This is a genomic window from Sulfurivermis sp. (genome assembly GCF_059410345.1).
On sequence record NZ_JBLJDO010000012.1, the window covers coordinates 8173 to 64446 of the forward strand.

At 63.8% G+C, this 56274-nt stretch carries 51 protein-coding genes and 1 pseudogene (1 of these 52 only partly in view); 28 read left to right on the plus strand and 24 right to left on the minus strand.

The annotated features are described in order from the left end of the window. Positions 1 to 965 (minus strand): sulfate adenylyltransferase (gene sat, locus ACMV8A_RS10355; RefSeq protein WP_495325706.1); only part of this gene is annotated, 965 nt, incomplete at its 3' end. A gap of 336 nt (positions 966 to 1301) precedes the next feature. On the opposite strand from sat, the gene ACMV8A_RS10360 reads away from it, so the two are divergent. The 3 genes from ACMV8A_RS10360 (at position 1302) to ACMV8A_RS10370 (ending at position 2464) form a co-directional block, all read left to right on the plus strand. After that, positions 1302 to 1529, plus strand: coding sequence for an AbrB/MazE/SpoVT family DNA-binding domain-containing protein (locus ACMV8A_RS10360; RefSeq protein WP_495325707.1), 228 nt, complete (start codon positions 1302 to 1304; stop codon positions 1527 to 1529). Next, the gene (locus tag ACMV8A_RS10365) at positions 1526 to 1912 is read left to right on the plus strand and encodes a type II toxin-antitoxin system death-on-curing family toxin (protein WP_495325708.1); all 387 of its coding nucleotides are present in this window, start codon (positions 1526 to 1528) and stop codon (positions 1910 to 1912) included. Before ACMV8A_RS10360 ends, ACMV8A_RS10365 begins: the two co-directional genes overlap by 4 nt. 198 nt (positions 1913 to 2110) lie before the next feature. After that, complete coding sequence (locus ACMV8A_RS10370; RefSeq protein ID WP_495325709.1) at positions 2111 to 2464, plus strand: NINE protein; 354 nt, start codon at positions 2111 to 2113, stop codon at positions 2462 to 2464. 175 nt (positions 2465 to 2639) lie between these two features. Here the strand turns inward: ACMV8A_RS10370 and ACMV8A_RS10375 are convergent, their stop codons facing one another. The 3 genes from ACMV8A_RS10375 to soeA all read right to left on the minus strand — a co-directional run bounded on the left by ACMV8A_RS10375 (position 2640) and on the right by soeA (position 7338). Beyond that, positions 2640 to 3626 carry a dimethyl sulfoxide reductase anchor subunit family protein gene (locus ACMV8A_RS10375; protein WP_495325710.1) on the minus strand — a complete coding sequence of 329 codons (987 nt, stop codon included), beginning with the start codon at positions 3624 to 3626 and terminating at the stop codon, positions 2640 to 2642. A 78-nt stretch (positions 3627 to 3704) separates the two neighbouring features. Further along, positions 3705 to 4433: a 4Fe-4S dicluster domain-containing protein gene (locus tag ACMV8A_RS10380; RefSeq protein ID WP_495325711.1), complete on the minus strand. Its 729-nt coding sequence runs from the start codon at positions 4431 to 4433 to the stop codon at positions 3705 to 3707. A gap of 13 nt (positions 4434 to 4446) precedes the next feature. Further along, on the minus strand, positions 4447 to 7338 hold the full coding sequence (gene soeA, locus ACMV8A_RS10385) for a sulfite dehydrogenase subunit SoeA (protein ID WP_495325712.1): 2892 nt from the start codon (positions 7336 to 7338) through the stop codon (positions 4447 to 4449). A 483-nt stretch (positions 7339 to 7821) separates the two neighbouring features. Between soeA and aprB the strand changes: the two genes are divergently transcribed. From aprB to ACMV8A_RS10455, 14 genes and pseudogenes are all read left to right on the plus strand, one after another. Continuing rightward, positions 7822 to 8295 carry an adenylyl-sulfate reductase subunit beta gene (aprB, locus tag ACMV8A_RS10390; protein WP_495325713.1) on the plus strand — a complete coding sequence of 158 codons (474 nt, stop codon included), beginning with the start codon at positions 7822 to 7824 and terminating at the stop codon, positions 8293 to 8295. 30 nt (positions 8296 to 8325) lie between these two features. Continuing rightward, the gene (gene aprA / locus ACMV8A_RS10395) at positions 8326 to 10341 is read left to right on the plus strand and encodes an adenylyl-sulfate reductase subunit alpha (RefSeq protein ID WP_495325714.1); all 2016 of its coding nucleotides are present in this window, start codon (positions 8326 to 8328) and stop codon (positions 10339 to 10341) included. Positions 10342 to 10625: 284 nt separating this feature from the next. Next, positions 10626 to 11513 carry a YkgJ family cysteine cluster protein gene (locus ACMV8A_RS10400; protein WP_495325715.1) on the plus strand — a complete coding sequence of 296 codons (888 nt, stop codon included), beginning with the start codon at positions 10626 to 10628 and terminating at the stop codon, positions 11511 to 11513. 7 nt (positions 11514 to 11520) lie between these two features. Continuing rightward, a pseudogene (locus ACMV8A_RS10405) lies at positions 11521 to 11892 on the plus strand (hemerythrin domain-containing protein); the annotation flags it as partial. A 108-nt stretch (positions 11893 to 12000) separates the two neighbouring features. Beyond that, a complete protein-coding gene (ppnP, locus tag ACMV8A_RS10410) occupies positions 12001 to 12282 on the plus strand; it encodes a pyrimidine/purine nucleoside phosphorylase (protein WP_495325777.1) in 282 nt (93 codons plus the stop codon). A gap of 149 nt (positions 12283 to 12431) precedes the next feature. Beyond that, a complete protein-coding gene (gene tsaA, locus ACMV8A_RS10415; RefSeq protein WP_495325778.1) occupies positions 12432 to 13145 on the plus strand; it encodes a tRNA (N6-threonylcarbamoyladenosine(37)-N6)-methyltransferase TrmO in 714 nt (237 codons plus the stop codon). Between the two features lie 39 nt (positions 13146 to 13184). After that, on the plus strand, positions 13185 to 14375 hold the full coding sequence (locus ACMV8A_RS10420) for an NnrS family protein (protein WP_495325716.1): 1191 nt from the start codon (positions 13185 to 13187) through the stop codon (positions 14373 to 14375). A 62-nt stretch (positions 14376 to 14437) separates the two neighbouring features. Then, a complete protein-coding gene (locus ACMV8A_RS10425; RefSeq protein ID WP_495325717.1) occupies positions 14438 to 16105 on the plus strand; it encodes a thiamine pyrophosphate-binding protein in 1668 nt (555 codons plus the stop codon). A gap of 3 nt (positions 16106 to 16108) precedes the next feature. Then, positions 16109 to 17653 (plus strand): hypothetical protein, encoded by a 1545-nt coding sequence (locus ACMV8A_RS10430; RefSeq protein ID WP_495325718.1) that lies wholly within the window; start codon positions 16109 to 16111, stop codon positions 17651 to 17653. Beyond that, the gene (locus ACMV8A_RS10435; RefSeq protein WP_495325719.1) at positions 17650 to 18189 is read left to right on the plus strand and encodes a hypothetical protein; all 540 of its coding nucleotides are present in this window, start codon (positions 17650 to 17652) and stop codon (positions 18187 to 18189) included. Before ACMV8A_RS10430 ends, ACMV8A_RS10435 begins: the two co-directional genes overlap by 4 nt. Positions 18190 to 18387: 198 nt before the next feature. Further along, positions 18388 to 18729, plus strand: a complete 342-nt coding sequence (locus ACMV8A_RS10440; RefSeq protein ID WP_495325720.1) for a zinc ribbon domain-containing protein YjdM — start codon at positions 18388 to 18390, stop codon at positions 18727 to 18729. A 33-nt stretch (positions 18730 to 18762) separates the two neighbouring features. Further along, the gene (pflB, locus tag ACMV8A_RS10445; RefSeq protein ID WP_495325721.1) at positions 18763 to 21033 is read left to right on the plus strand and encodes a formate C-acetyltransferase; all 2271 of its coding nucleotides are present in this window, start codon (positions 18763 to 18765) and stop codon (positions 21031 to 21033) included. Between the two features lie 5 nt (positions 21034 to 21038). Next, a complete protein-coding gene (pflA, locus tag ACMV8A_RS10450; protein ID WP_495325779.1) occupies positions 21039 to 21830 on the plus strand; it encodes a pyruvate formate-lyase-activating protein in 792 nt (263 codons plus the stop codon). Positions 21831 to 22506: 676 nt separating this feature from the next. Continuing rightward, the gene (locus ACMV8A_RS10455) at positions 22507 to 23016 is read left to right on the plus strand and encodes a GNAT family N-acetyltransferase (RefSeq protein ID WP_495325722.1); all 510 of its coding nucleotides are present in this window, start codon (positions 22507 to 22509) and stop codon (positions 23014 to 23016) included. 130 nt (positions 23017 to 23146) lie between these two features. Here the strand turns inward: ACMV8A_RS10455 and ACMV8A_RS10460 are convergent, their stop codons facing one another. The 5 genes from ACMV8A_RS10460 to ACMV8A_RS10480 all read right to left on the minus strand — a co-directional run bounded on the left by ACMV8A_RS10460 (position 23147) and on the right by ACMV8A_RS10480 (position 29584). Beyond that, positions 23147 to 23755 carry a class I SAM-dependent methyltransferase gene (locus tag ACMV8A_RS10460; RefSeq protein ID WP_495325723.1) on the minus strand — a complete coding sequence of 203 codons (609 nt, stop codon included), beginning with the start codon at positions 23753 to 23755 and terminating at the stop codon, positions 23147 to 23149. Next, positions 23752 to 25038, minus strand: a complete 1287-nt coding sequence (locus ACMV8A_RS10465) for a nucleotide sugar dehydrogenase (RefSeq protein ID WP_495325724.1) — start codon at positions 25036 to 25038, stop codon at positions 23752 to 23754. The genes ACMV8A_RS10460 and ACMV8A_RS10465 overlap by 4 nt, the downstream gene beginning before the upstream one ends. 91 nt (positions 25039 to 25129) lie before the next feature. Next, complete coding sequence (locus ACMV8A_RS10470) at positions 25130 to 26059, minus strand: phosphoribulokinase (protein WP_495325725.1); 930 nt, start codon at positions 26057 to 26059, stop codon at positions 25130 to 25132. Positions 26060 to 26214: 155 nt separating this feature from the next. Further along, on the minus strand, positions 26215 to 27507 hold the full coding sequence (purD, locus tag ACMV8A_RS10475; protein WP_495325726.1) for a phosphoribosylamine--glycine ligase: 1293 nt from the start codon (positions 27505 to 27507) through the stop codon (positions 26215 to 26217). A 73-nt stretch (positions 27508 to 27580) separates the two neighbouring features. After that, positions 27581 to 29584: an LTA synthase family protein gene (locus ACMV8A_RS10480; RefSeq protein ID WP_495325727.1), complete on the minus strand. Its 2004-nt coding sequence runs from the start codon at positions 29582 to 29584 to the stop codon at positions 27581 to 27583. 99 nt (positions 29585 to 29683) lie between these two features. Between ACMV8A_RS10480 and ACMV8A_RS10485 the strand changes: the two genes are divergently transcribed. Next, entirely contained in the window at positions 29684 to 31057 is a 1374-nt protein-coding gene (locus ACMV8A_RS10485; RefSeq protein ID WP_495325728.1) for a purple acid phosphatase family protein, read from the plus strand. A 79-nt stretch (positions 31058 to 31136) separates the two neighbouring features. Here the strand turns inward: ACMV8A_RS10485 and ACMV8A_RS10490 are convergent, their stop codons facing one another. The 13 genes from ACMV8A_RS10490 to cutA all read right to left on the minus strand — a co-directional run bounded on the left by ACMV8A_RS10490 (position 31137) and on the right by cutA (position 43656). Next, on the minus strand, positions 31137 to 31589 hold the full coding sequence (locus ACMV8A_RS10490; protein ID WP_495325729.1) for a bacteriohemerythrin: 453 nt from the start codon (positions 31587 to 31589) through the stop codon (positions 31137 to 31139). A gap of 198 nt (positions 31590 to 31787) precedes the next feature. After that, positions 31788 to 33347 (minus strand): bifunctional phosphoribosylaminoimidazolecarboxamide formyltransferase/IMP cyclohydrolase, encoded by a 1560-nt coding sequence (gene purH, locus ACMV8A_RS10495; RefSeq protein ID WP_495325730.1) that lies wholly within the window; start codon positions 33345 to 33347, stop codon positions 31788 to 31790. A gap of 122 nt (positions 33348 to 33469) precedes the next feature. Then, on the minus strand, positions 33470 to 33724 hold the full coding sequence (gene fis / locus ACMV8A_RS10500) for a DNA-binding transcriptional regulator Fis (RefSeq protein ID WP_495325731.1): 255 nt from the start codon (positions 33722 to 33724) through the stop codon (positions 33470 to 33472). Further along, a complete protein-coding gene (gene dusB, locus ACMV8A_RS10505) occupies positions 33721 to 34710 on the minus strand; it encodes a tRNA dihydrouridine synthase DusB (RefSeq protein ID WP_495325732.1) in 990 nt (329 codons plus the stop codon). Before dusB ends, fis begins: the two co-directional genes overlap by 4 nt. 350 nt (positions 34711 to 35060) lie before the next feature. Then, positions 35061 to 36311, minus strand: a complete 1251-nt coding sequence (locus tag ACMV8A_RS10510; RefSeq protein WP_495325733.1) for a DUF3426 domain-containing protein — start codon at positions 36309 to 36311, stop codon at positions 35061 to 35063. 15 nt (positions 36312 to 36326) lie between these two features. Continuing rightward, positions 36327 to 37205, minus strand: a complete 879-nt coding sequence (prmA, locus tag ACMV8A_RS10515) for a 50S ribosomal protein L11 methyltransferase (RefSeq protein WP_495325734.1) — start codon at positions 37203 to 37205, stop codon at positions 36327 to 36329. A gap of 69 nt (positions 37206 to 37274) precedes the next feature. Next, the gene (locus ACMV8A_RS10520; RefSeq protein ID WP_495325735.1) at positions 37275 to 37775 is read right to left on the minus strand and encodes a bacteriohemerythrin; all 501 of its coding nucleotides are present in this window, start codon (positions 37773 to 37775) and stop codon (positions 37275 to 37277) included. A 170-nt stretch (positions 37776 to 37945) separates the two neighbouring features. Then, positions 37946 to 39286: an acetyl-CoA carboxylase biotin carboxylase subunit gene (gene accC / locus ACMV8A_RS10525; RefSeq protein ID WP_495325736.1), complete on the minus strand. Its 1341-nt coding sequence runs from the start codon at positions 39284 to 39286 to the stop codon at positions 37946 to 37948. 30 nt (positions 39287 to 39316) lie between these two features. Continuing rightward, the gene (gene accB, locus ACMV8A_RS10530) at positions 39317 to 39760 is read right to left on the minus strand and encodes an acetyl-CoA carboxylase biotin carboxyl carrier protein (RefSeq protein ID WP_495325737.1); all 444 of its coding nucleotides are present in this window, start codon (positions 39758 to 39760) and stop codon (positions 39317 to 39319) included. A 15-nt stretch (positions 39761 to 39775) separates the two neighbouring features. Next, the gene (aroQ, locus tag ACMV8A_RS10535; protein ID WP_495325738.1) at positions 39776 to 40225 is read right to left on the minus strand and encodes a type II 3-dehydroquinate dehydratase; all 450 of its coding nucleotides are present in this window, start codon (positions 40223 to 40225) and stop codon (positions 39776 to 39778) included. A 248-nt stretch (positions 40226 to 40473) separates the two neighbouring features. Next, positions 40474 to 40992, minus strand: a complete 519-nt coding sequence (locus ACMV8A_RS10540; protein ID WP_495325739.1) for a TlpA family protein disulfide reductase — start codon at positions 40990 to 40992, stop codon at positions 40474 to 40476. Between the two features lie 112 nt (positions 40993 to 41104). Then, complete coding sequence (locus ACMV8A_RS10545; protein ID WP_495325740.1) at positions 41105 to 43336, minus strand: protein-disulfide reductase DsbD; 2232 nt, start codon at positions 43334 to 43336, stop codon at positions 41105 to 41107. Continuing rightward, positions 43333 to 43656, minus strand: a complete 324-nt coding sequence (cutA, locus tag ACMV8A_RS10550; RefSeq protein ID WP_495325741.1) for a divalent-cation tolerance protein CutA — start codon at positions 43654 to 43656, stop codon at positions 43333 to 43335. Before cutA ends, ACMV8A_RS10545 begins: the two co-directional genes overlap by 4 nt. Before the next feature lie 83 nt (positions 43657 to 43739). Here cutA and ACMV8A_RS10555 point away from each other — a divergent pair, with 83 nt between their 5' ends. The 3 genes from ACMV8A_RS10555 to groL all read left to right on the plus strand — a co-directional run bounded on the left by ACMV8A_RS10555 (position 43740) and on the right by groL (position 46342). Continuing rightward, positions 43740 to 44186 carry an FxsA family protein gene (locus ACMV8A_RS10555; protein ID WP_495325742.1) on the plus strand — a complete coding sequence of 149 codons (447 nt, stop codon included), beginning with the start codon at positions 43740 to 43742 and terminating at the stop codon, positions 44184 to 44186. A gap of 167 nt (positions 44187 to 44353) precedes the next feature. Then, positions 44354 to 44644 carry a co-chaperone GroES gene (gene groES, locus ACMV8A_RS10560; RefSeq protein ID WP_495325743.1) on the plus strand — a complete coding sequence of 97 codons (291 nt, stop codon included), beginning with the start codon at positions 44354 to 44356 and terminating at the stop codon, positions 44642 to 44644. A 54-nt stretch (positions 44645 to 44698) separates the two neighbouring features. Next, positions 44699 to 46342, plus strand: coding sequence for a chaperonin GroEL (gene groL / locus ACMV8A_RS10565; protein ID WP_495325744.1), 1644 nt, complete (start codon positions 44699 to 44701; stop codon positions 46340 to 46342). A 104-nt stretch (positions 46343 to 46446) separates the two neighbouring features. On the opposite strand, the gene ACMV8A_RS10570 is transcribed toward groL, so the two are convergent. Beyond that, complete coding sequence (locus tag ACMV8A_RS10570; RefSeq protein ID WP_495325745.1) at positions 46447 to 47193, minus strand: hypothetical protein; 747 nt, start codon at positions 47191 to 47193, stop codon at positions 46447 to 46449. Next, the gene (locus tag ACMV8A_RS10575; RefSeq protein ID WP_495325746.1) at positions 47190 to 47741 is read right to left on the minus strand and encodes an RNA polymerase sigma factor; all 552 of its coding nucleotides are present in this window, start codon (positions 47739 to 47741) and stop codon (positions 47190 to 47192) included. The genes ACMV8A_RS10570 and ACMV8A_RS10575 overlap by 4 nt, the downstream gene beginning before the upstream one ends. 383 nt (positions 47742 to 48124) lie before the next feature. On the opposite strand from ACMV8A_RS10575, the gene glnE reads away from it, so the two are divergent. From glnE to waaF, 7 genes are all read left to right on the plus strand, one after another. Continuing rightward, positions 48125 to 51022 (plus strand): bifunctional [glutamate--ammonia ligase]-adenylyl-L-tyrosine phosphorylase/[glutamate--ammonia-ligase] adenylyltransferase, encoded by a 2898-nt coding sequence (gene glnE / locus ACMV8A_RS10580; protein ID WP_495325747.1) that lies wholly within the window; start codon positions 48125 to 48127, stop codon positions 51020 to 51022. Positions 51023 to 51085: 63 nt separating this feature from the next. Next, positions 51086 to 52009, plus strand: coding sequence for a branched-chain amino acid transaminase (locus ACMV8A_RS10585; protein ID WP_495325748.1), 924 nt, complete (start codon positions 51086 to 51088; stop codon positions 52007 to 52009). Between the two features lie 66 nt (positions 52010 to 52075). Next, on the plus strand, positions 52076 to 52288 hold the full coding sequence (locus ACMV8A_RS10590) for a zinc-finger domain-containing protein (protein ID WP_495325749.1): 213 nt from the start codon (positions 52076 to 52078) through the stop codon (positions 52286 to 52288). Between the two features lie 40 nt (positions 52289 to 52328). After that, the gene (hldE, locus tag ACMV8A_RS10595; RefSeq protein ID WP_495325750.1) at positions 52329 to 53765 is read left to right on the plus strand and encodes a bifunctional D-glycero-beta-D-manno-heptose-7-phosphate kinase/D-glycero-beta-D-manno-heptose 1-phosphate adenylyltransferase HldE; all 1437 of its coding nucleotides are present in this window, start codon (positions 52329 to 52331) and stop codon (positions 53763 to 53765) included. 4 nt (positions 53766 to 53769) lie between these two features. After that, positions 53770 to 54966: an FAD-dependent oxidoreductase gene (locus tag ACMV8A_RS10600; protein ID WP_495325751.1), complete on the plus strand. Its 1197-nt coding sequence runs from the start codon at positions 53770 to 53772 to the stop codon at positions 54964 to 54966. Next, positions 54957 to 55727, plus strand: a complete 771-nt coding sequence (locus ACMV8A_RS10605) for an aldo/keto reductase (RefSeq protein ID WP_495325752.1) — start codon at positions 54957 to 54959, stop codon at positions 55725 to 55727. The genes ACMV8A_RS10600 and ACMV8A_RS10605 overlap by 10 nt, the downstream gene beginning before the upstream one ends. Continuing rightward, positions 55727 to 56274, plus strand: the 5' portion of a protein-coding gene (waaF, locus tag ACMV8A_RS10610) for a lipopolysaccharide heptosyltransferase II (RefSeq protein ID WP_495325753.1). 481 nt of this gene lie beyond the right edge of the window; only the first 548 of its 1029 coding nucleotides appear in the window; the start codon lies at positions 55727 to 55729; the stop codon falls past the right edge of the window. The genes ACMV8A_RS10605 and waaF overlap by 1 nt, the downstream gene beginning before the upstream one ends.

Sequence of the window (56274 nt, forward strand, 5' to 3'; positions counted from 1 at the left end):
TTCGGCACCTCTTCCTCGAAGATGGTCTGGGCGTCGAACGGGCCGTAGTAGTCGCCCACGCCGGCATGGTCACGGCCGATGATGAAGTGGGTGGCGCCCATGTTCTGGCGGAAGTAGGCGTGCAGCACGGCCTCGCGCGGGCCGGCGTAGAGCATGTCGAAGCCGTAGCCGGTGACCATGGCGGAGTTGGGCTTGAAGTACAGCTCCACCATCTTGCGGATGCAGTCGTCACGCACCGGGGCGGGGATGTCGCCCTTCTTCAGTTTGCCGAGCAGCATGTGGATCACCAGGCCATCGGCGCCGAGGCGTTCCATGGCCATGTGGCACAGCTCCTCGTGGGCGCGGTGCATCGGGTTGCGGGTCTGGAAGGCGACGACCTTCTTCCAGCCGCGCTCCTTGATCTCGTTGCGGATTTCCACGGCGGTGCGGAAGGTGTCGGGGAAATCTTCGGAGAAGTAGGAGAAGTTCAGCACCTGGATCGGGCCGGAGAGGGCAAAGCGGCCCTGGCTGTTGAAGGCGGCCACACCCGGGTGCTCGGGGTCGGCGGTGCGGTAGACCTTCTGGGTCATGGTCGCCATCTGGGCGTCGGTGACTTCCTCGATCTTCTCGATGTCCATCACCGCCAGCACCGGGTTGCCCTCGACGTTGGGGTCACGCAGAGCGATGCGCTTGGCGCCCTTGAGGCCGTCGACCTGGGCCTTGGTGGTCAGGTTCATCACCGGCACCGGGAAGAACTTGCCGTTGGTCAGGGTCAGCTTCTCGGCGGCGCCCATGGCGTCGGCGACATTCATATAGCCGGGCAGCGGGCTGAAGTAGCCGGAACCCATCATCACCGCATTGGCCGCCGCCTGGGAGGTCAGCAGCATGGAGGGCAGCTTTTCCGCCTCATGCTTCAGGGCGTCGTGCTTGGACGGGTCGTAGACAAACAGCGGCTTCAGTTCATCGGAACCAACGGGCTTGATCATCGGTGTCACCTCTTTGTGTTTTTGCTCCCGCCTGGGCGGATCAGTGTTGTAAATCGGCGCCACCGCTATAGTTTTTGCGTTATATCAAGGCGCGCAGCGATAGACCGCCCGGCGCGCTGGTGGCGAGGCGAACACCATACACCAGCCCCGGAAAGGGGAAAAATAGGTTGCAGTAATGGGGGTATTAATCGGCGGAAAGCTGTCTTCCACGGTCCTCTAGTGTCCCAAGCCACGAAACCGGCTGCCGCTCGGAACGGACCCAGCCAGCGATGTTTGAATTCCCCGCGCCGGGTCCATAATATAATAGTCGTTATAACGCGAGCCTAGGAGCATGCCATGCATTACACGCTGAAGCTCACCCAGATCGGTAATTCCGTCGGTGTGATCCTGCCCAAGGAGGCGCTTGCGCGCATGAAGCTGGAAAAAGGTGACACCGTATTCCTGACGGAGTCGCCGGACGGTTATCGCATTACCGAATTCGACCCGGATTTCGAAAAGCAGATGACCCTGGCCGAAGAGATCATGAAGCGCCGCCGCAACGTCTTGCGTGAACTGGCCAAGTGACTGCCTTCGTCTGGCTCGATGAGGCGGTCGTGTGGGCCGTCCACGAAAGCCAGCTCGCAGAACATGGCGGCCCGGCAGGCGTTCGCGATGCCGGGCTGCTCGCCTCTGCCCTCGACCGTCCGAAGAATTTGGCCGCCTATGGCGCGCCCGATGCGGCCGACTGCGCCGCCGCCTACGCCTTCGGCATTGCCCGTAACCATCCCTTCATCGACGGCAACAAGCGCACGGCCTTTGTCTGCATGGAACTGTTCCTGGCACTGAACGGCGTGCAGCTCACCGCCAGCGATGCGGAATGCGTGCTGACCACGCTTGCGATCGCTGCGGGCGACATGGAGGAAACCACGCTCGCGGCCTGGCTGCGGGAGCACAGCGCGCCGTGCTGAATGACATTGAACGCATGATATGCCGACGGAGCCTGGAGTAAACCGTAATACGCCCCCCTGGTTGCTCGGACCTCACTGTCGCTCGGCCGCTTATGCGGGACGTTTGGCCTCCTATGTCCGCCGCATTGATTGCGCTATTCTGTTCGCCGCTAGTTACTTCGGCGTTCAATTTCAAATAGTTCATAAGGGGAGAGTGTCATGACTGAAGCCGTCCAAAAAGCTGCTGACGAAAAGTTCTGCTCGGATTGCGGCGCCATCATTAAGGCACGGGCAGAAATATGCCCAAAGTGTGGTGTTCGACAATCGGCGCCCCCGGTGAGCTTGACCGCAACGGCACCGAATGGGAAGAGTAAGTTGGCCGCTGCGCTATTTGCCCTGTTTCTTGGAGGCATCGGAATCCATAAGTTCTATCTTGGCCGAGTTGGCTGGGGCATTACATATCTTGTCTTCTGCTGGACATTTATCCCCGCGCTGGTTGGCTTCATTGAGGGCATCCTCTTGCTTGTCATGAGCGACAATGACTTCAATGCAAAGTTTGGGGCGGCGGCCTAACCCTTCGTTGCAGGGGCCTCGCGCGAAAAGCCGCGCGAGGCTCCTGAGCCCAAACGTTAAATCAGCAATGGCAAAGACGGAATAATCTGGGATTTACCAGATTTATCGAAGTCTTCGAAAATACCAAATGAAAAAGGCGCCGCGCGGCGCCTTTTTCATTGGAGTACAACTGCACTCAGATGGTCTGGTAGTACAGGTTCTGCGGATGATTTGCCTGGGCAAAGAAAAACCAGCGCTCGAACAGCAGGCCGACGTACTGGGTCATGAAGGCCAGCAGCAGCAGGGCGGTGTGGTCCGCGCTGAGGCCGAGGGCCAGCAGGATGACCGGGGCCACGAAGGCCAGCAGCAGGAAGATCCACTTCACCGACTTGAGGAAGGCGCCGGCCTTGCCGTGGGTGTATTCGCGGGTGTTGTAGGAACCGCCCATCATGCCCATGGCCTTTTGTTGAATGTTGGTGTGGCGCACGCCGATGGCGGTCTGTAGGGTTGACTTGTACTTGATGCGGGCGTTGCGCAGCAGGGAGAAGCCGCGGGTGATGAGGCCGAGCACGGTGAGGGCGATGGCCCAGCCGCCGAAGAAGTGGACCAGTTCCGGTTCCACGCCCTGGTAGGCGGCGTAGACGGTGGCGCAGGTGAAGCCGGAGGCGGTGCCGAGCACGAAGTAGTTCACCACGGTGAGCGGGCTGGACCATTCCTGCAGGAACTTCACCGCGGCGTAGATCATGGCGGTGCAGACGAACAGGGCGATGGCGCCGATGACGCCGACGATGCCAATGGCCAGCGACATCTGGCCGGAGACGTGCCAGCCGAACAGGTCCACCTCCCAGCCGAACCAGTGGAACACGGCGTAGAGGAAGGTCAGGCCCATCATCGCCGGCATGGCGATGAGTTCGCGCGACAGCCAGGAGGTGCGCCACTGGGTCATGCCGCGCCAGGCGCGGGTGAACATGTAGCTGGGCTTGCCCAGGTGGAACACGGCGGCGAACAGGCCGCCGAGCAGGAACAGCAGGGCGAGGAAGCTGCCGTTGGCGAAGAAGCTGCCGTCCTGGGCCGGCAGCAGCTTGGCCATGCCGTAGGCCTGGGCGCTGAACAGGGCGAGGAACAGGCCCTGGCCGACGCCGATGAGGGTGGTCAGAAAGATTACCGAGAATGCCGGATGCATTGTTTGACTCCAGTTGCGTTTCTTAATGCCGGTCTTGTAGGGCGGACTTCGGCCCGCCCTACGTTGTCCTGCGATTAATTACATCAGCCAGTCGTCCAGCGTGACGTCGTCGCTGGTGCCGTGGCGGATGTCTTCCTTCTTGAGCGGGTTGTCGGTGCGCTTGAGCTCATCCTCGTGGATGTGCATGCGCGTCTTGCGCCGCGGCAGGTAGTGGTTGGCCGGCTTGGTGCCCCATTCGGGCATCAGCTGATAACCGCCCTGTTCGCGGATCGCCACCGATACCTGCGACTCCGGATCGTGCACGTCGCCGAACAGGCGCGCCGAGGTGGGGCAGGCCAGCACGCAGGCGGGCTTGCGTTCGCTCTCGGGCAGCTTTTCGTCGTAGATGCGGTCGACGCAGAGGGTGCACTTCTTCATCACCTTCTGGTATTCGTCGAATTCGCGCGCGCCGTAGGGGCAGGCCCAGGAGCAGTACTTGCAGCCGATGCACTTGTCGTAGTCCACCAGCACGATGCCGTCCTCGGCGCGCTTGTGGCTGGCGCCGGTGGGGCACACCGGGACGCAGGGGGCGTCCTCGCAGTGCAGGCAGCTCTTGGGGAAGTGCAGCGTTTCGGTGTTGGGGAAGCAGCCGATCTCGTAGGTCTGCACGCGGTTGAAGAAGGTGCCGGTCGGGTCTTCGCCGTACGGCCGATCATCGAACAGCGGGCCGGCTTTTTCCGACGAGGTGTTCCACTGCTTGCACGAGGTCACGCAGGCATGGCAGCCGACGCAGACGTTCAAATCGATTACGAGTGCTAATTGAGTCATTGTCTTAACCTTCTCAACCCTTCTTCTGGAACTTGCCCGCGAAATAGTTCTGCCACGGCCGGCGCGGCGGGGTGCCCGGCGCGGACGGCATGGGATCGAACTGCGGGAAGGTTTCCTTCGCTTCGTCGGCGCCGGCCTTGTAGACGCGCACGCGCACGTCGTACCAGGCGGCCTGGCCGGTGACTGGATCGGAATTGGAGACGTGGTCGCCGGCGTCGTGCGGCGGCAGCTCCTCGCTGATCACGTGGTTGAGCAGGAAGCCCTGCTTGGACTCGTTGGCCATGGGGTCCAGGTTCCAGGCGCCGGCGGCCTTGCCGATGGCGTTCCAGGTCCACACCGTGCCCGGCTCGACGGCCTCGGAGTACTTGCAGATGCAGCGTACCTTGCCCCACTGCGATTCCACCCACACCCAGTCGCCGTCATCGAACCCGCCGGCGGCGCCGACGGACGGATGCAGGTAGAGGTGGTTGTAGGTGTGGATCTGGCGCAACCAGGCGTTCTGGCTGTCCCAGGAGTGGTACATGGCCATCGGGCGCTGGGTCACCGCGTTGAGCGGGTACTTGTGCTTGTCGGACAGCTGCGACTCCAGCGGCTCGTAGAAGAACGGCAGCGGGTCGAAGAAGGTCTCCACGCGCTTGCGCAGGTGTTCCGGCGGCTGGCGGCCGTTGGTCTTGCCCTGGGCGGCGAGACGGAACTTTTGCAACACCTCGGAATAGATGTGGCAGTTGATCGGCTCGGCGTAGCGGGTCATGGCGTTGGACTGCGCCCACTGCAGATAGCCCTGGTTCCAGTTGCGCATGTACTGGTAGGACTTGGGCATCTCGTAGTGGAACACGCAGTTGTTCTTTTCGTACATCTTCCACTGGTTCGGGTTGGGCTCGCCGCGCATGTGCTTCTCGCCACCCTTGCCGCGCCAGCCGGCGAGGAAGCCGATGCCGGAGCCGGGGGCGGTTTCGAAGTTGGTGATGAAGTCCGGGTAGTCGCGGTACTTGCGCTTGCCGGCCGCATCCACGAAGGCCGGCAGCTTGAGGCGCGAGCCGACCTCGATGAGCACTTCCTGGAACGGCTTGCACTCGCCGGTGGGCGGCAGCACCGGGATGCGCACGGAATCCACCGGGCCGTCGAACTCGGAGATGGGACGGTCCAGCATGGACATCACGTCGTGGCGTTCCAGATAGGTGGTATCCGGCAGCACCAGGTCGGCGAAGGCCACCATCTCCGACTGGAAGGCGTCGGCGACGATGAGGAAGGGGATCTTGTATTCGCCGCTCTCGTCCTTGTCGTTGAGCATCTTGCGCACCTGCTCGGCGTTCATGGTGGAGTTCCACGACATGTTGGCCATGAAGATCAGCAGGGTGTCGATCTTGTACGGGTCGCCGCGCCAGGCGTTGGTGATGGCGTTGTGCATCAGGCCGTGCACCGACAGCGGGTATTCCCAGGAGAAGCCCTTGTCCAGGCGCACCGGGCCGCCCTTTTCGTCCACGAACAGGTCGTCCGGGTCCGCCGGCCAGCCCAGCGGCATGCCGTTGAGCGGTGTGTTGGGCTGGATGTCTTCCGGCTTGGTCGGGGTCTTCGGGCAGGGCGGGATCGGGCGCGGGAACGGCGCCTTGTGACGGAAGCCGCCCGGACGGTCGATGGTGCCGAGGATGGTCATCAGGATGCCGAGGGCGCGGATGGTCTGGAAGCCGTTGGAATGGGCGGCCAGGCCGCGCATGGCGTGGAAGGCCACCGGGTTGCCGGTGACCGACTTGTGCTCGTTCTCCCACACGTCGGTCCAGGCGATGGGCAGTTCGATCTTCTCGTCGCGGGCGGTGATGCCCATCTCGTGGGCCAGGCGGCGGATGGTGTCAGCCGGGATACCGGTGATGTCGGCGGCCCATTCCGGGGTGTACTGCTCGACGCGCTCCTTGAGCAACTGGAACGCCGGCTTGACCGGGGTGCCGTCGGACAGCTTGAACTCGCCCAGCAGGCGCGGGTCGGCGCCGGGGGTGTGGGTGGAGATGGGCTTGTTCAGCTCGCGGTCCCACCACAGCTTGTTCTGCGGGTCGAAGCAGCCTTCCTCGGGCGGCACCTCGAAGCGCACGAACATGCCGTATTCCGGGTCGTTCGGGTTCAGGTTCACCAGCTCGGCGGCGTTGGAGTACTGGGTGATGAAGTCGCGGTCGTACAGGCCCTGCTTGATGATCTCGTGGATCAGGGCCAGCAGCAGGGCACCGTCGGTGCCCGGCTTGATGGGCACCCACTCGTCGGCGATGGCCGAGTAGCCGGTGCGCACCGGGTTGATGGAGATGAAGCGGCCGCCGTTGCGCTTGAACTTGGCCAGCTCGATCTTCATCGGGTTGGAGTGGTGGTCCTCGGCGGTGCCGATCATCACGAACAGCTTGGCGCGCTCCAGGTCCGGGCCGCCGAACTCCCAGAAGGAGCCGCCGATGGTGTAGATCATGCCGGCAGCCATGTTCACCGAGCAGAAGCCGCCGTGGGCGGCGTAGTTGGGGGTGCCGAACTGTTTGGCGAACAGGCCGGTGAGGGCCTGCATCTGGTCACGGCCGGTGAACAGGGCGAACTTCTTCGGGTCGGTGGCGCGGATGTGGGCCAGGCGCTCCTCGATGGTGCTGAAGGCCTCTTCCCAGGAGATCGGTTCGAATTCCCCAGCGCCGCGCTCGGAGCCGGCCTTGCGCTTCAAGGGCTGGGTCAGACGCGCCGGCGAGTACTGTTTCATGATGCCGGAGCTGCCCTTGGCGCAGATCACGCCCTTGTTCAGCGGATGATTGGGGTTGCCCTGGATGTAGCGCACCTCGCCGTCGCGCAGGGTGACGCGGATACCGCAGCGGCACGCACACATATAGCATGTGGTGTTTTTGACTTCGACGCGGCCGCTGGCCGCCTTGTTGGTGGACTCACTCATAGTGCTCACTCGCGCTTGAACTAAATGTAACGGCTGGAAAACAAGAGGTCCGCGGAGTATAAACGGCGCGGACCTCAAGCATTGCCCCAGTTACGGGCTTATTAGAATGGGTCTAACAAAATATCATTTTTTTCTAATATATCAAAACCTGAGTGTCCCGTTATACCTCCCTTAATGTAGTCCCACCCTGTGTCGTCTATCCCATTGGGAATAGAAAATCGGGCATTTGGCAAACAATAAAGGCCACTTATGCCAGCGAAAGATAGTTCTGTTTGGCACCCCTGGGTTAGCCGAGTAAGGTAGCGGTCCCTAGGACTGGATGGTTCCGTTTGGGTGTCTCAGGGTCTGCGCCGCCTGTGGCCGGATCGTGACAGGAACCTGTGCCAGCGGTTGGCTGCGGAGCGCTCGATAGCGCCGCAACAACTGGATGCCGCGTCGCGGTGTGGATTCTTAACTGCAGTTAACACATAAGGAGCACAACAAATGCCGACATTTGTACGTACCGACAAATGCGATGGCTGCAAGGGTCAGGACAAGACTGCTTGCATGTACATCTGCCCGCACGATCTGATGAAGCTGGACAAGGACGGCTCCGAGACCGGCCACGCCATGCGCGCCTTCAACCAGGAGCCCGAGCAGTGCTGGGAGTGCTATTCCTGCGTGAAGATTTGCCCGCAGCAGGCCATCGAGGCCCGTCACTACGCCGACATCGTCCCGCTGGGCGGCTCCGTGCAGCCGTTGCGTGGTTCCGATTCCATCATGTGGACCATCAAGTTCCGCAACGGCACCATGAAGCGCTTCAAGTTCCCCATCCGTACCACCCCGGAAGGCTCCATCGATCCGTACGGCGGCAAGCCGGCGGCCGACATGGCCAAGATTGCTCAGAGTGGTTTCTTCAACCACATGGAGCAGAAGGGCTACCGCGCCGGCAACCCGGCCGAGCTGATCCGCAAGTAATTACGGACCTGACGATTTTAGGAGCAAACAATGGCTGGTGAATTTGGTAATCCGGAAGTAGTTCAGGAAGAGGTGGATGTCCTCCTCATCGGTGGCGGTATGGCCTGCTGTGGCGCCGCTTACGAAATCATGCCGTGGGCCAAGGCTGCTGAAGCCAAGCTGGGCCGCGAAATGAAGATCAAGCTGGTCGACAAGGCCGCCATGGACCGTTCCGGCGCCGTGGCCCAGGGTCTGTCCGCCATCAACACCTATATCGGTTCGGAGCAGGACCCGGCAGACTATGCCCGCATGGTCTCCAACGACCTGATGGGTATCACCCGTGACGACCTGGCCTACGACCTGGGCCGCCACGTCGACGAGTCCGTGCACCTGTTCGAAGAATGGGGCCTGCCCATTTGGAAGACCGACGAGAACGGCGAGCGTCACGACGGTTCCAAGGGCCTGCCCGCGCTGAAGGACGGCGGCAAGCCGGTGCGTTCCGGCAAGTGGCAGATCATGATCAACGGCGAATCCTACAAGTGGATCGTCGCTGAAGCCGCCAAGAAGGCCATCGGTTCCGAGCGTATCCAGGAGCGTGTCTTCATCGTCAAGCTGGTCAACGACAAGAACGACAAGGGCCGCGTTGCCGGCGCCGTCGGCTTCTCCACCCGTGACCACAAGCTGTTCATCTACAAGGCCAAGGCCATCCTGCTGGCCGCCGGCGGTTGCGTGAACATCTTCCGTCCGCGTTCCGTGGGTGAAGGCACCGGCCGCGCCTGGTATCCGGTGTGGAACTCCGGTTCCACCTACTCCATGGCTGCCGAGGCGGGTGCCGAGCTGACCATGATGGAAAACCGCTTCGTTCCCGCCCGCTTCAAGGACGGTTACGGCCCGGTAGGCGCCTGGTTCCTGCTGTTCAAGTCCCAGGCCACCAACGCCGCTGGCGAAGTGTACATGGTCAAGAACAAGGAGCTGCTGAACGACTATCCCCCGTATGGTCAGGCCGCCGTTCCCGCCTCCTGCCTGCGTAACCACCTGATGCTGAAGGAAATGAAGGAAGGCCGTGGTCCGATCTGGATGGACACCGTGACCGCCCTCGCCAAGCTGAAGGAAACCCTGTCGCCGCGCGAAGTGAAGCACCTCGAAGCCGAAGCCTGGGAAGACTTCCTGGACATGTGCGTCGGCCAGTGCGGTATCTGGGTTGGTGAGAACGTCGAGCCGGAGAAGAAGAACTCCGAGCTGATGCCCACCGAGCCGTACCTGCTGGGTTCGCACTCCGGCTGCTGCGGTATCTGGACCTCCGGTCCGACCGACGTGGGTGCTCCCACCGACGAGGCCCTGCCGGGCGTGCCCGCCCACCTGCCGAAGGGCTGGAACTGGGGCTACCGCGGCATGACCACCGTGAAGGGTCTGTTCACCGCCGGTGACGGCGTGGGCGCCTCCGGTCACAAGTTCTCCTCCGGCTCCCATGCCGAAGGCCGCATGGCCGCCAAGGCCATGGTCCAGTACGTGGTGGACAACAAGGACTGGAAGCCGGAACTGGACACCTCCGTGGAGGAGCTGGTGGAAGAGATCTACCGTCCGGTGCGTACCTACCTGCAGTACAAGGACTACACCACCGCCATCGACGTCAACCCCAACTACATCACTCCGAAGATGCTGCAGTTCCGTCTGCAGAAGATCATGGACGAGTACGTTGCGGGCGTGGCCACTTACTACACCACCAACGAGCACATGCTGAAGGTGGCGTCTGAGAAGCTGGACATGCTGAAGGAAGACGCGCTGAAGATGCGTGCCAAGGACCTCCACGAGCTGCTGCGTGCGTGGGAGAACTACCACCGCATCCTGACCGCCGAAGCTCACATGAAGCACATCCAGTTCCGCGAAGAATCCCGTTACCCGGGCTTCTACTACCGCATGGACAAGAACTTTGTCGATGAGGAGAACTGGCACTGCTTCGTGAACTCCATCTATGACAAGAACACCAAGCAGTGGACCGTGTTCAAGCGCGCCCACGTGGACCTGGTGGACAAGTCCAAGCTGTTCAAGCCGGCCGCGCATCACTAAGCCGACTTGCAGTAGGTGGTAGTGCGAACCGGGCGCCGCAAGGCGCCCGGTTCTTTTCTGGAGTTGAAAAAAGACTGCTAACCACGGAGGACATGGAGAAAATCCGATGGAAAACAAGCCGTAATGGGTTCTGCCGCAGCGCCGGTGTCGCCTGTTTGGGCCGACCTCCGTGTACTCCGTGCCCTCCGTGGTTATTTTGCTGTGTCCCTATCCAATCGGTAAGGTGGCGCCGGGGCCGCCGCGTTAGTATCCTTGCCCGGCTGTTTCATTGAGGTGATGTACTCATGGCTGATACCCCGTTTACCGAATCCCCGTTTCCCACCAGTCCGGTGATGCCCAAGCTGTACGATGGCAGCAAGACCATTCAGTTCAGCTGCCACAAGGGCATCGGCTGCTGGAATGCCTGCTGCGCCAATATCGACATCACGCTGACGCCCTACGACGTGCTGCGCCTGAAGACGCGCCTCGGCATGAGCTCCAGCGATTTCCTGCGCCAGTACACGGTGCCGTTTGAGCTGGAAAAAGACGGTATCGCCGGCGTCAAGTTCAAGCCGGTGGAAAATGGCACGGCCTGCCAGTTCATGCGCCCCGAGGGCTGCTCGGTGTACGAGGACCGCCCCACCGCCTGCCGTTACTATCCGGTGGCGCTGATCGCCATGCGCAAGCAGGATGAATACACCGACACCAGTTCCTATGCCCTGGTGAAGGAGCCGCACTGCAAGGGCCACGAGGTCGACCGTCCGCTGACCATCGACGAGTACCGCAAGGAGCAGGGCGTGGCCGAGTACGACGAGCAGTCGCGGGGCTGGCGCCAGCTGATCCTGAAGAAGATGTCGTCCGGCCCCACCATCGGCAAGCCTTCGTTGCGCAGCCGCCAGCTGTATTTCATGGCCTGCTACGATGTGGACCTGTTCCGCGAGTTCGTGCGCTCCGAAGGCTTCCAGAACGCCTTTGCGCTGGACGAGGACACCAGCCGCCAACTGATGGAAGACGATCTGGCGATGATGCAGTTCGGCTTCCGCTTCCTCAAGCAGGTGCTGTTCGGCGAGGTCACCATTGCGGCACGCGAGGATGCAGTACGCCTGCGCGAACAGCGTCTGCGCGAATTGCAGGAAATGCAGATGAAGCGCCGCGTCTACGACCCGGCCGACGAAGTGCTGGAGCTCATCTGACGGGGCAATGAAGCGCCACACCGCCCTGCGCCAGCTCTCCAGCGACCACCACCGTGCCCTGGTACTGGCGCGGCGGCTGGGCAAGCTGGCGGCGGGGGACGCGCTGCGTGCCGGTGCGGAGGAAGTGCTCGCCGTGTGGCGTGCGGAAGTGGGGCCGCACTTTGTGGCAGAAGAAGAACGGTTGTTGCCGTTGTTCGCCCGCTACAGTGCAGCAGACCATCCGCTAATCACCGAGACCCTGCGCCAGCATGTGTTGATGCGCAGTTTGGTAGATGATATCGCCGAATGCCTCGCGGCGGATAGCATGCCCGATGTGGCGGTCGTGCATACCCTGGGCGCGGCGCTGCGCGAACATGTGCGTTTCGAGGAAAATGAATTGTTTCCGGCCATCGAGGCCGCGCTGCCGGAGGCGCAGTTACTGCGTCTGCAGCGACAGCTGAATCCTGCATTGATGCAAAATTCAACCACCTTTGTTGAGGAGCCAAGAGTGTTCAAGGTCAACGAGTATTTCGACGGCAAGGTCAAGTCCATCTCCTTCACCGAGGCCGAAGGCGCCGCCACTGTCGGCGTGCTGGCGCAGGGCGAGTACGAATTCAACACCGGCAAGTCGGAGATCATGCACATCGTCTCTGGCAAGGTATCGGTGTCGCTGCCGGGCGAGAGTGGCTGGCGCGAGGTGAAGGCCGGCGAGAAGTTCAACGTGCCGGCCAACAGCAAGTTCGGCATCAAGGCGCTGGTGGAAAGCGCCTATCTGTGCCAGTTCCGCTAAAGGCGGCAAACCACGGAGAACACGGAGCGCACGGGGAAACAATCGGCACGCTGCCGGTGTGTGGTCGGTGCCTCGTTCGGTAAGCTTCGTGTCCTCCGTGATTCACTCATTATTGCTGTGCCCGGAGGTGCATTGTGAGTGGTAATGATATGCAGCCGCCGCAGCGCTATACCTTCGACGCCATTGGCATCATCCATTCTCCGTTCAAGGAAAAGTTCGGCATCCCGCGCCAGAGCGGGCTGATGAGCGCGGCGCAGGCGCAACTCGAACTGCTGCCGCCTTATGACCGCGACGAGGCGCTGCGCGGCATCGATGGCTTTTCCCATCTCTGGCTCACCTTCGTCTTTCACGGCGTACGCCAGGGCGATTGGTCGCCCACGGTGCGGCCGCCGCGCCTGGGGGGCAATCAGCGCCTCGGTGTGTTTGCCACGCGTTCCACTCATCGTCCCAATCCCATCGGTCTTTCGGTGGTCGAGTTGACCGGCATCAAGCGCGAGCAGAGACGTTTGGTGTTAGAACTGCGTGGCGCCGATTTGATGGACGGCACGCCGGTACTCGATATCAAGCCCTATGTGCCCTATGTCGATGCCGTGCCGCAGGCGCGCGCTGGCTTCGCTGAGGGCGCGCCGCAGGCATGCCTGCAAGTGATGTTCGCGCCGGAGGCGGAGGTGGTGTGCGCAGGCCGGCCGCAGTTGCGTGAGTTCATCGTGCAGATGCTGCAATACGACCCGCGCCCGGCCTACCGTGGCGAAGAGGACGTGGGGCGCATCTATGGCGTGCGCGTATTCGACTGCAATGTGCGTTTTGCTGTCGCAGGCGACGCCGCGCATGTCATAGCGATCGAAATTCCGGAGGGCGGATAAGCGCAGCCACTCTACGTCACTGAGTCAGGAGTCTGATGGATGGCACTCGTCGGTATCACCGAACCGCAACACACGCCGCACAAGTGGGCGCCGTTCGCGCTGGCCTTTCGGCCATTTTTTCTGCTGGCCGGTCTGGGCGCGGTGCTGTTGGTTGCCCTGTGGGGCCATGATTTCGTCCGTGGCGCGCAGGGTGAGGGTTACTACGGTTTTGTCGGCTGGCACAGCCACGAAATGCTGTTCGGTTATGCCGCGGCGGTGATCGCGGGCTTTCTGCTCACGGCGGCACGCAACTGGACCGGTGTGCAGACGTTGCGCGGTGTGCCGTTGGCCCTGCTGGCGCTGTTGTGGTTGGCCGCGCGCGTGCTGGCCTTGCTGCCGGTGCCGCACTGGCTCAACGCGCTGGTGGACCTGGCCTTTCTGCCGCTGGCGGCGCTGGCCCTGCTGCTGCCTCTGCTACAGGCGAGGCACTACAAGAGCCTGATGTTCGTCGCCATCCTGCTCGTCCTTGCCGCGGCCAATCTCCTTGTGCACCTGCAACTGCTGGGCGTGACCCAGGCCACGGCGCATGCGGGCATCTACTTCGCCACCGGCCTGATCCTGCTGCTCATCGTCATCATGGGGGGGCGCGTGATCCCGTTCTTTACCGAGAAGGGCGTCAGTACCGGCTTCGTGCGCCGTGAGTGGCGCTGGGTCGAGGCCGCCGCGCCGCTCAGCGTACTGGCCCTGGCCCTGGCGGAAGGGTTTGTTACGCAACCGCTGCTGGTGGCGCTGATCGCGGCCGTTGCGGCGGTGGTCAACGGCGTCCGCCTGTCCGGCTGGTACACCCACGCCATCTGGCGTGCGCCCCTGGTGTGGGTGTTGCAGGTGGGCTATGCCTGGCTGGTGCTGGGGCTGGCCCTCAAAGCCGTGGCTGCAGCCGGTGGTTTCGGTACATTGCTGGCGCTGCACGCACTCACCATTGGCGCCATTGGCGGCATCACCCTCGGTATGATGGCGCGTGTTGCCCTGGGTCATACGGGACGCAGCCTGCAGACGCCCCGGCTCATGCCGTGGGCCTTTGCGCTGTTGTATGGGGCGGCGCTGCTGCGGGTGTTCCTGCCGCTGCTGGTGTCGTCCTATGCGTTGACCATCGTCCTGTCTGCACTGTTCTGGTCTGCGGCCTTTGCGCTCTTTGTTTGGGGCTACGGCCTGATGCTGCTGAAGCCGCGTATCGACGGCATGCCTGGCTAACAGTGTGATTATGCCGTGCCGTTTCGGTTACACTGCGGGTCTCACCGCGACCCTGTGACCCGATGAAAATACCCGTCAGCGAATTGATCGTGCGCTTTCTGGAGCGCTTGGGCGTGCAGACCATTTTTGGCATGCCCGGCGCCCACATCCTGCCGGTCTACGACAGCCTGTACGACTCGCCCATCGAGACTGTGCTGGTCAAGCACGAGCAGGGTGCGGCCTTCATGGCCGGTGGTTATGCGCGCGCCTCCGGCCGTATCGGCGCCTGTATTACCACCGCCGGTCCCGGCGCCACCAATCTGGTCACCGGCGTCGCCAACGCCTACGCCGACAAGTTGCCGGTGCTGGTGCTCACCGGCGAGACCTCCACCCACATCTTCGGCAAGGGCGGCCTGCAGGAAAGCTCGGGCGAGGGCGGCAGCATCGATCAGGTGTCGCTGTTCAAGGGCATCACGCGCTACAACAAGATCGTCGAGCGTACCGACTATCTGGAAAACGTGCTCAACCAGGCGGCGAAGATCCTGCTGTCCGATCAGCCCGGTCCGGTGCTGCTCAGTTTCCCCTACAACGTGCAGAAGGAACTGGTCGACGCCAACCTGATCGATCACATCCACAGTTGCCGCCACACCCGCTCGCAGCATGAGTGCGCCCAGCCGGCGCAGGCCCTGGCGGAGATGCTGTTGGCCGCCGAACATCCGGTGCTGGTCGCCGGCTACGGTTGTCTGCGTTCCAATGCGCAAGGGGAGGTGGAACAACTGTCGGCCCTGCTCAATATCCCGGTCACCACCAGCCTCAAGGCCAAGGGCGTGATCAGCGAACAGTCGCCGCTGGCGCTGGGCAGTCTGGGTGTTACCTCCAGCGGCCATGCCTACCGCTATCTGGTCGACAAGGCCGATCTGCTGGTGTTTCTCGGTGCCAGCTTCAACGAGCGCACCAGCTATCTGTGGGACCAGACCCTGCTCAGCGGCAAGAAGGTGGTGCAGGTGGACCTGGACCCGGCGCAACTGGAAAAGGTGTTTGCCGCCGACCTCGCCATCCATGGCGATATCAAGGTGGTGCTGGGCGGCGTGCTCACCTATCTCGATGGCCGCGAGGCGGAGGCGGCCAGCTTCGAGCGCCTGCGCAGCGAGATCGCACGCTCCAAGGCGGCGGTCACCAGCGACTACGCCATGTTCCAGTCCGGCTTCGCCCTGATGGAACACTTCTTCCGCGCGCTGGAGCGAAACTTTCCGCGCGGTGTGCAGGTGTTCGACGACAACATCATCTTCGCGCAGAACTTCTACAACGTGGGCAGCGGCAATCGCTACTACCCCAACTCCGGCATCTCATCTCTCGGGCACGCCATTCCCGCGGCCATCGGCGCGCGCTTTGTGGAGCACAGGCCGACCTTTGCCATCCTCGGCGACGGCGGCTTCCAGATGTGCGCCATGGAGATCATGACGGCGGTGAACTACGGCATCCCGCTCAACATCGTGGTGTTCAACAACGGCACCATGGGCCTGATCCGCAAGAACCAGCACCAGCAGTATCAGCAACGCTTTATCGGCTGCGATTTCATCAATCCCGACCTGGAACTGCTGGCCCGCTCCTTCGGCATCCACTACCAGCGGGTGGATACCACGGCCGACATCGACGCGCTGTTCGCCACTGCCGATCTGCGCGACGCGATCAATCTGATCGACATCACCATCGACAAGAATCTGTTCCCCAACTATTCGTCGCGGCGGTAGGCGATGCCGGGTAGCCCGCACGACATCACCATCGTGATCCCTGTGGCCGATCGGCCGCAGCACCTCGCCGACTGTCTGGCCACTCTGCACGAGCTGTGCCGTCGCTATCCCTACGGCGGCGCGGTGCGCGTGCTCGTTGCCGATGACAGCCGCGAGCCGGAGCACATCGAGCGGCATCGCGCCCTCGCCGCGCAGTACAGTGCGGCGAGACTGCCGGTGGAGCATTTCGGCCAGGCGCAGCAGCGTTCCCTGCGGGACGGCATTGCGCCTGCGCTGCGTGCGCAATTGGCCGGTGTGCTCGGCACGCACGCCCCCGAGGCCTTCCATCACAAGGGTGCTGCCGTCACCCGCAACCTGGCCTATCTGTGGTTGAGCCGGCAGGCACGGGATGGCCGGCGCCGCTTGTTCTGGTTCATCGATAGCGACCAGGAGTTCCGCGTCAATATTGCGACTGGCACCGGCGAGGAGGAGCGCTACGCCATCGATTATTTCCACTGGCTGGACTCCCTGTTCAGCACCACGCCGGTGCGCATCCTTACCGGTAAGGTGGTGGGTGACCCCCCCGTGTCGCCGGCGGTGATGGCCGGCAACTTTCTCGACGACGTCGCCGCCTTCCTGCATGCCATGGCCGCCTGTGCGCCGCAAGCCGCCTGCGCGTTTCATGCGGCGCGGCGCCATGCCGACGACGCGGCCTATCATGACATGGCCGATCTGTTCGGCTTCAAGGCGGCAGAGACCTTTCGCTATCATTGCACCTTGCCCGGCCCGCACGGCAACGCACGCTGCTTCAGCGACTTCGCCGCCAAGCTGGCGCGCTTTTTTGACGGTGAGCATCCGACTCGCCGCAGTGTGTACCAGCCTGGTGATCTGCTGGCCTCGGTCGCGCCGGCGCGCACCATCTACACCGGCAACTACGTCATCAGTGCCGACGGCCTGGACTATTTCATTCCCTTCGCCACCCTCAAGCTGCGCATGGCCGGCCCCACCCTGGGGCGTATCATCAAGGCCGAGCTGGGTGGGCGCTTCGTCTCGGCCAACCTGCCCATGCTGCACCGCCGCACCGTGGCAGGCAGCGGCCAGGCGGAGTTCCGTCCCGGCATCGAGCGCGACGCCGGGCACGTCGATCTCAGCGGCGAGTTCGAGCGGCAATACTTCGGCGATGTGATGCTGTTCAGCATGGAGCGCCTGGCCGGTGGCGAGGCAAGCACAGAGGGCATAGGCGCGGTGGTCGATGAGGTCGAGGCACAGATGCATGCGCGCTACGACAAAAAACATAGCGCAGTGGTACAGAAGATCGCCGACCTGCGCACGCTGTATCAGGAACCGCAGCACTGGTGGCACGGCGCGGCCGAACTGACACAGGCGCGCGGCAACTTCGAGCAATTCATCGCCAACATGCAGCACAACTTCGGCGACGACGCACGTGCCTGGCAGCTCATCAACGACGATGCGCACCGCCAGACGCGCAAGGCCGCCATCGTGGCGGCCATCGCCGATTATCCTGCGCAGCGCCGCGCCTGGCGCGCGGCACGGAGCGAGATTACATGAATATCTTCATCCTCAACACCGGCCGTTGTGGCTCGATGACCTTCGTGGCCGCCTGCCGCCACATCAGCAACTACAGCACCGGACACGAAAGCCGTGTGCAATTGCTCGGCGCCGCGCGTCTGGCTTATCCGCCGCGCCATATCGAGGCGGACAACCGCCTGTCCTGGCTGCTGGGCCGTCTCGACGCCGCCTACGGCGACAACGCCTACTATGTGCATCTCACCCGCGACCGTGCCAAGGTCGCCGCCAGTTTCGTGCGCCGCGCCGACTTTGGCATCATGAAGGCCTATCGCGAGGGCATCCTGTTGCACGACGACGGCGTGCAGGTTGCGGCGCAGGCGCTCGCCGGCGACTACATCGACACCGTCGAGGCCAACATCGCCCACTTCCTCAAGGACAAACGCCACACCATGGCCTTCCGGCTGGAGCACGCCAAGGAGGACTTCGCCCACTTCTGGGCCTGGATCGGCGCCGCCGGTGACCGCGAGGCGGCCCTGGCCGAGTGGGACACCCGGCATAACGCCTCTGGGGTGTGACGCCGCCTGAATGTGCCCCTTGTTCATGTGCTGCCAGGACAATTAGTGCCCATCTCAAAGCGGCGTTGTGGCTCCTCCCCGCGAGTAAGGGAAGTCGGGAGGGGGTGACCGTGCCGGAAACGCCGCATAGCCCCTCCCCAGCCCTCCCCACAAAGTGGGGAGGGATTCTATATTTGTCCATTGAAAAGCGAGGACACCATGAGTCAATTGCCTGTTTGCCCCCAATGCGGTTCGGAGTATACCTATGAAGAAGGCAGCATGTACGTCTGTCCCGAGTGCGCCCACGAGTGGCCGCAGCAACAGAACAGTGCCGCTGCCGAGCCGGGCCGCGTGGTGCGCGATGCCCACGGCAACGAGCTGCACGACGGCGACAGCGTCACGGTGATCAAGGACCTCAAGGTGCGCGGTTCGTCCCTGGTGGTGAAGGTGGGCACCAAGGTGAAGAACATCCGCCTGGTGGAGGGCGACCACGACATCGATTGCAAGATCGACGGCATCGGTGCCATGCAATTGAAATCCGAATTTGTTAAGAAGGCCTGACCTTTTCATTCACCGTCTGAGAGAGCACCCGTCATGGAACAGCAGAACAGTTGCGCAGAAGTGCAGGCCACCCTGGCCGCCGCCTGGGAAGGATTCAGCGCGGGGCCGTGGCAGACCACGGTGGACGTGCAGGACTTCATCCGCCGCAACTACAGCCCCTACGACGGCACGCACGCCTTCCTGGCCGGGGCGACGCCGCGCACCCTGGCGCTGTGGGGCAAGGTGCTGGATCTGATCAAGCAGGAGCACGCCAAGGCGGGGCCGCTGGACTTCGACGCCGAGACGCCATCCGGCATCGCCTCCCACGCCGCGGGCTACATCGACCGCAATCTGGAGAAGATCGTCGGCCTGCAGACCGACGCGCCGCTGAAACGCGCCATCATGCCCAATGGCGGCATCAACCTGGTGAAGACGGCGGCCGAAGTCTACGGCAAGCAGGTGAATCCCGCGGTGATGGAGGTCTTCACCAAGTACCGCAAGACGCACAATCAGGGAGTATTCGATGCCTACGACGCCACCATGCGCAAGTGTCGCAAGGCGGGCATCATCACCGGCCTGCCCGACGCCTACGGCCGTGGCCGCATCATCGGCGACAGCCGCCGCGTTGCCCTCTACGGCATCGACCTCCTCATTCAGCACAAGCAGCGCGAGAAGGATGAGCTGCAACCCGAGCACATCGGCGAGGAGACCATCCGCCTGCGCGAGGAGCTGGCCGATCAGCTGCACGCGCTGCACGAGATGAAGCAGATGGCCGCCGGCTATGGCTTCGATATCGCCCGCCCGGCGCAGACGGCGCAGGAAGCCGTGCAGTGGACCTACTTCGGCTATCTCGCCGCCATCAAGTCGCAGAACGGCGCTGCCATGAGCATCGGCCGCATCAGCACCTTCCTCGACATCTATATCGAGCGCGACCTGGCGCGCGGCGCCATCAGCGAGAGCGAGGCGCAGGAGCTAATCGACGACCTGGTGATCAAGCTGCGCATGGTGCGCTTCCTGCGTACGCCGGAATACGACGAACTGTTCTCCGGCGACCCCACCTGGGTCACCGAGGCCATTGCCGGCATGGGCGAGGACGGCCGGCCGATGGTGACGAAGAGTTCGTTCCGCGTGTTGCAGACGCTGTACAACCTGGGGCCGGCACCGGAGCCCAACCTGACCGTGCTGTGGTCGCCGCGCCTGCCCGCCAATTTCAAGCGCTTCTGCGCCCAGGTGTCCATCGACACCTCATCCATCCAGTACGAAAGCGACGAACTGATGCGGCCCAAGTTCGGTGACGACTACGGCATCGCCTGCTGCGTCTCGGCCATGCGCCTGGGCAGGCAGATGCAGTATTTCGGTGCCCGCGCCAACCTGGCCAAGACCCTGCTCTACGCCATCAACGGCGGCCGCGATGAGGTGCTCGGCGCCCAGATCGCGCCGCAGATGCCGGTGCTGGCGGACGGCCCGCTGGACTACGCCACGGTGATGGAGCGCTTCGACCTCTACATGGCCTGGCTGGCGCGCACCTACATCAACATCCTCAACATCATCCACTACATGCACGACAAGTACTGCTACGAAAGCGCCATGATGGCGCTGCATGATCGCGATGTGCACCGCACCATGGCCTGCGGCATCGCCGGCCTGTCCATCGTCGCCGACTCGCTCAGCGCCATCAAATACGCCCGCGTGACGCCGCAGCTGGACGAGCACGGCATCGTGGTGGACTTCGACGTGCAGGGCGAGTTTCCCAAGTTCGGCAACAACGACGACCGGGTGGACGACATCGCCCGCGACATTGTCACGCGCTTCATGGGTCACCTGCGCCAGCACCCCACCTACCGCAACAGCCGTCAGACGCAGTCGGTGCTCACCATCACCTCCAACGTGGTGTACGGCAAGAAGACCGGCAGCACGCCCGACGGGCGCAAGGCCGGCCAGCCCTTCGCGCCGGGCGCCAACCCGATGCACGGCCGTGACGAGAAGGGCGCGCTGGCCTCGCTGCTCAGCGTCGCCAAGCTGTCCTACGACGACGCCGAGGACGGTATCTCCTACACCATGAGCATCGTACCCAAGGCGCTGGGCAAGGACTGCGCCGGGCAGATCAGCAACCTCATCGCCATCATCGACGGCTACATGCAGGCCGGCGGCCACCACATCAACGTCAATGTGCTCAACAAGGAAACCCTGCTCGACGCCATGGAACACCCGGAGCAGTACCCGCAGCTCACCGTGCGCGTGTCAGGCTACGCGGTGAACTTCGTCAAACTGAGCCGCGAGCAGCAGCTGGACGTCATCGGCCGCACCTTCCACGAGAGCATGTGAGCGCAATGCAAAGCTCGTTCCTCGATCTGCACACGCGCAGCGTCGACGCCGGCCACCTGCTCGGACGCATCCATTCGTTCGAGACCATGGGTACGGTGGACGGGCCGGGCACGCGCTTCGTCATCTTCCTGCAGGGCTGCATGTTCCGCTGCAAGTACTGCCACAACGTCGATACCTGGGACCTGGAGGCGGGCAAGCTGTATTCGGTCGGCGAGCTGGTCACCGAAATCCTGCCCTACATTCCCTTCATGGACGCCTCCGGCGGCGGCGTCACCGTCAGCGGCGGCGAGCCGCTGCTGCAGCGCGAGTTCGTGCGCGTGCTGTTCAAGCTGCTCAACTTCCAGGGCATCCACACCTGCCTCGACACCAACGGCTACGTACCGTCCAACCAGTACGGCGAGGAACTGGACCAGTTCGTGCGCGGCACCGACCTGGTCCTGCTCGACCTCAAGCAGATGGACGAGCAGAAACACATCGCCCTCACCGGCATCAGCAACGAACACCCGCTGCGCTTCGCCCGCTACCTGCACGAGAAGAAGCGCCCCGTGTGGGTGCGCCATGTGGTGGTGCCCGGCTACAGCGACGCCCCCGACGACGTGCGCCGCCTGGCCGAGTTCGTCGCGCCGATGGACAACGTGAAGAAGGTGGAACTGCTGCCCTACCATACCCTCGGCGCCCACAAATGGGCCGCCTGCGGCCTGGAGTATCCGCTCGCCGGTGTCGAGCCGCCGAGCGCGGAGAAGATGGCGGAACTGAAGGCGGTGTTCGCAGAGTTCGGCATAAACGCCACGGTTTGAGGCCGACGTGCGATTGTTGGGTGATAGTGGAGCAACATCTCGCAGCTGTTACCGGTGACAGTACTAAGTAGTCAGCCGCCTCCAGATGCGTGTAGGAAAGAACCTACAGACATGCCCAAAGCACGCTGGTAGTGTCTGTGCTAATGGATGACCTACGGCTGAGAATGTGATGCCAAGTCTTTGTGTAATAGAGACAATAAGCATATGCACCGATCTATGCGCAAATGTGATAGGCCGCAGCTGCACTATTACCATTACGACGGCGTCGGCCTAAATAACTGTTGAGGCTGTTACGCCGCAAAACAAAACCAATAGATCAGGCATGAACTGCATCATGGCATGTACAAGCATAGACAATCTCGTGCAGCCATTAGCGGAAATTGCCGATGTTGGAGGCGGCAAAAATATGACAAGACAGCGAAGCCATCGGAGCAGTCGACAAAACGCGTTTATGTCGAACTGCTCCGATGGCTTCGCTGGCCCGAATAATAATTGCCGCGTGGCACTTTTGGCACCGCGATAAAAGCAAATTGGATTAGTGGTTCGACGTGAAAGGGCGGAGGCTAAATGATATGGCAGTGGACGCTCGCCCCAACAAGTCGTTAAAGCTGATACTCACTGTCGTTCGTGCAGCTTAACTCTAACGGTTAGCGGCCTCCAAACCGCGCGCTCATTGATGATCGAAATCCGAAAAGAAGCACTCCAAGACAGAGAGGCTATTCGCAACTTGAACTTGGCTGCATTCGATAACGGCCCGGAATCAGCTGTCGTGGATAAGCTCCGTGCTTCGTGCAAAGACTATCTGGCGTTTGTCGCAACCGAAGATGGCGCTGTCGTTGGCCACATTCTATTCACGCCGGTCACGGTTGATGATTCCCACGCAGTAGGAATGGGCTTGGCGCCACTGGCAGTATTGCCCCCCCGCCAGCGGAGGGGCATTGGATCTCGGCTTGTCCAGCACGGGCTTGAGTACCTGCGTCAGTCCGGCTGCCCATTCGTTATCGTCTTGGGGCACCCGGAGTATTACCCGCGCTTTGGCTTTGAGCTTGCATCTAAGTATCGGCTTCTCAGTCAATGGCAGGGGGTTCCAGATGAAGCATTCATGGTTGCCGTGTTCGATAGTGGTGCGTTACCCAAGGCTGGCGGTATAGCACGATATCGCGATGAATTCGATGACGCGATGTAGGTGGCTAACGCGGCGGGAAATGGGGTCGGAAAATGGGAAATGGGGTCAGACTCGAATAGGGCACATTTGAGCCGTTCCCCGCAACATACCGCCCTTGGTGTTGGGCTTCCTGCGTCAGCCCAAGCTACTGTCAGGTAATACGCAAGATTGAACAGCCGCGTTCGTTGGTGATGTATTCGTGCCGGGCGGCCGGCATTTCCCTGAGCCACATCTCTACCAGTTCCCGTTCGTCGGGTCGTGCGGCGTCGTCCATGAAGACGGTGCAGGCGTCGGCCAGCCTATCGCGCAGCAGCGGCAGGGCGGGGTAGCGCGAGTGGCGCTGGATGAAGCCGGGTGGGCCGTCGATGATCAGCAGGTCGATGTGGCTTGCCGTCAATGGCGTGAGGTCGTACCACTGATAGTCAGTGCCGTTGACGCTCACCGGATGCAGCGGTGCGTGGAGGACGGTGGAATAGTCGGTCAGGCCGTAGCGGGCGATGTCCAGGCGGGTGTTGGCGGCGTAGTCGGCGCCGTTTTCCAGGCTGTGCACATGGCCGATGCCGTTCATGGCGCAGGCGCGGGCGAGCATCAGGGTGGTGAGGCCGCTGCCGCACTCGACAATGGTGTGCGGCTGGTGCGCCAGCACGTGGTCGACGATGAGGCTGAGGAAGTCGGGCGCGGCGGACCACTGTGGTGTGTAGGGGATGCCCTGGGTGAGTCCCAGGCGCTGGCACAGCGGCTGGTAGGCGTCGAGGCTCATAGCCGCCAGAGGGTGTGGCCGGCGTGGCGGATGGCCTGGGCGTCGAAGGCGGATTTGACGTCGACGAATACGCCGCCGGGCTTGAGGTGGGCGAGCAGTTCCTGAAGCGGCTGTTCGTGGTAGGCGCGGTGATTGACGGCGGCGACGAGGGCGTCGGCCTCGCGCGGCAACTGCTGCCATGGTGTGAGCGTGATGCCGTATTCGCTCATGGCCTCGTCCGCTGCGGCGATGGGGTCGTGCACGCAGACCGCGCAGCCGAAGTCATTCAGTTCGCGCACGATCTCCGCCACCTTGGAGTTGCGCAGGTCGGGGCAATTCTCCTTGAAGGTCAGCCCCAGCACGATGACGCGCGCGCCCTTCACGGCGCTGCCTGCCTTGATCAGCTGCTTCACCGTTTGCTGTGCGACGTAGGCGCCCATGCTGTCGTTGATGCGGCGGCCGGCGAGGATCACCTCCGGGTGGTGCCCCATCATCTCGGCCTTGTGCGCCAGGTAGTAGGGATCGACGCCGATGCAGTGGCCGCCGACCAGGCCGGGACGGAAGGGCAGGAAATTCCACTTGGTGCCGGCGGCCTCCAGTACTTCCAGCGTGTCGATGTCGAGGCGGTCGAAGATCAGCGCCAGTTCGTTCATCAGCGCGATGTTGAGGTCGCGCTGGGTGTTCTCGATCACCTTGGCGGCCTCGGCCACCTTGATGCTGCTGGCGCGATGCACGCCGGCGGCGACCACTTGCTCATACAGCGCGGCGACGCGCGCCAGGGTTTCCGCGCTGTCGCCCGCCACCACCTTCAGGGTGTTGGTGAGGGTGTGCTCACGGTCGCCCGGATTGATGCGCTCCGGCGAGTAGCCGACGTGAAAATCTGTCTGCCATTTCAGGCCCGAGGCCTGCTCCAGCACCGGGATGCAGATTTCTTCCGTGGCACCGGGATAGACGGTGGATTCGTAGATGATCAGCGCGCCGCGTCGCATATGTTGGCCCACGGTTTCCGAGGCGCGGATCAGCGGCGTGAAGTCGGGGCGGCGTGCGCTGTCCACCGGCGTGGGCACGGTGATGAGGATGATGCCGGCCTGTGCGAGCAGGGCCGGGTCGGTGGTGCAGGTGAGATGGGTCGCTGCCTGCAGATCGGCGCGGCTGACGCCGCCGGTGGGGTCGATGTGGCGTTGGTAGCTGTCGATGCGTGTGGCGGAGAGATCGTAGCCGATGGTGGCGCCGAGCTTGCCGAAGGCCACGGCCAGCGGCAGGCCCACATAGCCCAGGCCGACGACGGCGATGGTGGCGTTCATGATGGATGGTCCGCGTGCATGGCGGGCATTCTACCCAAAATGAAAAAGGCCCGCTTGCGCGGGCCTTTTTCACGACGGCAGCCAGGTATCTTTACTTGGCGGCCTTGGCCTTGACGGTTTTGCTGGTCTTGGCCTTGCGGCTCTTCTCGATCATCTCGTGGATGATCGGGGCGAGGATCAGCTCCATGGCGAAGCCCATCTTGCCGCCGGGGACTACGATGGAATTGCGGCGCGACATGAAGGAGTTGGGGATCATGCTCAGCAGGTAGGGGAAGTCGGTGTTGAACTTCGCCGGGTCGCGGAAGCGGATCACCACAAAGCTTTCATCCGGGGTCGGGATGTCGCGGGCGATGAACGGGTTGGAGGTGTCGACGGTCGGCACGCGCTGGAAGTTGATGTCGGTACGGGAGAACTGCGGGGTGATGTAGTTCACGTAGTCCGGCATGCGGCGCAGGATGGTGTCGACGATGGCCTCGGCGGAGTAGCCGCGCTGGGCGTTGTCGCGGAAGATTTTCTGGATCCATTCCAGGTTGACGATGGGCACCACACCGATCAGCAGGTCGGTCTGGGCGGCTACGTCGATCTTGCCGTCCACCACGCCGCCGTGCAGCCCTTCGTAGAACAGCAGGTCGGTCTTGTCGCTGATGGTTTCCCAGGGGGTGAATTCACCGGCCTTGTAGCTGGCATTCAGGCGGGCGTTGTGTTCCACCGCCTCGGCGTCGCTGTGGATATAGTAGCGGCGCTTGCATTTACCGGTGCGGCCGTAGGTAGCGAAGGTCTCGGCCAGCAGGTCGAAGTGGTTGGCATCGGGACCGAAGTGGGACAGGTTCTTGCCCTTCTTGGCGAACTCTTCCAGCGCCTTTTTCATGGAGGCGCGGTCGTAGCGGTGGAAGGAATCACCTTCGACCACCAGCGGCTTGATGTCCTCACGGCGGAAGATGTGTTCGAAGGCGTTCTTGACCGTGGTCGTGCCGGCACCGGAGGAACCGGTGACCGCGATCACTGGATGCTTCTCGGACATTTCATGTGCTCCTTAAAGAAATAAAAATGATTCTTTGGTTTTGTGTTGCTTGAATTCTTTTTGCCGCTGTTGGGGCGCTAGCGCACGCAGAGGTCCCGGCATGATACGCAAATCCGGGGGGGAAAGGCCAGTTGCGCGGCCCGTTCCGTAAGCGGTCAGGCGCCGCCTTCCTCGCGGCGGATGGCGCGCCAGCCGATGTCCTGACGGTAGAACAGGCCATCCCAGCTGATCTTGCCGGCCAGGGCATAGGCGCGGGCCTGGGCCTCACTCACGCTCTCGCCCAGGGCGGTGGCACACAGCACGCGGCCGCCATTGGTCACCACCCGGCCGTCCTTGAGGGCGGTGCCGGCATGGAACACCTTGGCGTCCGGCGCCACGGCCACGTCCAGGCCGGAGATGGCGTCGCCCTTGCGGTAGTCGCCGGGGTAGCCACCGGCGGCCAGCACGATGCCCACCGCGGCGCGGTGGTCCCATGCGGCGCTGATCTGGTCCAGGCGGCCGTCCAGGGCCGCTTCGCACAGGTCCACCAGGTCGGACTTGAGGCGCAGCATGATGGGTTGGGTCTCCGGGTCGCCGAAGCGGCAGTTGTATTCGATGACCTTGGGCGCGCCGTCGGGGCTGATCATCAGGCCGGCATAGAGGAAGCCGGTGTAGGGGTGGCCCTCGGCGGCCATGCCGCGCACGGTGGGCTCGATCACCTCGCGCATCACGCGCGCGTGCACCTCGGGGGTGACCACCGGGGCGGGGCTGTAGGCGCCCATGCCGCCGGTATTGGGGCCGGTATCGCCGTCGCCGACGCGCTTGTGGTCCTGGCTGGTGGCCATGGGCAGGATGTGCGTGCCGTCCACCATGACGATGAAGCTGGCCTCCTCGCCTTCCAGGAACTCCTCGATCACCACGCGGTGGCCTGCCTCGCCGAAGGCGTTGCCGGCCAGCATGTCGCGCACGGCAGCCTCCGCCTCGTCCTCGGTCATGGCGACGATGACACCCTTGCCGGCGGCGAGGCCGTCGGCCTTGATGACGATGGGGGCGCCCTTGTCCTGCACGTAGGCCAGGGCCGCGTCCATGTCGGTGAAGTTGCCGTAGGCGGCGGTGGGGATGCCGTGACGGGCGAGGAAGTCCTTGGTGAAGGACTTGGAGCCTTCCAGTTGCGCCGCCGCCTTGGTGGGACCGAAGCAGCGCAGGCCGGCGGCGCGGAAGGCGTCCACCACGCCCAGCACCAGCGGCACTTCCGGACCGACGATGGTCAGCGCGATGGCGTTGTCGCGGGCAAAGGCCACCAGGGCGGCGATGTCCTCCACCTTGATGGCGACGTTCTCCATCTTGGCCTCGCCGGCGGTGCCGGCATTGCCCGGCGCCACATAGACCTTGCTGACGCGCGGCGACTGCGCCGCCTTCCAGGCCAGGGCGTGTTCGCGCCCGCCGCTGCCGATCACCAATATGTTCATCTATCTGCCCTTCTCGTTATTGCTTGTGTGCATAGCGTTCCCACGCCGAGCGTGGGAACGATAACTGTCCCCGCTAATCGACTACATGTTTGTTGTGGTACAGCATGTACTTGGCGGTTTCATGATAGGCACGGGTCATGCGCTCCATCTGTGCGGCGATGTCCGGCTGCTGCTCGATGATGTTGTCGCGCGGGTTGCTGCTGTGGATGCGGTGCAGCTGCTTGCGGCTGCCGTCGGCGCCCATCTGGAAATAGTATTCGCTGCCGATGAGGCCGACACGCGGCGGCGCGGCCTGTACCATCTTGAAGGCATAGGGTTCACCCGGCAACTGCGGATCGAGCAGGTTGCGCCCCAGAGTGGTGTTGACGTGGGGACGGCCGGCCAGTGCGGTGAGCGTCGCCATCACGTCCGCCTCGCCGGCGGGGACGGTGATGTGGCGCGGATCGCCCAGCAGGCGCGGCGCGTGGATGATGAAGGGCACGCGGTTGCTGCCGAAGTCGAGCTGGGTATCAGCCTTGGGGGCATGTTCGCCGGCAAAGCCGGTGATGCCGTGATCGCCGAAGAAGGCGAAGATCGTGTGGTCGTAATAGCCGGACGCGCGCGCCAGTTGCATGAACTGGCCGACGCTGTGATCCATGAAGCGGTAGGAGTTGAATTCCTCCACCGACTGGAAGCCGTAGCGCTGCAATTCATCGTGGCTCGGCTGCAATAACTCGAAGCCGGCGTTGTCGTCGGGGATGGTGTAGGGGCGGTGATTGCCCGAGGTCTGGATCACGGCGACGAAGGGTTTCTGCTGCGCGCGCAGCACCTTGTCCGCCTCGCGGAACAGGTCGAGGTCGGAGATGCCCCACACGTCCACGCGCGGCGCGCTGTAGCTGCCTTCCTCGTAGATGTTCAGGCCGGCGATGTTGTTGCTGAGCAGGCCACGGATGTTGCCCCAGCTGGCGCTGCCGCCGAGGAAGTAGAACTTTTCGTAGCCTGCGTAGCTATTGAGCAGGGTGTGCTGTTCGACGATGCGCGGATTGCGCGTCGAGGTGCCCTTGGTCTCCACGTCGGGGATGCCGGTGACGGCGCAGAACACCGAGCGTGCGGTGCCGGTCTGCGGGGTGTAGAAGTTCTCGAAGAAGTAGCCGTTGCGCGCCAGCGCGTCCACGTGCGGCGTCGGGTTGAGCGGATTGCCGGACAGGCCCGATTTGTAGCTGGCGAAGGACTCCAGGATCACGACCACCACGTTGGGCGGTGTGGCCGGCGGGTTGGCCGGCGTGTAGCGGCGGCGGAAGTCCAGGGTATCGCGGTTGGGCGTGTCGACGCCGAGCCAGGCGGCCATGTCGTCGTAGTGGGCGCGCACCACTTCGGTGTCGTAGGTCACGCCGCCGCCACCGCGCACGGTGTCGGCGAAATACAGCACCGGGTTGAAGGTGACCTGGGCGGCGAAGGTGTGGGTGCCGAAGAAGGCATCGCTCCAGCGCAGCGGGTAATAGGAGAACTTGCCGTACAGCCCGCCCAGCAGCAGGGTGGCGGTGAGGAGGGCGGTGAGGCTGCGACCCTTCCAGCCCAGCTGTGGCGCGGGTGCGTCGGTGCAGTGCAGCACCAGCCGGTTCAGTCCCCAGGCGAGCAGCGCCGCCGCCGCCAGCAGCACCATCGTCAGGGTCAGCACCGGATAGCTCTCCCACACCATCTGCAGCGAGATGTCGAGGTTCTTCAGAAAGCGCAGGGCGCTGGCGTCGAGGCGGGTCTGCAGATAGGCGTAGTGGCCGAAGTCCACCATGTAGAACAGCAGCGCGGCCATGCCGGCCAGGGTCAGGTAGCCCACCCAGAACAGGCGCAGCGCGCCATGGCGGAACGGGCTCAGCCAGGGCAGCCAGGCCAGCAGGAACAGCGGCAGCAGCATGAGCAGCGCCAGGCGCAGGTCGAACTTGAGGCCGAGGTAGAGCGCGGTGAGCAGCTCGGCGCCGGGCAGCGGATCGTTGTTGGCGTCGAAATACAGCCAGAAGCCGAGCCGCAAGGCGCTGAACACCAGCACGAACAGCAGGGTGGCGAGGGCCAGGAAACGCGGCAGGCGGGGGATCGTGTACATGGGTGCGTGTGCAGGTGGGGCGGTCAAATAAGGCCCGGCATTGTACCATAGCGGCGTCGCCGTCCCGGTCAGAGACCCGCCACCCCCACAGGAGTTCCCATGTCCGCTGCCCCCCTGGTCTATCTTCTGCGTTGGAGCCGCCACCTGCTGCTGGCCCTGGTTGTGCTGGTGGCGCTGGTGGGCGCCGGGCGCATGGTGCAGGTGGCCTGGGACAGCCGTTACGTCGGGCCGCGCGAGCCTTACTTGCAGGTGGTGAGCAGCGAGGGCATCACCCTGCGCTGGCAGAGCGGCCGACGCGAGGTCGGCGTAGTGCGCTACGGCACCGACCCGGCGCAGTTGGACCAGGTGGCGCGCGAGGAGACGGCGCGGGTCAGTCACGAAGTGCGTCTCGGCGGCCTCGCGCCGGCCACCCGTTACTACTACAGCGTCGGCACCGAGGAGGCCGTTTTCCGCGGCGGTGCCGACCACTGGTTCCATACCGCGCCGCCGCCCGGTGACGGCCGCCCGGTGCGTTTCTGGGTGCAGGGCGACCCCGGCTGGTGGCACGCGGGTTCGCGCGCGGTGCGCGATGCCATGCTGACGTGGTCGGCGCAGCATGGGCGCACGACGCCGCCGGTCGACCTCTGGCTCACCACCGGTGACAACGCCTACAACTCGGGCAAGGCGCGCGAATTCCAGGCGGCGCTGTTCGAGCCCTATGCCGATCTGCTGCGCAACATTCCCTACCTGCCCATCTATGGCAACCACGATGCGCGGCGCTGGACCTACGCCCGTGCCTTCAGTTTTCCCGCCGCCGGCGAGGCGGGCGGCGTGCCTTCGGACAGTCGGCGCTATTTCTCCTTCGATTATGCCGATGTCCATGTGGTGGTGCTCGACAGCGAGGGCGGCAGCCTGAGTGCGCGCAGCCCGATGCTGCGCTGGCTGCGGGAGGATCTGGCCGCCCATCAGCGTGCCTGGACTCTCGTGCTGCTCCATCATCCGCCCTACAGCCGCGGCTCCCATGACTCCGATCGCTGGCGCGACAGCTGGGGGCGTATGGTGGACGTCCGTGCCAACGTGCTGCCACTGCTGGAGGCAGCCGGGGTCGATTTGGTGCTCTCCGGCCACAGTCATGTGTACGAGCGCAGCCACCTGCTGGCCTGCCACTACGGCGCCTCGGATACGCTGCGGCCGGAGATGATCCTGGATGGCTCAGGCGGCGGGTCGCAGCAGCCCTATCGCAAGCCGCTCGGGCACGCCGCCCTGAGCGGCACGGTGTATGCGGTGGTCGGTGCGACCTCCACTCTCGATCACGGCCCGCTGGATCACCCCGCCCACGCGGTGGTGCGGCGTGAACTGGGCTCCATGGTGATCGATGTGGCGGGGGAACGGCTGGATGCCTATTACCTCAACGCACGCGGCGAGGTGAGCGATCACTTCCGCATCGAGAAGTCGGCGGAGATACCGCAAGTGGCGCGGCGCTGCATGGAGTAGGCCGGACTGGCGCAGCGGTGTCCGGCAACGGCTTGCCCGATACCGCTGCGCTTTATGGGGTAGGCATGGAGGGCGTGGTTCAACCGCCGAATATGCGGCTCAGGGTCTTGGACAGCCAGCCCTTGTCGTGGTCGCCGTTGAGGTGGGCCTTGACCACGGCGGTGTAGTCGCGGTCTTCCTGCTTGATGTGGTTGGTCAGCCAGATGCGCAGGTCGGAGAGCAGCTTCTTGGAGATGTCCTCGCCCTTCTCGAAGCGCGCCTTGTAGTCATTGATGCGGGCGGTGAAGGCCTCGTGCACCTTGCGGTGCGCCTCGATGTGGCCGTAGCCGGCCTTTTCTTGCAGGCTTTCCTCGAAGGTGAAGTGGCTGACGGTGTAGTCGATGAGCTGGTTCAACACCTGCTCGACGTCGGCCTTGTTCTTGTCGGCAATGGCATCATGCAGCTGATTGATGTAATCGACGATGCGCTTGTGCTGTGAGTCGATGATGTCGATGCCCGTTTCCAGGCTGGCATCCCAGACAAAGTAAAACATGGGCGAATCCTCCAGGTTGCTGCTTATTGTTGTGTTTCCGTACCAGGCCGTGTGGCGACCTGCTGTATGGGGTAGTCTCTCTGTAACAAAACCCCTTACACGGAAAGGTGATATTTATCACATTTTCCCGGCATTTGATGAGGGGGCGCATAAAAAAGGCCGGGATGACCGGCCTTTTTTATCGGTTTGGGTGGGGCGTCAGTGACGGAAGTGGCGCATCCCGGTGAACACCATGGCCATGCCGTGCTCGTCGGCGGCGGCGATGACCTCCTCGTCGCGCATCGAGCCGCCCGGCTGGATCACCGCAGCGATGCCCGCCTTGGCGGCGGAGTCGATGCCGTCGCGGAAGGGGAAGAAGGCATCACTGGCCATCACCGAACCCTTCACTTCCAGCCCGGCGTGTTCGGCCTTGATGGCGGCGATGCGGGCGGAGTTGACGCGGCTCATCTGGCCGGCGCCGACACCGATGGTCATCTTGCCCTTGCCGTAGACGATGGCATTGGACTTGACGTACTTGGCCACGCGCCAGGTGAACAGCAGGTCTTCCATCTCCTGTGCGGTGGGCTGGCGCTTGCTCACCACCTTGATGTCGCCGGATAGCAGCAGGTCGGCATCCTGCAGCAGCAGGCCGCCGGTGACGCGCTTGAAGTCCAGGCGCTGGGCGGCCTCCGCCGGCCACTGGCCGCACTCCAGCAGGCGCACGTTCTTCTTGGCGGCGACGGCCTCCACCGCGGCGGCGGAGACCTTCGGCGCGATGATCACCTCCACGAACTGGCGCTCGACAATGACCTTGGCGGTGTCGCCGTCCAGCTCGCCGTTGAAGGCGATGATGCCGCCGAAGGCGGACTCGGGATCGGTCTGGTAGGCGCGCTCGTAGGCCTCCAGCAGGTTGGCACCGATGGCCACGCCGCAGGGGTTGGCGTGCTTGACGATGACGCAGGCCGGGCCTTCCGGAAACTGCTTGACACACTCCAGCGCGGCGTCGGTGTCGGCGATGTTGTTGTAGGACAGTTCCTTGCCCTGCAACTGGCGCGCGCTGGCGACGTTGCCGGCCTCCGGGGTGTGCTCGACGTAGAAGGCGGCCTTCTGGTGCGGATTCTCGCCGTAGCGCATCTCCTGCACCTTCTTGTATTGCAGGTTGATGGTGCGCGGGAAGTCGACCTTGTTCTCGCCGAGCAGGTGGCCGAAGTAGTTGGCGATGGCGCCGTCGTAACGCGCGGTGTGCTCGTACACCTTGATGGCCAGGGAATAGCGGGTGGCGTGCAGGGTGGCGCCATTGTTGGCCTTCATCTCGCTCAGCACGGTGGCGTAGTCGGCGGCATCCACTACCACGGTGACGTCCTTATGATTCTTCGCCGCGGCGCGCAGCATGGCGGGGCCGCCGATGTCGATGTTCTCGATGGCGTCCTCCAGCGTGCAGTCGGGTTTGGCCACGGTCTGCTCGAACGGGTACAGGTTCACCACGATGAGATCGATGGGCTTGATGCCGTGCTGTGCCATCACCGCATCGTCGGTGCCGCGGCGGCCGAGGATGCCGCCATGGATCTTCGGGTGCAGGGTCTTGACGCGGCCGTCCATCATCTCGGGGAAGCCGGTGTGATCGGACACCTCGATCACCGGCACGCCGTTCTGCGCCAGCAGCTTGCAGGTGCCGCCGGTGGACAGCAGTTCGACGCCCTGGGCGACGAGGGCCTGGGCGAATTCCACGATGCCGGTCTTGTCGGAGACGCTGAGCAGCGCCCGTTGAATCTTGTTCATGCTGGTTCCTCGGTAAAGGCTGAAAAGCGATTGACCACGGAGGATACGGAGAGAACCTTGGCCATAGAATGCCAATCCCTGGATTTTCTCTCGCCCCGTGTGCTCCGTGGTTTGTATTCTGCCTAGCTGTCCAAACCGTATTGCTTGAGCTTCTTGCGCAGGGTGCCGCGGTTGATGCCGAGCGCCTGGGCGGCACGGGTCTGGTTGCCCTGGGCGTAATGCATCACGGCCTCCAGCAGCGGGCGCTCCACTTCGGACAGCAGCAGCTGGTAGAGGTCGTTGGGCTCGTGGCCGTTCAAGTCCTGGAAATACTGTTGCAGTGCGTGACGCACCATGCCGTTGAGCGGGATGGCGCGGGCTGCGGTCGTGGTGTTCATGCCGCCAATTCCTCCCCGTTGATTATGCGGTCGAAAAAGTCCCTGACCATTTGTAGTTGCTGCACCGCGCCCTCCACGCGGTTGACCTCCTGACGGAAGGCGGCACCGTGGCGCTGGCCCTTGCTGTACCAGGAGATGTGCTTGCGTGCCATGCGCACGCCGGTGTACTCGCCGTAAAAGGCGTACAGATTGTTCAGATGGCCGAGCAGGATGTCGCGTACCTCCTGCGCCGAGGGTTCGGGCAGCAGCTCGCCGGTGGTCAGGTAATGCTGGATGTCGCGGAAGATCCAGGGGCGGCCCTGGGCGGCGCGGCCGATCATCAGGCCGTCGGCCTTGGTGTAGTCGAGCACCTGCCTGGCCTTTTGCGGCGTGGTGATGTCGCCGTTGGCGAGCACCGGGATGGCGACACTGGCCTTGATGGCGGCAATGGTGTCGTATTCGGCCTCGCCACTGTAGCCATCGGCGCGGGTGCGGCCGTGCACGGCGAGGGATTGGATGCCGACGTCCGCGGCAAGGCGGGCGATGGTGACGCCGTTCTTGTGCTCGCGGTCCCAGCCAGTGCGGAACTTGAGGGTCACCGGCACCTCGGGCACGGCGCCTACGACGGCCTCCAGGATGCGCCGCACCAGGTCTTCGTCGCGCAACAGGGCAGAGCCGGCGGAGACGTTGCACACCTTCTTGGCCGGGCAGCCCATGTTGATGTCGATGATCTGGGCGCCGTTGTCCACGTTGTAGCGCGCGGCGTCGGCCATCAGTTTGGGGTCGGCCCCCATGATCTGCACGTTGCGCGGCTCCACCTCGCCGTCGTGGTCGGCGCGGCGCTTGGTCTTTTCGCTGCCCCACAGCAGGGAGTTGGACGACACCATCTCGGACACGGCCATGCCGGCGCCGAGCTGCTTGCACAGCTGGCGGAACGGCCGATCGGTGACCCCCGCCATGGGCGCGAGCACCAGGTTGTTGGCCAATCTGTAGGGTCCGATCTGCATGCGTGGTACGGGGCTGAAAATGCGGGAACCGCGAATCATACCCCAGCTGCGGCGAAGAAGGTACAAGGCGGGTGAGGCGCAGGGATGCAACAGACAGCCAATGGCTTGCCTGTGCGGCGTTAATTCAAATAGTTGCGTGGGTTAGGGAAGCTCTGAATAAGTTCAGAGCTTCCGCGGCACAGGGATGTGCCGCCATTTTCCAGCGACCATAAGTCGTTGGAAAATGAAGCGAATCGAAAATCACACGGTTCGATTCGCGTGGTTTTGTCCATGGATGGACTTATGTCGCGGAGCCCATGGATGGGCGGTAGCGACCTGAGAAGCCCAGGATGGACTTATTCAGGCCTTCCTTAGTGGAAGGTGAACTCGAAGCCGACGGCCTCGGCGCCCGGATCGACCACATCCAGGGTCAGTTGCGCGGTGGCCTGCGGCGCCAGCAGCGGCGGCGCGGCGGCGTCGCTCAGATAGTCTTGCGGCAGGAAGCGCCGTGCCGCCACCACGCGGCCGCCCAGGTCGCGCATCACCACGTCCACTGCCGGATAGGGCTGGGCGAAGGCGGCACGGTTTTGCAGGGTGGCATGGATGGTGAGCGCGCCCTGATAGCGGTCATGGGAGCGGATGTCGCGCTCCAGCAGGGTCAGTGCGGCGAGGTCGCGCCGCGGCGGCAGCCGGCAGCCGGTGTGCTCGCACATCAGCTCCAGCAACGGGCGCAACTCGGCGTGATGCACCAGGGCGAGGCGATTGAGGTAGCCGTATTGCACGGCCAGCACCGCGAGCAGCAGCACGCTGGCCAGCGTCCAGGCCAGCGTGCCCAGCAGGTTGCGGCGCGGCGCGGTCTCTTCCTCCGCCAGCAGCGCGGAGATCGGTGACAGTGCCGGTGTCGGGCTGACGCTGCGTGCGGTGGTCAGCGTCGACTCCGGCAGGTCGAAATCGGCCAGGGTGTCGGCGGTGTGGCCGCTGGACGTCGCCTCGGCCGGCGGTTCGTCCCAGGGCAATTCGAAGTTCTGCGCCACCTCATCGGCGTGGTCGCCCTGCGGCCCAAACTTGAGCAGGGCCTCGATGTCCTCTTCGCCGTAGGTATCGCCGTTAGGCGGCGCCGCCACCGGCTCCGGCTCGGGTTCCGGTGCGCTCGCGCTGGCAACCTCGAACTCCGGCTCGTTGCCGAACAGCTCATCCAGATCGATGGCCAGGCTGTCTTCTGCCTCTTCGACAGCGCCCTCCACCGCTATGTATGGAGCGGTCTCCTCGGCCAGCGGTGCGGGTTCTGCCGCGTAGGTTTCTTCAGCAACAATCTCATCCGGCTCCGGCTCCGGCTCCGGCTCCGGCTCCGGCTCCGGCTCCGGCTCCGGCTCCGGCTCGGGCTCGGGCTCGGGCTCGGGCTCGGGCTCGGGCTCGGGCTCGCGCAGCAGCTGTTCGTAATCGGGTTCGTCGTGGAAGGGTTCTTCGGCCGGGGCCGGCGCACCGGGCAGGGTGTCGGTGAGGAAATCCGGGGCGTGGAAGACGTGGCGGCACTCACCGCAGCGCACCTTGCCGCCCGCGGCCTGCAACTGCTCAGGGGTGATGCGGAAGTAGGTGCTGCAAGCCGGACACTGGGTATACATGCGGGCGAAAGTAATCTATTTCCGGCGGCCTTCCAAGCGCACCCAGCCATCGTGTTCGCTGGGCGGCGCCATGTCGAACCAGGGGCGGTAGGCCTCCAGCACCTGCGCCGCCTGATCCGGCAGGATGCCGGACAGTACGATGGCCCCGCCGGGGCGCACCAGGGTGGCGAAGTGCGGCGCCAGGCTGATCAGCGGGCCGGCCAGGATATTGGCGATGAGCACGTCGCCCTGGCAGGCCGGCAGGCCTTCGGGCAGGGCGGTATGGATGCGGGTGGCGACATCATTGCGGCCGGCGTTGTCGCGGGTGGCGGTGAGCGCCTGTGGGTCGTTGTCGATGGCCCACACATGCTCGGCACCCAGCAGGGCGGCGGCGATGGCGAGGATGCCCGAGCCGCAGCCGTAGTCGATCACCCGTTGCCGTTCTGTGGGATGGCCGTCCAGCCACTCCAGGCACAGGCGGGTGGTGGGATGGGTGCCGGTGCCGAAGGCGAGGCCCGGGTCGAGCAGGATGTTGACGCCCGCGCTATCCGGCGCCTCGGTCCAGCTCGGCACGATCCACAACCGCGTGCCGAAGCGCATCGGCTTGTAGGTGTCCATCCACTCCCGGCTCCAGTCGCGGTCTTCCAACTGCTCCAGTCGCCAGGCCGGCAGCTCGCGCGGTGCCCAGGCGGTGGTTATCGCACTGAGGGTGGCCGGCATGTCGTGGTCGGCCTCGAACAGGGCCACCACGCGGGTGGCCTGCCACAGCGGCGTGGCGCCCGGCGGCGGCTCGTACAGCGGCTGGTCGGCGTCGTCCTCCATGGTGACGGCGACGGCGCCTTCCTCGCTGAGCAGCTCGGCGAGGTCAGGGGCGTGTTCTGCGTCGGTTTCGAATATTAATTGCAGCCAGGGCATGGGGGCGAATGTGCGGCGGAGGAGTAGGCCGCATCATACCCGATCCGCTCGCTGGCGGGGCGCGCGGGTTCAGCCGAACAGCGAACTCCACAGCCGCCCGGCGATGGATTTTTTCTCGCTGGTGGCGACGGCGCCGCGGGACAGGAAGAACGGACTGTAGTGCTGGTCGTCTTCCATGATGTGCTTGGTGAGCCAGATGCGCAGGAAGTGCAGCAGTTCGAAGGTGATCGATTTCTTGCCGCTGGCCAGTTTTTCCTGCAATTCGTGGATCTCGCTGATGAGGTGATCGTGCTGTTGCTTGTGGTCGTCGTAGGCTGGGTAGCCGAGGATGCGCATCAGACTCTCTTCGACGGCGAAGTGGATCTTGGTGTAGTCCACCAGTTCCACCAGGATCGCCTCGGCGGCGGCCTTGCCCTGGCGCTGGTGGATGGCCCGGTGCAGCTTGTTGAGCAGTTCCACCAGGAACTGGTGCTGATCGTCGATTTCCTGAATGCCGACGCTGAGGTCGTCGCTCCAGTCGATGAGGGTGTTGTTTGATGCGGGTAGCGGGCTGGCAGCGGCTTGGCTCATGGCCGGCTCTCCAAGAGGGTTGCGGGGAAAGTCTGTGAATTGTTGCAAAATCATGAAAGATTAATATTGATTTAAATCAACAAACAGGTTGTTTCCATATGGGGAAGGAAAAAGGCCGTTATCCGAAGATAACGGCCTTTTCAGACAGATGTCCGCAAATTGCCGACAGATCAGAGTTTCAGCTTCTTTTCCAGGTAGTGGATGTTAGTGCCGCCGGCCTGGAAGGCCGAATCACGCAACAGGTCCTGGTGCAGTGGGATGTTGGTCTTGATACCGTCGATATACATCTCGCTCAAGGCCGTGCGCATGCGCGCCAGGGCTGCGTCGCGGTCCTCGCCCCAGGCGATGAGTTTGCCGATCATCGAGTCGTAGTAGGGCGGCACCTTGTAGCCGTTGTAGATGTGGCTGTCGACGCGAATGCCCGGGCCGCCGGCGAAGTGCACCTGGTTGATGGTGCCGGGGCAGGGCATGAAGTTGGTCGGGTCTTCGGCGTTGATGCGACATTCGATGGCGTGGCCGCGCAGTTTGATGTCGCTCTGCTTATATGACAGCGGCAGGCCGGCGGCGATGCGGATCTGCTCCTTGACGATGTCGACGCCGGTGATCAACTCGGTGACCGGATGTTCCACCTGCACGCGGGTGTTCATCTCGATGAAGTAGAACTCGCCGTTTTCGTACAGGAACTCGAAGGTGCCGGCGCCACGGTAGCTGATCTCCTGGCAGGCACGGGCGCAGCGCTCGCCGATGCGCTTGCGCTGCTCCTCGGTGATGCCGGGGGCCGGGGCCTCCTCGATCACCTTCTGGTGACGGCGCTGCATGGAGCAGTCGCGTTCGCCCAGGTAGATGGCGTTGCCGTGGGTGTCGGCCAGCACCTGGATCTCCACGTGGCGCGGATTCTCCAGGTACTTCTCCATGTACACCATGTCGTTGTTGAAGGCGCTGCCGGCCTCGGCGCGGGTGAGCGAAATGGAGTTGAGCAGGGCTGCCTCGGAATGCACCACGCGCATGCCGCGCCCGCCACCGCCGCCGGCGGCCTTGATGATCACCGGGTAGCCCACTTCACGGCCGATGCGGATGCATTCGTCCGGGTCGTCTGGCAGGGCGCCGCCGGAACCGGGTACGGTGGGCACGCCGGACTTGATCATCGCGTCCTTGGCGCACACCTTGTCGCCCATCAGTCGGATGGTGTCGGCGCGCGGGCCAATGAACACGAAGCCGCTCTGTTCCACGCGTTCGGCGAAGTCGGCATTCTCGGACAGGAAGCCGTAGCCGGGGTGGATGGCCTGGGCGTCGGTGACTTCCGCCGCACTGATCAGCGCCGGGATGTTGAGGTAGCTCTGGTTGGAGGGCGGCGGGCCGATGCATACCGATTCATCGGCCAGGCGCACATGTTTGAGGTCGCGGTCGGCGGTGGAATGCACCGCCACGGTCTTGATGCCCATCTCGCGGCAGGCGCGCAGAATGCGTAGCGCAATTTCACCGCGATTGGCAATGACGATTTTGTCGAACATAGGAGGTGGGTTGCTCGCGTTCGGCTTGGGTTATTCGATGATGAACAGCGGCTGGCCGAATTCCACCGGCTGGCCGTTCTCGACCAGGATGGCCTTGATCACGCCGGCCTTGTCGGCCTCGATCTGGTTCATGATCTTCATGGCTTCGATGATGCAGAGGGTGTCGCCGACGTTGACGCGCGAGCCCACCTCGACGAAGGCCTTGGCCTGGGGCGAGGGCGAGCGGTAGAAGGCGCCGACGATGGGGGACGTGACGGCATGGCCGCTGACTTCTTCCTTCTTTTCCGCCGCCGGGGCGGCGGCGGGTGCCGCGGCGACCGGGGCTGCCACCGGGGCGGCGATGGCCACGGCGGGGGCGGCGTTCTGGCTGTAGCGGCTGATGCGTACCGACTCTTCGCCTTCGTGGATCTCGATCTCGGCGACGCCGGATTCTTCCAGCAGTTCGATGAGTTTCTTGACCTTGCGAATATCCATTGTGGTTAGTCCTGTTCAGTTGTTGTTCGCAGAAATTTGTTGCAGCGCCGCAGTGAGCGCCAGTTCGTAAACCATCGGCCCCAGACCGCTGATGACGCCGCGGGCCAGATCGGAGAAATAGGAGTGCTTGCGGAACGGTTCGCGCGCATGCACGTTGGACAGATGTACCTCGATGAACGGAATGGCGACACCGGCCAGGGCATCGCGCAATGCGACGCTGGTGTGGGTAAAGGCGGCCGGATTGATGATGATGTAGGCAATGCCCTCGTCCCGCGCACGGTGCACCCTCTGCACCAGCTCATGTTCGGCGTTGCTCTGGAAACACTCGAGGGTGTGACCGGCGGCGCCGGCCTGCTGCTGCAAGCGGGCGTCGATCTCGGCCAGGGTGGTGTGTCCATAGTGGCCGGGTTCGCGGGTACCTAGCAGGTTCAGGTTGGGGCCGTTCAATACCAGCAGTTTTGCCATGGAGCTTCCCTGGGGAATAGAGGCGGATCTTATTGTGATTTTTCCGCACGTTCCCGTCGAATTGCCGCAGATGCGGCCTAGCGGTTATCAATACCGCAGGCGTGCAATGGAATACGGCGTGAGATTGTGCACCAGCTGGAGGGGTTTGTCTACGAAACGGGAGTTACCGCCAGTTCAAAGCAGTTCCGCGCAAAATCAGCCCATATAAAGCTGTGACGGGGTGCTCATTTACAACAGGGGTATCCTGTTTACAACAACGGCAGTACCGCCTGTTCGGCCTGTTCCAGAGTGATTTCACTGCGGTGGGTGTAGGCGACGCGGCCTTGGCGGTCCAGAACCACGGTGTAGGGCAGGGCGCCGACCTTGTTGCCCAGGGTCTGTGCCAGCTCCAGGCCGCCGTCCTCGCCGATGAGGATGGGGAAGTTGATGCCCAGGTTGTCGGCGAAGGCCTCGGCGTTGTCGTGAGTATCGATGGTGATGCCGACCACGGTGAGGCCGCGGGCAGCGTGTTTTTCCTGCAATTCCATCAGCGCCGGCATTTCCTTGCGACAGGGCGGACACCAGGGCGCCCAGAAATTGACCAGTACCACCTGGCCCTGCCATTCCGTCAAAGCGCGCTGCTTGCCGTCCAGATCGGGGAAGTTGAACGCGACAGGCGTTGCCGCCGCCTGGCTGGCCGGTACTGCCGGTACGGCGGTGCTTTCGGTGCCGCAACCGGCGCTGAACAGGGCGGCCCCCAGGGCCAGGACGGTCAACAGACGGTGCATCGGAAAAACCTCATCTAAAGATTGGGTCCGCAAATGAACGCGAATGGATGCAAATTAAAGAAGAGGAAATCTATTTGCGTCGATTCGCGTTCATTTGCGGATGATTCTGGTCTTAACGCAGCGCGCGCTCCACATGGGCGCGGAATTCTTCCGGTCCCATGAAGCCGACTACGCGGAAGCCCTGACGCTCCTTGCCGTCGGCGCCGAAGAACAGCAGGCTGGGCGGGCCGATAAGCTTGAAGTGGCGTAGCAGGGCCTGGTCGTCGGCGTCGTTGGCGGTGACGTCGGCCTTGAGCAGCACGGCGCCGGACAGGGTCTGGATTACGCCGGCATCGGAGAAGGTGTACTTGTCGAACTCTTTGCACGACACACACCAGTCCGCATAGAAGTCCAGCATCACCGGCTTGCCCTGGGCGGCGGCGGCGGCAACGGCCTGCTCCATGTCGGCCACGGTCTTCACCTTGCGGAACTCCAGCTTGGCCGGCTGCATCATGCCGGCGCCGCCGCCAAAGCCCACGCCGCGCAGCGGCTGCAGCGGGTCGTTGCCGCCGGCGCCGGCGCCCACCAGCAGCAGGGCGCCGTGGATCAGCAGCGCCAGGCCCAGGCCCTTCCACAGCTTGCGCCAGCCGGAGGCATTGTCCTTGAGCGGCTCCAGCGCACCCATGTAGATGGCCGAGGTGATGATCAGCAGCGCCCAGGCCAACATGGTGATGGAGGCCGGCAACACGCGCTCCAGCATCCACAGCGCCACCGCCAGCAGCATCACGCCGAACACCGCCTTGATGGCGTTCATCCAGCCGCCGGCCCGCGGCAGCAGTTTGCCGGCCGAGGTGCCGATGAGCAGCAGCGGTGCGCCCATGCCGATGGACAGGGCGAACAGGGCCAGGCCGCCGAGCACGGCGTCGCCGGTCTGGCCGATGTAGATCAGCGCGCCCATCAGCGGCGGCGCCACGCAGGGACCGACGATCAGCGCAGAGAGCAGGCCCATGATGGCCACGCCGATGAGGCTGCCGCCTTGCTGCTTGTTGGAAATCTCGCTCAGCTTGGTCTGCAGTGCCGAGGGCAGTTGCAGCTCATAGAAGCCGAACATGGACAGGGCCAGCAGTACGAACACCAGGCTGAAGGCGCCCAATATCCAGACGTTCTGGAAGGCGGCCTGCAGATTGGCGCCGAACAGGCCGGCGAGCACGCCGGCCACGGTGTAGGTCAATGCCATCGCCAGCACATAGACCAGGGACATGATGAAGGCCCGACGCGTGGTCAGTTCCGCGCCCTGGCCGACGATGATGCTGGACAGGATGGGGATCATCGGGAACACGCAGGGCGTGAAGGCGAGCAGCAGGCCGAGGCCGAGGAAGGTGAGCACGGTGAGCCAGCGGTTGTCGCCGGCCAGCGCGGCGGCCAGGGAATCCTGCTCCGACTGGGGCGCGGCGGCTGCGGCGGCGGCCGGCGCCGCGGCGCTGCTGACGGCGGCGGCGGCCGGGTCCAGGTTCACTTCCTTGCGGATCGGCGGATAACAGATGCCGGTCAGCTCGGCGCAGCCCTGGTAGCTCACCAGCAGGGTGGCGTCGCCGCTGCGCTGCACCGGGATGCGTACCTCCACCGCATCGTGGAATACGAAGATGCGACCGAAGAACTCGTCGTTCTTCTCCTCGCCGGAGGGCAGGGTGTAGCTGCCCAGGGTGGCGGCGCTGCCATCCTTGAGCTGGAAGGTGAACTTGTCTTTATAGAGATAGTGGTTCGGGGCGATCTGCCAGCGCAGGGTCACGGCATCGGTGGCCACATCGGCATCGAAGCGGAAGGCCACGTCGGGCTCCAGCACGTCGTCGTCCTGGGCGGCGCCGCCCAGCGTCTGCTGCAGCTGGGCCAGCGACTTGGTGGGTGCGGCCGCAGCCGCAGGAGCGGCGGGCAGGGTGACCTTGATGGTGTTGCGCTGCGGCGGATAGCACACGCCGATCTCGGCGCAGCCCTGGGAGCCGACGATGAGATCGAGGCTGCTGGGGGCGGCGGCCGTGCGGATCACGGGAATGTCGATGACGGTGCGGCCGGCGAAGGTCTCCACCCTGCCGAAGAATTCGTCCTGTTTGATCTTGCCGGCGGGGAACTTGGGCGTGCCCAGGGTGACGCCGGGGGTGTTGGTGCTGAAGCTGAAGCGATCCTTATATAGGTAATAACCCTTGGCGACATTCCACTCGGCGCGCAGGGTCACGGCATCGAGGGCGGTGACCTTGAGCGCGAAGGCCTGTTCCGGTGGCAGCAGGTCGTCATCGTCTGCCGCGGCTGGGCCGGCCAGGAACAGGGTCAGGGCGAGGAGGGCAAGCCAATACTTCAGCACGATTCTCATTCGTTGTTTTCCGTTTGGTGGTTTATCCAGTGCAGATAGGCCGGTAGGCCCGTGGCGAGTGGGACAGCAATGATCTCCGGCAGTTCATAGGGGTGGTGGCGGCGCAAGGCCTCCTCCAGCGCCGCATAGCGTTCGCTGGTGGTCTTGATGAGCAGTTGGCATTCGGATTCCTGTTGCACCGTGCCCTGCCACTCGTATACCGAATGCACCGCCGGCACGATGTTGACGCAGGCCGCCAGGCGTTCGCGTACCAGCATTTCAGCCAGGGTGCGGGCACAGTCGAGGTCCGGGCAGGTGCTGAGGACGAGGTAGTGTTGCATCGGTGCAAGATATCGGATTCGCCGTCACACTGCATCATCGGGCATAATCATGCCGGCCAATTCCCCCGCTGTTGAGAGTAGAGATGTCCCTGCCCCGCCTTTTATTCCTGTTGTTGCTCTTGCTGCCCATCGTCGAGATATATCTGTTGATCCAGGTGGGCGGCGCGATCGGCGCCATTCCGACCATCGCCCTGGTGGTGTTTACCGCCGTACTGGGCACCCTGCTGCTGCGCCACCAGGGTCTGAGCGTGCTGAACCGGGTGCAGCGCATGACGCAGCAGGGCGAGATGCCGACCGCCGCCATGCTGGAGGGGCTGGTGATCCTGGTTTCGGGGGCGATGCTGCTGCTGCCGGGTTTTTTCACCGACGTGCTCGGCCTGCTCGGTCTGGTGCCGCCCCTGCGCCACGCCCTGGTCGCCGCGGTCCTGCGCCGTGGCCTGCCCCGGCCGCCGCGCCCGTCCGGGCCGGCCTCCGGCCCGCGCCGTGGCCCGGCGACTCTCGAAGGTCAGTACACCCGGGAAGACGACTGAAGGCAGTTTTCTGTCGCGCCCGCCCTTGACTCTCCCCAACTCGTCATTATTATTAGCACTCACCTGCGGCGAGTGCTAACAAAGGTGCGCGCCGCGCGGCTTCATTACCGCAGACTCCGCTGCGGTCTATTTCAAGAAAAATCATCAGCTTAAGAGGGTAACTGAGCATGAAAATTCGTCCCCTGCATGATCGCGTCATTGTTCGTCGCAAGGAAGAGGAGCGGATGTCCGCCGGTGGCATCGTGATCCCGGACAGCGCCACCGAGAAGCCGATTCAGGGCGAGGTGGTTGCCGTGGGCAAGGGCAAGATCCTGGACAACGGCGAAGTCCGTGCGCTGGATGTGAAGGCCGGTGATAAGGTGCTGTTCGGCAAGTATGCCGGCACCGAGGTCAAGGTCGACGGCGAGACCCTGCTGGTCATGCGCGAAGAAGACCTGATGGGCGTGATCGAGGGCTGAGTCCGCTCCGTCCCACCGTACTAAAGCCAACGAATTACAGAGGATCGATACAAGATGAGTGCAAAAGAAGTCAAGTTCGGTGATGTCGCCCGTCACGGTATGCTGCGTGGCGTCAACATTCTGGCCAACGCGGTCAAGGTGACCCTGGGTCCCAAGGGCCGCAACGTGGTGCTGGAGAAGTCCTTCGGCGCCCCCACCATCACCAAGGACGGCGTCTCCGTCGCCAAGGAAATCGAACTGAAGGACAAGTTCGAGAACATGGGCGCGCAGATGGTGAAGGAAGTGTCCTCCAAGACCTCCGACATCGCCGGTGACGGCACCACCACCGCTACCGTGCTGGCCCAGTCCATCGTCATCGAGGGCATGAAGTCGGTGACCGCCGGCATGAACCCGATGGACCTGAAGCGCGGTATCGACAAGGCCGTGGTGGCCGCGGTCGAGGCGCTGAAGAAGATGTCCAAGCCCTGCACCGACAGCAAGGCCATCGCCCAGGTCGGCACCATCTCCGCCAACTCCGACGACTCCATCGGCAAGATCATCGCCGATGCCATGGACAAGGTGGGTAAGGAAGGCGTCATCACCGTGGAAGACGGTTCCGGCTTTGAGAACGAGCTGGACGTGGTGGAAGGCATGCAGTTTGACCGTGGCTACCTGTCGCCGTACTTCGTCAACAACCAGCAGACCATGACTGCTGAGCTGGACAACCCGTTCATCCTGATCCACGACAAGAAGATCTCCAACATCCGCGAGCTGCTGCCGGTGCTGGAAGGCGTGGCCAAGTCCAGCCGCCCGCTGCTGATCATCGCCGAGGACGTAGAGGGCGAGGCCCTCGCCACCCTGGTGGTCAACACCATTCGCGGTATCGTCAAGGTCGCCGCCGTCAAGGCGCCGGGCTTCGGTGACCGCCGCAAGGCCATGCTGCAGGACATCGCCATCCTCACCGGCGGTCAGGTGATCTCCGAAGAGGTCGGCCTGTCCCTGGAGAAGGCGACCCTGGATGACCTGGGCACCGCCAAGAAGGTGGTCGTCGCCAAAGAAAACACCACCATCATCGATGGCGCCGGCAAGGCTTCCGACATCAAGGCCCGCGTCGAGCAGATTCGTGCCCAGATGGAAGAGACCACCTCCGACTACGACCGTGAGAAGCTGCAGGAGCGCATGGCCAAGCTGGCCGGTGGCGTGGCGGTGATCAAGGTCGGTGCGGCCACTGAAGTGGAAATGAAGGAGAAGAAGGCCCGCGTCGAAGACGCCCTGCACGCCACCCGCGCCGCAGTGGAAGAAGGCGTGGTTCCCGGCGGCGGTGTCGCCCTGATCCGTGCTTTGGAAGCCATCAAGGGCCTCAAGGGCGACAATCACGAGCAGGACGTCGGCATCAGCATCGCCCGTCGTGCCATGGAAGAGCCGCTGCGCCAGATCGTGGCCAACGCCGGTGAAGAGCCGTCCGTCATCGTCAACAAGGTGAAGGAAGGCAAGGGCAATTTCGGCTACAACGCCGCCAACGGCGATTTCGGCGACATGATCGAAATGGGTATCCTGGACCCCACCAAGGTGACCCGTTCCGCGCTGCAGAATGCGGCCTCCATCGCCGGCCTGATGATCACTACCGAGGCCATGGTGGCCGAGCTGCCGAAGGAAGAGAAGGGTGGCGCGCCGGACATGGGTGACATGGGTGGTATGGGCGGTATGGGCATGATGTAAGCCCTCCGCGCTCCGCGCATGAAAAAGCCCCGCCGGGAGACCGGCGGGGCTTTTTTGTTTCAGGGTCAAGGTTGGCGGGCTGAAGCCGGCCCTACAGTGCTGCTTTAAACCTTCACGTACAGCCAGCCTTCCTGTAGTCGATCCACCACCCGCTCCAGGCCGGATTTGGTGGTGCCGACCTCGGGCAGCAGATGGGTATCGATGCCTTGGTCCTGCAGCCAGCGCAGGGTGTTGGCACAGCCCAGCACGGCGAGGTTGTCGTACTTGCGGATCAGCTCTTGGGTACGCTGCGGATAGGGCGACACGTCGGAGCGCAGCAGGGCGATGCCCTCACCGTTGGCCACCACCTCCAGCTTGATGGGGATGCCGCGTAGGCGGTAGGAACTGAGCAGGGTTTCCACCTCGTCCAGGGCGTAGCGCAGCTTGTTGGCGTCGCTGGTGGTGATATGCAGCACCACGTTCTGTTGCATGCCTTGGGCGGACAGCAACTGCACGGTCTGGAAGGCGTCCAGCTCCTGCCGTTCATAGGTGGCCAGTTGCGGCAGCGTCGGCGCGGTGGCCTGCGGCCCATGGGCAAACCAGCCGGCCACGGCGCCCACGGCCAGCAGCACGGTGGCGGCGACCGCATCACTGAGGCGCCAGCGTCGGCGCGGTGCCGGATGCGACGGGGCCTCCGGCGGCTCGGCGTAGGCATGGCGCACCATGTCCTGCACGCGGCGGATTTCGCATACCTTGCGGCTCAGGTTCTCATCGCGCTTCAACGCCACGAAAATCTGCTCCTGTTCCTCGGGACCGAGCTGGTCGTCGACGAAGGCATGCAGCTGTTCATCCGAGAAGTGTTGGGTAGTCATTTGACCCTCACCAGCCTGGCTTCGTTGTGTGGGGCGGCCGCAGCCGCATCAATCAGTTTTTCCTTCAATGCCTGGCGCGCGCGGCACAGGCGGCTCATGACGGTGCCGATGGGAATGGTCAGGATCTCCGCCACCTCGGCATAGCTGAATCCTTCCAGGTCGACCAGGGTGAGTACCTCGCGCTGGCCCTGTGGCAGACGCGCTACCGCGTTGCGTACCCGATGCACGGTCTGCATCTGCTGGTTGGCGTCCTCCGGGCTGGAGTCGCTCTGGAACTCGTTTTCGTCGAACTCCTGCAGGTCGCGGCGGCTGCGCAGATGGCCGCGCCAGCAGTTGGTCAGGATACTGAATAGCCAGCTATCCATGGCCTCGAAGGAGCGCAGGCTGGCGGCGCTTTTCATCGCCTGCAGCATGGTTTCCTGCACCAAATCGTCGGCCAGATGCGTGTTGTGGCACCAGGAATAGGCCACCCGGTACAGCCGCTTGCGGTTTTGCTCGAGACGGTTGTTGAAGTCGTGCGAGCGGCAAAACATTCCCAATATGCCCATCTTGTCCTCCACTTGCGCTTGGTCGTTGTTTTAATTGTTATCCGGCGTCTGGTGCGCCCTGTTAACTGTAGATGGCCGCCGCGATGGAAATATTCCATCGCGGCGGCCCGGAATAAAAATGTGCTACAGCCCATCTTAACCCCGCAGACAACACGCGCAAACCCCGCGGCCTTTAACACTGGTTTCAGTGGGGTTTTGCCGGTTGTCCACGCTTGGACGTGCGGTCCGTCCCCCGATTCGCGGGCCGCATGTTGTCGTGGGGATCCTCCTTTCCCCCACCTTGGGCTGGGATTCATCCGGTATCCGTATCGGTTTGAATCCCGGTTTTTTTACGCCGTGCCGCGCGGACCGGCGGTACTGCTACAATCGGGCCATTCTTCTCCATGGCCGGCTCGAACGTGACCTCCGAACCCATTTTCAGCGACGCCCTGCGCGCCATCCCCCAGCCTTTGCAGGAGCGGGTGCAGCGGCAGTGGCAGTTTTTTCTCGAATCCTCCCCGGCAGTCGTCTTTGCGCCGGAGTTTCTTGCCGAACTGGCCCGGGTGTGGGCGTGCAGCGAGTTTGTGGCCGACGCCTGCGTGCGTCACCCGGCACTGTTGCAGGATTTGTATACGAGCGGTGACCTGCGGCGCAGCTATGCCGCCGGCCACTATCGGCAGCAACTCGCGGCCCTGCTGGACGGGGTGCCCGAGGAGGCCCAGTTGGGCGTGTTGCTGCGTCGCTACCGCCGCCGTGAAATGGTGCGCATTGCCTGGCGCGACCTCGCCGGCCATAGCGAACTGAACGAGGTGGTGACCGACCTGTCGGCCCTGGCCGACGCCTGCATCGATCTGGCGCTGGAGCATCTGTACCGCTGGCAATGCGAGCAGTGGGGCATTCCCAGTAACGCCGATGGCGTGCCGCAGCGCATGGTGGTGTTGGGCATGGGCAAGCTCGGTGCGCACGAACTCAATTTCTCCTCCGATGTGGACCTGATCCTGGCCTATCCCGAGGACGGCGAGACCCGCGACGGGCGGCGCAGCACCACCAATCAGGAGTTCTTCATCCGCCTCGGCCAACGCCTTGGCAACGTGCTGAGCAACCCCACCGCCGAGGGTTATGTGTTCCGCGTCGACACCCGCCTGCGCCCCTTTGGCGAGTCCTCCGCCCTGGCGCTGTCCTTCGATGCCATGGAGGATTACTACCAGGTACACGGCCGCGAGTGGGAGCGCTACGCCATGATCAAGGCGCGGGTGGTGGCGGGCGACAAGGAGGCGGGCGCGGAGCTGATGGCCATGCTCAAGCCCTTCGTCTATCGCCGCTACGTGGACTACGGCGCCTTCCAGTCGCTGCGCGAGATGAAGGCGATGATCGGTCGCGAGGTACAGCGCAAGGGCATGGAGGACAACGTCAAGCTGGGCGCCGGCGGTATCCGCGAGGTGGAGTTCATCGGTCAGGCCTTTCAGCTGATCCGTGGTGGGCGCGAGCCGACCCTGCAGGTGCGGCGCATCCTCACCGTGCTGGAGGCCCTGCGCGGCTTTGGCTGGCTGCCCGATTTCGTGGTGGATGAGCTGACCGAGTCCTACATCTTTCTGCGCAACACCGAACACCGCATCCAGGAATACCAGGACCGCCAGAGCCACGACCTGCCCGAGGACGACACCGGCCGCCTGCGTCTGGCCTGGAGCATGGGTTTCGACAACTGGGCGGCCTTCGAGACCGTGCTGCGCGATCACATGCGTCGCGTGCACCAGCATTTCGAGCAGGTGTTCGCCGCACCGCAGACCGAACACGCCGAGTCCGACAGCCTGGACCTCACCGGCGTGTGGCAGGGCAATCTGGATCAGGAGCAGGCCTGCCACGCCCTGGCCCAGGCCGGCTACGGCGATACCGCGGAGGTGTATCGTCTGGTGCAGCAGGTACGCCAGGGCCGTGCCTTTTTGAGCCTGAGCGCCCAGGGGCGCACGCGCATGAATCACCTGATCCCGTTGCTGCTGGGCGCCGTGGGACAGGGCGAGCAGCCGGACATCACCCTGCAGCGTCTGCTGCACCTGGTGGAAACCATCGCCAAGCGCAGCTCCTATCTGGCCCTGCTGGTGGAAAATCCCATGGCCCTGTCACAACTGGTGCGCCTGTGCGGCGCCTCGCCGTGGATTGCTTCGCAGCTGGCGCACTATCCGCTGCTGCTGGATGAACTTCTTGATCCGCGCTCGTTGTACGCACCGCCGCGGCGCAAGGAGCTGTCCAACGAGCTGCGCCAGCGCATGATGTATGTGGCCGCGGATGACCAGGAGGCGCAGATGGATGCCCTGCGCCACTTCAAGCAGGCCAATACCCTGCGGGTGGCCGCCGCCGACGTGATGGAGGCGGTGCCGCTGATGGTGGTGAGCGATCACCTTACCGAGCTGGCCGAGGTGTTGCTGGACGAAACCCTGACCCTGGCCTGGCGCCACATGATCGGCCGCCACGGCCGCCCTGCCTGCGGTGAGGGCCGTGCCTGTGACACCGGCTTTGCCATCATCGCCTACGGCAAGCTGGGCGGCATCGAGCTGGGTTATGGCTCCGACCTGGACATCGTGTTTCTGCACAGCAACGAAAGCGAAGGCCGCCAGACCGACGGTGAGCGGCCGGTGGACAACGCCGTGTTCTACGCCCGCATGGCCCAGCGCATCATCCATATCCTCGGCACGCGCACCCCCGCCGGCGTGCTGTACGAGGTGGATACCCGTCTGCGCCCCAGCGGCGCCTCCGGCCTGCTGGTGTCCGGCCTCGATGCCTTTGCCGCCTACCAGGGCACTGAGGCATGGACCTGGGAGCATCAGGCCCTGGTGCGCGCCCGCGGCGTGGCCGGCGACCCGGCGGTGATCGAGTCCTTCGAGCAGATCCGCCGCCAGATTCTCGGCCGGCGGCGCGAGCAGGAAAAACTGCGCCAGGAGGTGCGTGAAATGCGCGAGCGCATGCGCGCGCAACTGGCCAAAGGCGGAACGGAAAAGTTCGATTTGAAACAAGACCCCGGTGGTATCGCGGACATAGAATTTATGGTGCAATATGGCGTTCTGGCGTGGGCGCACGCGCATCCCGCCCTGCTTGATTTCACCGACAATATCCGCCTGCTCGAACGCCTGGCGCAGGCCGGACGGCTACCGTCGGCCGACGCCGAACTGCTGGCCGACGCCTATCGTGCCTACCGCGCCCGGGTGCACCGGCTCACCCTGCTGGAGCAGCCGGCGCTGGTAGGGGGCGGCGAGTTCGACGCACTGCGCGCGCAGGTGTCGCGCATCTGGCGCGAATTGATGGAATGAATTTTGTGCTGCCGCGGTCCGCGGCGTAACGGTTATTCAAGTTTGTATTGAGGAGAATTTTTGATGTCGATGTCTGACCGCGACGGCCTGATCTGGCTGGATGGCGAAATGGTGCCCTGGCGTGAGGCCAAGACCCACGTGCTGACTCATACTCTGCACTATGGTATGGGTGTGTTCGAGGGCGTGCGCGCCTACAAGACCGACAAGGGTACGGCCATCTTCCGCCTCAAGGAGCACACCGATCGCCTGTTCCGCTCGGCGCACATCCTGATGATGCCGATGCCGTTCGACAAGAACACCCTCAATGAGGCGCAGCGCGCCGTGGTGCGCGAGAACAATCTGGAGTCGGCCTACATTCGCCCGATGTGCTTCTACGGTTCCGAGGGCATGGGCTTGCGCGCCGACAACCTCAAGGTGCACGTGATGGTCGCCGCCTGGACCTGGGGCGCCTATCTCGGCGCCGAGGGCATGGAGAAAGGCATTCGCGTGCGTACCTCGTCGTTCACGCGCCATCACGTCAACATCACCATGTGCAAGGCCAAGGCCAATGGCAACTACATGAACTCCATGCTGGCCCTGCGCGAGGCACTGTCCTGCGGCGTGGACGAGGCCATGCTGCTGGACAATGAAGGCTACGTGGCGGAAGGTTCCGGCGAGAACATCTTCATCGTGCGCAACGGCGTGATCTATACACCGGATCTCACTTCGGCGCTGGACGGCATCACCCGCGACACCATCTTCCGTCTCGCCGCCGAAATTGGTCTGACCATCAAGGAAAAGCGCATCACCCGTGACGAGGTGTATATCGCCGATGAGGCATTCTTCACCGGCACCGCCGCCGAGGTGACACCGATCCGCGAGGTGGATAACCGCGCCATCGGCAGCGGCAGCCGCGGCCCGATCACCGCGCGCCTGCAGGCGATGTATTTCGATCAGGTACACGGCCGCCGTGCGGAAAATGCGGACTGGCTCACCTACGTCAAGTGACAGGGTGATTTCAATGTGGGGCGGACTGCGGTCTGCCCCACGATCAGGGGATACAGGAGACAATCCATGAGCAGTGCAGCAGCCCAGGCCAAGAACGGCACGACGCAGCGTTACTACGAAGTGACGGCAGCGGATCTGCCGGTGCACTGCCCCATGGACAGCTCCAGCCTGTGGAACATGCATCCCCGCGTCTATCTGCCCATTGCGGAAAAGGGTGAAGCCACCTGCCCCTACTGTGGCGCCCGCTATGTCCTCAAGGGCAAGGTCGGCGGCCACTGAAATCCGTCAGCGCACTTTAGCCCCTGGCTCCTGGTATTCAATGAAACTGCACATCCCCGATTTTTCTTCCAGCCGCGTGCTCGTCGTCGGCGATCTGATGCTGGATCGCTATTGGCACGGTGACACCTCGCGCATCTCTCCCGAAGCTCCGGTGCCGGTGGTCCACGTCGGCGAGGCCGAGGAGCGTCCCGGTGGTGCCGGCAACGTGGCGCTCAACATCGCCGCACTCGGCGGCCGCGCCGCCGTCATCGGTCTCACCGGCCAGGACGAGGCGGCGGACGTGCTGCGTCGCCGGCTCGAAAGCGAAGGTGTCGAATGCCATTTCGAGCGGTTGGAAAAGTATTCCACCATCACCAAGCTGCGTGTGATCAGCCGTCATCAGCAATTGATCCGCTGCGACTTCGAGGACGGCTTTCAGGGCCACGACCCGCAGGGACTCATCGCGCTGTTCCAGGCGCAGGTGGCGGCGGCCGGCGCGGTGGTGCTGTCCGATTACGGCAAGGGCACGCTGCGCGCGGTGCGTGAGCTGATCAGTGCGGCGCGCGCCGCCGGCAAGCCGGTGCTGATCGATCCCAAGGGTACCGATTTCGAGAAGTATCGCGGTGCCACCCTGATCACCCCCAACCTGGCCGAGTTCGAGGCGGTTGTGGGACGTTGCCACGGCGAAGACGATCTGGTGGCCAAGGGCGAGAACCTGCGCCGCCATTTGAATCTGGAAGCGCTGCTCATCACCCGCAGCGAGCGCGGCATGACCCTGTTGCGCGAGGACCATGCGCCGCTGCACCTGCCCACCCGCGCGCGCGAGGTGTTCGACGTCACCGGTGCCGGTGACACCGTGTTGTCCACGCTCGCGGCAGCACTGGCTGCGGGCCAGGACCTGGCCGATGCCACCGCGCTGTCCAATGTTGCCGCCGGCGTGGTGGTGGGCAAGCTGGGCACCGCCACCGTCAACGTGCAGGAACTGGGCAAGGCGCTGCGCGATCAGAATGAAATGGAACTGGGCATGGTCGATGAGGACCACCTGGTCGCCCTGGTGCGCGAGGCCAAGGCCCATGGCGAGACCGTGGTGATGACCAACGGCTGCTTCGATATCCTGCACGCCGGTCATGTCACCTATCTGCAGCAGGCGCGCCGCCTCGGCGACCGCCTGATCGTTGCCGTCAACGACGATGCCTCGGTGAAGCGGTTGAAAGGCCCCGAGCGTCCGGTCAACACCATGGAACGGCGCATGTTCGTGCTCGCCGCGCTCGGCTGCGTCGATTGGGTGGTGCCGTTCTACGAAGACACGCCGACGCGCCTGATCTGCAAGGTTCAGCCCGACATCCTGGTCAAGGGCGGCGACAACAACCCGGCCAACATCCCAGGCGGTGACTGCGTGCGCGAAGCCGGCGGCCAGGTGTTGGTGATGGATTATGTGGATAACTGCTCCACCACCGGCCTCATCAAGGCGATCCGCGCCACGGCCAAGACCGATTGACGGGATGACCACGCCCGCCGAGTTTTCGACCGATGTAGTGATCTGCGGCGGCGGTGTCGCCGGCCTGTGGCTGCTGGCGCGGCTGCGCCAGCAGGGCTACAGCGCCGTACTCATCGAATCCGCTGTGCTTGGTGCCGGTCAGACGCGCTACGCCCAGGGCATCATCCATGGCGGCACCAAATATGCCCTCACCGGCGCGGTCAGCGGCTCCAGCGAGGCCATCGCAGCGATGCCGCCGTTGTGGCGCGCCTGTCTCGAAGGCCACGGCGAGATCGATCTGCGCGCCGTGCGTCTGATGTCCGATCACCAGTATCTTTGGTCCACCGCCAGCCTCACCTCACGCATGGCCGGTTTCTTCGCCAGCAAGATGATGCGCAGCCGCATTGCGCCACTGGAAGCCAGTGATTATCCCACTGTATTTCGTCATCGCGATTTCCGCGGTCAGGTGTATCGGCTGGAGGAGCCGGTGCTGGACACCGCTGCCCTGGTGCATGCCCTGGCCTCTCCCCACGAGCAGGCGATCTGGCGCGGCACCGTGGTGCAGGCCGTGGCCGGAGCAGACGGCATTCAACTGACGTTGCAGGACGGTGCGCAGCAGCGCAGCATCGCCGCCCGCCGTCTGGTGCTCACCGCAGGCAAGGGCAACGCCGCACTGCTGCAACTCCTGGGACGCGATGCGCCGCAGATGCAGACGCGCCCCCTGAAGATGGTGATGGTGCGCGGCGATCTGCCGCAGGGGGTGTATGCCCACTGTCTCGGCGCCAGCACCAACCCGCGTCTCACCATCAGCACGCACTACGACAGCCAGCGCCGCACCGTGTGGTATCTGGGCGGTGATCTGGCGGAGGAGGGCGTGCGCCGCAGTGACGCCGAACAATTGGCTGCCGCGCGCCATGAACTGGCGACACTGCTGCCGTGGATCGATTTCTCGCAGTGCGAATTCGCCACCCTGGATATCGACCGCGCCGAACCGCGCATGCCCGACTGCCGCCGTCCCGACGACGTGTTTGCTGATGAGCGCGCTGGTGTGATCACCGCCTGGCCCACCAAGCTCGCCTTTGCGCCGCGTCTGGCGGCGCGTATCGCAGAGATGTTGCACCAGGCAGGCGTCGTCCCGGCCGCTGCCGTGGTGAAGCCGCCCGCGTGGCGGTTCCCCGGCTATGCGCTGCTGCCGTGGCAGGAGGATGAACGATGGAGTTGAGGGCGCTGGGTTCGACCGGCCTTCAGGTGAGCCCGCTGGGACTCGGCACGGTGAAGATCGGCCGCGATCAGCAGGTGAAGTATCCGACCGGCTTCACGATTCCCGACGATGCCGCGGTACGTGAATTGTTTGACCTGGCGTGGGAACTGGGCATCAACGTGCTCGATACCGCGCCAGCCTACGGCAACAGCGAGGAGCGCCTCGGTCAACTGTTGCCACGCAAGAACGACTGGGTCATCGTCGGTAAGGTGGGCGAGATATTTGAACATGGCCAGTCGTCTTTTGATTTCTCCGCCGCCTATACGCGGATGAGCATTGAGCGCAGTCTCAAGCGTCTCGGTCGCGATTATATCGACGTCGTGCTGGTGCATTCCGACGGCGACGACATGCGCATCATCCGTGAAGAGGCAGTGTGCGATACGCTGCAGCAGCTCAAGCATGAGGGCTTGATTCGCGCCGTCGGCATGTCCACCAAGACGGTCGACGGCGGCCTCTGGTGCGTGGAGCACATGGACGTGGTAATGGCCAGCTACAATCCGGTCTATACCGACGAACTGCCGGTGTTGCAGCGTGCCGCGCAGTTGAACAAGGGTGTGCTGATCAAGAAAGGCCTGCAGAGCGGCCATGCACAGAACGTGGAAGACGCCCTGCGCTTTGTCTTCGCCCAGCACGCGGTGCACAGTGTCATCGTCGGTACCATCAATCCGCTCCATCTGCGCGACAACGTCGCCATCACCGAGCGGGTGTTGGCGGGCCGCTGATGGTCGCTGCATCGCGCATACTGGTGGTCGGCCCGGCCTGGGTAGGCGACATGGTCATGGCGCAAAGCCTGTTCATGACGTTGGTGGCGCGTGGCGCGAAGGTCGATGTGGTGGCGCCGCAGTGGTCCCTGCCCCTGCTGGCACGCATGCCCGAGGTCTGCCGCGTCGTCGCTCTGCCGGTAGGGCACGGTAGCCTGGGTCTGGCGGTGCGCTGGCACATTGGCCGTACCTTGCGTGCCGGTCACTATGACCAGGCCATCGTGCTGCCACGTTCGTTCAAGGCAGCCCTGATTCCCTTTTTTGCCCGAATTCCGCTTCGCACCGGTTATCGCGGCGAAATGCGCTATGGCCTCATCAACGACAGGCGCACGCTGGACAAGGCGCGGTTGCCGCGCGTGGTGCAGCGCTATGTCGCCCTCGGCCTGCCTCCGGATGCGGCGTTGCCGCCACCGGAGATTCCGTTGCCGCATCTTGCCGTGGATACCGGCAATCGCACCCGCCTGGTGCAGGAGTTCAGCCTCGACCTGGCGCGCCCGGTGGTGGCACT

Bases quoted from the DNA above. Each gene is read 5' to 3' on its own strand.
- ACMV8A_RS10600 (WP_495325751.1), top strand. From the start codon at position 53,770: ATGACCACGCCCGCCGAGTTTTCGACCGATGTAGTGATCTGCGGCGGC.
- ACMV8A_RS10485 (WP_495325728.1), top strand. From the start codon at position 29,684: ATGTCCGCTGCCCCCCTGGTCTATCTTCTGCGTTGGAGCCGCCACCTG.
- ACMV8A_RS10540 (WP_495325739.1), bottom strand. From the start codon at position 40,992: ATGCACCGTCTGTTGACCGTCCTGGCCCTGGGGGCCGCCCTGTTCAGC.
- ACMV8A_RS10575 (WP_495325746.1), bottom strand. From the start codon at position 47,741: ATGGGCATATTGGGAATGTTTTGCCGCTCGCACGACTTCAACAACCGT.
- ACMV8A_RS10400 (WP_495325715.1), top strand. From the start codon at position 10,626: ATGGCTGATACCCCGTTTACCGAATCCCCGTTTCCCACCAGTCCGGTG.
- groL (WP_495325744.1), top strand. From the start codon at position 44,699: ATGAGTGCAAAAGAAGTCAAGTTCGGTGATGTCGCCCGTCACGGTATG.
- ACMV8A_RS10480 (WP_495325727.1), bottom strand. From the start codon at position 29,584: ATGTACACGATCCCCCGCCTGCCGCGTTTCCTGGCCCTCGCCACCCTG.
- ACMV8A_RS10380 (WP_495325711.1), bottom strand. From the start codon at position 4,433: ATGACTCAATTAGCACTCGTAATCGATTTGAACGTCTGCGTCGGCTGC.
- accB (WP_495325737.1), bottom strand. From the start codon at position 39,760: ATGGATATTCGCAAGGTCAAGAAACTCATCGAACTGCTGGAAGAATCC.
- purH (WP_495325730.1), bottom strand. From the start codon at position 33,347: ATGAACAAGATTCAACGGGCGCTGCTCAGCGTCTCCGACAAGACCGGC.
- ACMV8A_RS10520 (WP_495325735.1), bottom strand. From the start codon at position 37,775: ATGAGCCAAGCCGCTGCCAGCCCGCTACCCGCATCAAACAACACCCTC.
- purD (WP_495325726.1), bottom strand. From the start codon at position 27,507: ATGAACATATTGGTGATCGGCAGCGGCGGGCGCGAACACGCCCTGGCC.
- ACMV8A_RS10510 (WP_495325733.1), bottom strand. From the start codon at position 36,311: ATGTATACCCAGTGTCCGGCTTGCAGCACCTACTTCCGCATCACCCCT.
- ACMV8A_RS10590 (WP_495325749.1), top strand. From the start codon at position 52,076: ATGAGCAGTGCAGCAGCCCAGGCCAAGAACGGCACGACGCAGCGTTAC.
- aroQ (WP_495325738.1), bottom strand. From the start codon at position 40,225: ATGGCAAAACTGCTGGTATTGAACGGCCCCAACCTGAACCTGCTAGGT.
- pflA (WP_495325779.1), top strand. From the start codon at position 21,039: ATGCAAAGCTCGTTCCTCGATCTGCACACGCGCAGCGTCGACGCCGGC.
- ACMV8A_RS10570 (WP_495325745.1), bottom strand. From the start codon at position 47,193: ATGACTACCCAACACTTCTCGGATGAACAGCTGCATGCCTTCGTCGAC.
- ACMV8A_RS10440 (WP_495325720.1), top strand. From the start codon at position 18,388: ATGAGTCAATTGCCTGTTTGCCCCCAATGCGGTTCGGAGTATACCTAT.
- ACMV8A_RS10465 (WP_495325724.1), bottom strand. From the start codon at position 25,038: ATGAACGCCACCATCGCCGTCGTCGGCCTGGGCTATGTGGGCCTGCCG.
- ACMV8A_RS10425 (WP_495325717.1), top strand. From the start codon at position 14,438: ATGAAAATACCCGTCAGCGAATTGATCGTGCGCTTTCTGGAGCGCTTG.
- ACMV8A_RS10375 (WP_495325710.1), bottom strand. From the start codon at position 3,626: ATGCATCCGGCATTCTCGGTAATCTTTCTGACCACCCTCATCGGCGTC.
- accC (WP_495325736.1), bottom strand. From the start codon at position 39,286: ATGTTCGACAAAATCGTCATTGCCAATCGCGGTGAAATTGCGCTACGC.
- fis (WP_495325731.1), bottom strand. From the start codon at position 33,724: ATGAACACCACGACCGCAGCCCGCGCCATCCCGCTCAACGGCATGGTG.
- ACMV8A_RS10490 (WP_495325729.1), bottom strand. From the start codon at position 31,589: ATGTTTTACTTTGTCTGGGATGCCAGCCTGGAAACGGGCATCGACATC.
- prmA (WP_495325734.1), bottom strand. From the start codon at position 37,205: ATGCCCTGGCTGCAATTAATATTCGAAACCGACGCAGAACACGCCCCT.
- ACMV8A_RS10455 (WP_495325722.1), top strand. From the start codon at position 22,507: ATGATCGAAATCCGAAAAGAAGCACTCCAAGACAGAGAGGCTATTCGC.
- ACMV8A_RS10460 (WP_495325723.1), bottom strand. From the start codon at position 23,755: ATGAGCCTCGACGCCTACCAGCCGCTGTGCCAGCGCCTGGGACTCACC.
- ACMV8A_RS10435 (WP_495325719.1), top strand. From the start codon at position 17,650: ATGAATATCTTCATCCTCAACACCGGCCGTTGTGGCTCGATGACCTTC.
- ACMV8A_RS10585 (WP_495325748.1), top strand. From the start codon at position 51,086: ATGTCGATGTCTGACCGCGACGGCCTGATCTGGCTGGATGGCGAAATG.
- glnE (WP_495325747.1), top strand. From the start codon at position 48,125: ATGGCCGGCTCGAACGTGACCTCCGAACCCATTTTCAGCGACGCCCTG.
- ACMV8A_RS10470 (WP_495325725.1), bottom strand. From the start codon at position 26,059: ATGTCCGAGAAGCATCCAGTGATCGCGGTCACCGGTTCCTCCGGTGCC.
- soeA (WP_495325712.1), bottom strand. From the start codon at position 7,338: ATGAGTGAGTCCACCAACAAGGCGGCCAGCGGCCGCGTCGAAGTCAAA.
- tsaA (WP_495325778.1), top strand. From the start codon at position 12,432: ATGCAGCCGCCGCAGCGCTATACCTTCGACGCCATTGGCATCATCCAT.
- groES (WP_495325743.1), top strand. From the start codon at position 44,354: ATGAAAATTCGTCCCCTGCATGATCGCGTCATTGTTCGTCGCAAGGAA.
- aprB (WP_495325713.1), top strand. From the start codon at position 7,822: ATGCCGACATTTGTACGTACCGACAAATGCGATGGCTGCAAGGGTCAG.
- pflB (WP_495325721.1), top strand. From the start codon at position 18,763: ATGGAACAGCAGAACAGTTGCGCAGAAGTGCAGGCCACCCTGGCCGCC.
- ACMV8A_RS10430 (WP_495325718.1), top strand. From the start codon at position 16,109: ATGCCGGGTAGCCCGCACGACATCACCATCGTGATCCCTGTGGCCGAT.
- dusB (WP_495325732.1), bottom strand. From the start codon at position 34,710: ATGCAGATCGGACCCTACAGATTGGCCAACAACCTGGTGCTCGCGCCC.
- aprA (WP_495325714.1), top strand. From the start codon at position 8,326: ATGGCTGGTGAATTTGGTAATCCGGAAGTAGTTCAGGAAGAGGTGGAT.
- ACMV8A_RS10370 (WP_495325709.1), top strand. From the start codon at position 2,111: ATGACTGAAGCCGTCCAAAAAGCTGCTGACGAAAAGTTCTGCTCGGAT.
- hldE (WP_495325750.1), top strand. From the start codon at position 52,329: ATGAAACTGCACATCCCCGATTTTTCTTCCAGCCGCGTGCTCGTCGTC.
- ACMV8A_RS10360 (WP_495325707.1), top strand. From the start codon at position 1,302: ATGCATTACACGCTGAAGCTCACCCAGATCGGTAATTCCGTCGGTGTG.
- cutA (WP_495325741.1), bottom strand. From the start codon at position 43,656: ATGCAACACTACCTCGTCCTCAGCACCTGCCCGGACCTCGACTGTGCC.
- ACMV8A_RS10545 (WP_495325740.1), bottom strand. From the start codon at position 43,336: ATGAGAATCGTGCTGAAGTATTGGCTTGCCCTCCTCGCCCTGACCCTG.
- ACMV8A_RS10420 (WP_495325716.1), top strand. From the start codon at position 13,185: ATGGCACTCGTCGGTATCACCGAACCGCAACACACGCCGCACAAGTGG.
- ACMV8A_RS10555 (WP_495325742.1), top strand. From the start codon at position 43,740: ATGTCCCTGCCCCGCCTTTTATTCCTGTTGTTGCTCTTGCTGCCCATC.
- ACMV8A_RS10605 (WP_495325752.1), top strand. From the start codon at position 54,957: ATGGAGTTGAGGGCGCTGGGTTCGACCGGCCTTCAGGTGAGCCCGCTG.